This is a genomic window from Mesorhizobium sp. M0701 (assembly GCF_040320365.1).
Classification (GTDB): domain Bacteria; phylum Pseudomonadota; class Alphaproteobacteria; order Rhizobiales; family Rhizobiaceae; genus Mesorhizobium.
Map to the genome: position 1 here is coordinate 1 of NZ_JAMYPO010000024.1, position 55,137 is coordinate 55,137.

56 protein-coding genes and 3 tRNA genes are annotated in these 55,137 nt (G+C 62.1%); 33 read left to right on the top strand and 26 right to left on the bottom strand.

What is annotated here, in order from left to right; genetic code table 11:
- Positions 1–151, bottom strand: a 151-nt coding sequence (locus tag NKI24_RS21320; RefSeq protein WP_352643320.1) for a GTP-binding protein, incomplete at its 3' end; no start/stop codon positions are given.
- A 272-nt stretch (positions 152–423) separates the two neighbouring features.
- Here NKI24_RS21320 and NKI24_RS21325 point away from each other — a divergent pair.
- The 3 genes from NKI24_RS21325 (at position 424) to NKI24_RS21335 (ending at position 2,560) form a co-directional block, all read left to right on the top strand.
- Positions 424–1,311: a DMT family transporter gene (locus tag NKI24_RS21325; RefSeq protein ID WP_352748070.1), complete on the top strand. Its 888-nt coding sequence runs from the start codon at positions 424–426 to the stop codon at positions 1,309–1,311.
- Positions 1,312–1,344: 33 nt separating this feature from the next.
- Complete coding sequence (locus NKI24_RS21330) at positions 1,345–1,794, top strand: GFA family protein (protein ID WP_352451059.1); 450 nt, start codon at positions 1,345–1,347, stop codon at positions 1,792–1,794.
- A 106-nt stretch (positions 1,795–1,900) separates the two neighbouring features.
- Positions 1,901–2,560 carry a peptidoglycan recognition protein family protein gene (locus NKI24_RS21335; RefSeq protein WP_352451060.1) on the top strand — a complete coding sequence of 220 codons (660 nt, stop codon included), beginning with the start codon at positions 1,901–1,903 and terminating at the stop codon, positions 2,558–2,560.
- A gap of 45 nt (positions 2,561–2,605) precedes the next feature.
- On the opposite strand, the gene NKI24_RS21340 is transcribed toward NKI24_RS21335, so the two are convergent.
- A complete protein-coding gene (locus NKI24_RS21340; RefSeq protein ID WP_023717513.1) occupies positions 2,606–2,863 on the bottom strand; it encodes a GlsB/YeaQ/YmgE family stress response membrane protein in 258 nt (85 codons plus the stop codon).
- Between the two features lie 159 nt (positions 2,864–3,022).
- Between NKI24_RS21340 and NKI24_RS21345 the strand changes: the two genes are divergently transcribed.
- Positions 3,023–3,490 (top strand): YidB family protein, encoded by a 468-nt coding sequence (locus NKI24_RS21345; protein ID WP_352578225.1) that lies wholly within the window; start codon positions 3,023–3,025, stop codon positions 3,488–3,490.
- A gap of 164 nt (positions 3,491–3,654) precedes the next feature.
- Here NKI24_RS21345 and NKI24_RS21350 read toward each other — a convergent pair.
- A tRNA-Gly gene (locus NKI24_RS21350) sits at positions 3,655–3,728 on the bottom strand.
- Positions 3,729–3,795: 67 nt separating this feature from the next.
- Positions 3,796–3,880 (bottom strand) — tRNA-Tyr (locus NKI24_RS21355).
- Between the two features lie 202 nt (positions 3,881–4,082).
- On the opposite strand from NKI24_RS21355, the gene NKI24_RS21360 reads away from it, so the two are divergent.
- The gene (locus NKI24_RS21360; protein WP_352702323.1) at positions 4,083–4,934 is read left to right on the top strand and encodes a TrmH family RNA methyltransferase; all 852 of its coding nucleotides are present in this window, start codon (positions 4,083–4,085) and stop codon (positions 4,932–4,934) included.
- 144 nt (positions 4,935–5,078) lie between these two features.
- Here NKI24_RS21360 and NKI24_RS21365 read toward each other — a convergent pair whose 3' ends face one another.
- From NKI24_RS21365 to gcl, 3 genes are all read right to left on the bottom strand, one after another.
- A complete protein-coding gene (locus tag NKI24_RS21365; protein ID WP_352748075.1) occupies positions 5,079–5,966 on the bottom strand; it encodes a 2-hydroxy-3-oxopropionate reductase in 888 nt (295 codons plus the stop codon).
- A gap of 243 nt (positions 5,967–6,209) precedes the next feature.
- Positions 6,210–7,007: a hydroxypyruvate isomerase gene (hyi, locus tag NKI24_RS21370; protein ID WP_352748078.1), complete on the bottom strand. Its 798-nt coding sequence runs from the start codon at positions 7,005–7,007 to the stop codon at positions 6,210–6,212.
- A gap of 23 nt (positions 7,008–7,030) precedes the next feature.
- Positions 7,031–8,812: a glyoxylate carboligase gene (gene gcl, locus NKI24_RS21375; RefSeq protein WP_352748081.1), complete on the bottom strand. Its 1,782-nt coding sequence runs from the start codon at positions 8,810–8,812 to the stop codon at positions 7,031–7,033.
- A 202-nt stretch (positions 8,813–9,014) separates the two neighbouring features.
- Between gcl and bhcR the strand changes: the two genes are divergently transcribed.
- Positions 9,015–9,863 (top strand): HTH-type transcriptional regulator BhcR, encoded by an 849-nt coding sequence (gene bhcR / locus NKI24_RS21380; RefSeq protein ID WP_352746792.1) that lies wholly within the window; start codon positions 9,015–9,017, stop codon positions 9,861–9,863.
- A gap of 834 nt (positions 9,864–10,697) precedes the next feature.
- On the opposite strand, the gene NKI24_RS21390 is transcribed toward bhcR, so the two are convergent.
- Positions 10,698–10,997, bottom strand: coding sequence for a BA14K family protein (locus NKI24_RS21390; protein WP_352748085.1), 300 nt, complete (start codon positions 10,995–10,997; stop codon positions 10,698–10,700).
- A gap of 176 nt (positions 10,998–11,173) precedes the next feature.
- Positions 11,174–11,341 carry a hypothetical protein gene (locus NKI24_RS21395; protein ID WP_352492505.1) on the bottom strand — a complete coding sequence of 56 codons (168 nt, stop codon included), beginning with the start codon at positions 11,339–11,341 and terminating at the stop codon, positions 11,174–11,176.
- 156 nt (positions 11,342–11,497) lie between these two features.
- Between NKI24_RS21395 and NKI24_RS21400 the strand changes: the two genes are divergently transcribed.
- The 4 genes from NKI24_RS21400 (at position 11,498) to NKI24_RS21415 (ending at position 13,213) form a co-directional block, all read left to right on the top strand.
- Positions 11,498–11,573 (top strand) — tRNA-Thr (locus NKI24_RS21400).
- A 153-nt stretch (positions 11,574–11,726) separates the two neighbouring features.
- Complete coding sequence (locus tag NKI24_RS21405) at positions 11,727–11,966, top strand: hypothetical protein (RefSeq protein ID WP_156937488.1); 240 nt, start codon at positions 11,727–11,729, stop codon at positions 11,964–11,966.
- 275 nt (positions 11,967–12,241) lie between these two features.
- Positions 12,242–12,439 (top strand): hypothetical protein, encoded by a 198-nt coding sequence (locus NKI24_RS21410; RefSeq protein WP_084641813.1) that lies wholly within the window; start codon positions 12,242–12,244, stop codon positions 12,437–12,439.
- A gap of 135 nt (positions 12,440–12,574) precedes the next feature.
- Positions 12,575–13,213, top strand: coding sequence for a cupin domain-containing protein (locus NKI24_RS21415; RefSeq protein WP_352748088.1), 639 nt, complete (start codon positions 12,575–12,577; stop codon positions 13,211–13,213).
- 64 nt (positions 13,214–13,277) lie between these two features.
- Here NKI24_RS21415 and NKI24_RS21420 read toward each other — a convergent pair whose 3' ends face one another.
- On the bottom strand, positions 13,278–13,844 hold the full coding sequence (locus tag NKI24_RS21420; RefSeq protein WP_352748090.1) for a DUF2569 family protein: 567 nt from the start codon (positions 13,842–13,844) through the stop codon (positions 13,278–13,280).
- Between the two features lie 80 nt (positions 13,845–13,924).
- Between NKI24_RS21420 and NKI24_RS21425 the strand changes: the two genes are divergently transcribed.
- Positions 13,925–14,125, top strand: a complete 201-nt coding sequence (locus NKI24_RS21425; protein WP_352451072.1) for a DUF2905 domain-containing protein — start codon at positions 13,925–13,927, stop codon at positions 14,123–14,125.
- Positions 14,126–14,180: 55 nt separating this feature from the next.
- Here the strand turns inward: NKI24_RS21425 and NKI24_RS21430 are convergent, their stop codons facing one another.
- The gene (locus NKI24_RS21430) at positions 14,181–14,795 is read right to left on the bottom strand and encodes a TetR/AcrR family transcriptional regulator (RefSeq protein ID WP_352472778.1); all 615 of its coding nucleotides are present in this window, start codon (positions 14,793–14,795) and stop codon (positions 14,181–14,183) included.
- A gap of 90 nt (positions 14,796–14,885) precedes the next feature.
- Here NKI24_RS21430 and NKI24_RS21435 point away from each other — a divergent pair, with 90 nt between their 5' ends.
- The 7 genes from NKI24_RS21435 (at position 14,886) to NKI24_RS21465 (ending at position 22,479) form a co-directional block, all read left to right on the top strand.
- A complete protein-coding gene (locus tag NKI24_RS21435; protein ID WP_352746775.1) occupies positions 14,886–15,992 on the top strand; it encodes a polyamine ABC transporter substrate-binding protein in 1,107 nt (368 codons plus the stop codon).
- Between the two features lie 13 nt (positions 15,993–16,005).
- On the top strand, positions 16,006–16,848 hold the full coding sequence (locus NKI24_RS21440; protein ID WP_352451074.1) for an ABC transporter permease: 843 nt from the start codon (positions 16,006–16,008) through the stop codon (positions 16,846–16,848).
- A 2-nt stretch (positions 16,849–16,850) separates the two neighbouring features.
- Positions 16,851–17,633 (top strand): ABC transporter permease, encoded by a 783-nt coding sequence (locus NKI24_RS21445; protein WP_352451075.1) that lies wholly within the window; start codon positions 16,851–16,853, stop codon positions 17,631–17,633.
- Positions 17,630–18,700 (top strand): ABC transporter ATP-binding protein, encoded by a 1,071-nt coding sequence (locus NKI24_RS21450; RefSeq protein WP_352748096.1) that lies wholly within the window; start codon positions 17,630–17,632, stop codon positions 18,698–18,700. The genes NKI24_RS21445 and NKI24_RS21450 overlap by 4 nt, the downstream gene beginning before the upstream one ends.
- Complete coding sequence (locus tag NKI24_RS21455; protein ID WP_352451077.1) at positions 18,697–19,458, top strand: MBL fold metallo-hydrolase; 762 nt, start codon at positions 18,697–18,699, stop codon at positions 19,456–19,458. The genes NKI24_RS21450 and NKI24_RS21455 overlap by 4 nt, the downstream gene beginning before the upstream one ends.
- A gap of 461 nt (positions 19,459–19,919) precedes the next feature.
- Positions 19,920–20,693 (top strand): NAD kinase, encoded by a 774-nt coding sequence (locus tag NKI24_RS21460; RefSeq protein ID WP_023679915.1) that lies wholly within the window; start codon positions 19,920–19,922, stop codon positions 20,691–20,693.
- A gap of 190 nt (positions 20,694–20,883) precedes the next feature.
- A complete protein-coding gene (locus NKI24_RS21465) occupies positions 20,884–22,479 on the top strand; it encodes a DEAD/DEAH box helicase (protein ID WP_352451079.1) in 1,596 nt (531 codons plus the stop codon).
- Positions 22,480–22,560: 81 nt separating this feature from the next.
- Here the strand turns inward: NKI24_RS21465 and NKI24_RS21470 are convergent, their stop codons facing one another.
- The gene (locus NKI24_RS21470; RefSeq protein WP_352748100.1) at positions 22,561–24,573 is read right to left on the bottom strand and encodes a BTAD domain-containing putative transcriptional regulator; all 2,013 of its coding nucleotides are present in this window, start codon (positions 24,571–24,573) and stop codon (positions 22,561–22,563) included.
- 254 nt (positions 24,574–24,827) lie between these two features.
- On the opposite strand from NKI24_RS21470, the gene NKI24_RS21475 reads away from it, so the two are divergent.
- Positions 24,828–24,992: a YjiS-like domain-containing protein gene (locus tag NKI24_RS21475; protein WP_352748200.1), complete on the top strand. Its 165-nt coding sequence runs from the start codon at positions 24,828–24,830 to the stop codon at positions 24,990–24,992.
- Between the two features lie 26 nt (positions 24,993–25,018).
- Here the strand turns inward: NKI24_RS21475 and NKI24_RS21480 are convergent, their stop codons facing one another.
- The gene (locus NKI24_RS21480; RefSeq protein ID WP_352746764.1) at positions 25,019–25,912 is read right to left on the bottom strand and encodes a LysR family transcriptional regulator; all 894 of its coding nucleotides are present in this window, start codon (positions 25,910–25,912) and stop codon (positions 25,019–25,021) included.
- A gap of 127 nt (positions 25,913–26,039) precedes the next feature.
- Between NKI24_RS21480 and NKI24_RS21485 the strand changes: the two genes are divergently transcribed.
- Positions 26,040–26,924: an NmrA/HSCARG family protein gene (locus NKI24_RS21485; protein WP_352746762.1), complete on the top strand. Its 885-nt coding sequence runs from the start codon at positions 26,040–26,042 to the stop codon at positions 26,922–26,924.
- A gap of 48 nt (positions 26,925–26,972) precedes the next feature.
- On the top strand, positions 26,973–27,245 hold the full coding sequence (locus tag NKI24_RS21490; RefSeq protein WP_023679921.1) for a DUF2798 domain-containing protein: 273 nt from the start codon (positions 26,973–26,975) through the stop codon (positions 27,243–27,245).
- Positions 27,246–27,335: 90 nt separating this feature from the next.
- On the opposite strand, the gene NKI24_RS21495 is transcribed toward NKI24_RS21490, so the two are convergent.
- The 6 genes from NKI24_RS21495 to NKI24_RS21520 all read right to left on the bottom strand — a co-directional run bounded on the left by NKI24_RS21495 (position 27,336) and on the right by NKI24_RS21520 (position 34,794).
- Complete coding sequence (locus tag NKI24_RS21495) at positions 27,336–27,983, bottom strand: YiaD family glycine zipper/OmpA-like lipoprotein (RefSeq protein WP_023679922.1); 648 nt, start codon at positions 27,981–27,983, stop codon at positions 27,336–27,338.
- Positions 27,984–28,157: 174 nt separating this feature from the next.
- Positions 28,158–28,526 carry a GFA family protein gene (locus tag NKI24_RS21500; RefSeq protein WP_352451083.1) on the bottom strand — a complete coding sequence of 123 codons (369 nt, stop codon included), beginning with the start codon at positions 28,524–28,526 and terminating at the stop codon, positions 28,158–28,160.
- Positions 28,527–28,703: 177 nt separating this feature from the next.
- Complete coding sequence (locus tag NKI24_RS21505) at positions 28,704–29,090, bottom strand: hypothetical protein (protein ID WP_031212810.1); 387 nt, start codon at positions 29,088–29,090, stop codon at positions 28,704–28,706.
- Positions 29,091–29,561: 471 nt separating this feature from the next.
- A protein-coding gene (prfB, locus tag NKI24_RS21510) for a peptide chain release factor 2 (protein WP_352451084.1) occupies positions 29,562–30,693 on the bottom strand; the annotation gives its coding sequence in 2 pieces (ribosomal slippage) (positions 29,562–30,626 and positions 30,628–30,693; 1,131 coding nt in all).
- Between the two features lie 167 nt (positions 30,694–30,860).
- Positions 30,861–33,317, bottom strand: a complete 2,457-nt coding sequence (locus NKI24_RS21515) for a penicillin-binding protein 1A (protein ID WP_352748104.1) — start codon at positions 33,315–33,317, stop codon at positions 30,861–30,863.
- Between the two features lie 214 nt (positions 33,318–33,531).
- Positions 33,532–34,794: an N-acetylmuramoyl-L-alanine amidase gene (locus tag NKI24_RS21520; RefSeq protein ID WP_352746813.1), complete on the bottom strand. Its 1,263-nt coding sequence runs from the start codon at positions 34,792–34,794 to the stop codon at positions 33,532–33,534.
- A gap of 666 nt (positions 34,795–35,460) precedes the next feature.
- On the opposite strand from NKI24_RS21520, the gene NKI24_RS21525 reads away from it, so the two are divergent.
- On the top strand, positions 35,461–38,430 hold the full coding sequence (locus NKI24_RS21525) for an Rne/Rng family ribonuclease (protein WP_352748106.1): 2,970 nt from the start codon (positions 35,461–35,463) through the stop codon (positions 38,428–38,430).
- A gap of 199 nt (positions 38,431–38,629) precedes the next feature.
- On the opposite strand, the gene NKI24_RS21530 is transcribed toward NKI24_RS21525, so the two are convergent.
- A complete protein-coding gene (locus tag NKI24_RS21530) occupies positions 38,630–39,577 on the bottom strand; it encodes a glutaminase (protein ID WP_352748108.1) in 948 nt (315 codons plus the stop codon).
- Between the two features lie 11 nt (positions 39,578–39,588).
- Positions 39,589–40,737: a pyridoxal phosphate-dependent aminotransferase gene (locus tag NKI24_RS21535; RefSeq protein WP_023674827.1), complete on the bottom strand. Its 1,149-nt coding sequence runs from the start codon at positions 40,735–40,737 to the stop codon at positions 39,589–39,591.
- Positions 40,738–40,882: 145 nt separating this feature from the next.
- Here NKI24_RS21535 and NKI24_RS21540 point away from each other — a divergent pair, with 145 nt between their 5' ends.
- The 6 genes from NKI24_RS21540 to aat all read left to right on the top strand — a co-directional run bounded on the left by NKI24_RS21540 (position 40,883) and on the right by aat (position 46,230).
- Entirely contained in the window at positions 40,883–42,277 is a 1,395-nt protein-coding gene (locus tag NKI24_RS21540; protein ID WP_352748111.1) for a M48 family metalloprotease, read from the top strand.
- Positions 42,278–42,347: 70 nt separating this feature from the next.
- A complete protein-coding gene (locus NKI24_RS21545; protein ID WP_352451092.1) occupies positions 42,348–43,151 on the top strand; it encodes a DsbA family protein in 804 nt (267 codons plus the stop codon).
- 163 nt (positions 43,152–43,314) lie between these two features.
- The gene (gene aroQ, locus NKI24_RS21550) at positions 43,315–43,749 is read left to right on the top strand and encodes a type II 3-dehydroquinate dehydratase (protein ID WP_031211260.1); all 435 of its coding nucleotides are present in this window, start codon (positions 43,315–43,317) and stop codon (positions 43,747–43,749) included.
- A 26-nt stretch (positions 43,750–43,775) separates the two neighbouring features.
- Positions 43,776–44,234, top strand: coding sequence for an acetyl-CoA carboxylase biotin carboxyl carrier protein (accB, locus tag NKI24_RS21555; RefSeq protein WP_352451093.1), 459 nt, complete (start codon positions 43,776–43,778; stop codon positions 44,232–44,234).
- Positions 44,235–44,253: 19 nt separating this feature from the next.
- Positions 44,254–45,597, top strand: a complete 1,344-nt coding sequence (accC, locus tag NKI24_RS21560; protein ID WP_352748115.1) for an acetyl-CoA carboxylase biotin carboxylase subunit — start codon at positions 44,254–44,256, stop codon at positions 45,595–45,597.
- A 15-nt stretch (positions 45,598–45,612) separates the two neighbouring features.
- Positions 45,613–46,230: a leucyl/phenylalanyl-tRNA--protein transferase gene (gene aat / locus NKI24_RS21565; RefSeq protein WP_352570907.1), complete on the top strand. Its 618-nt coding sequence runs from the start codon at positions 45,613–45,615 to the stop codon at positions 46,228–46,230.
- 81 nt (positions 46,231–46,311) lie between these two features.
- Here the strand turns inward: aat and NKI24_RS21570 are convergent, their stop codons facing one another.
- From NKI24_RS21570 to NKI24_RS21580, 3 genes are all read right to left on the bottom strand, one after another.
- Positions 46,312–46,680 carry a hypothetical protein gene (locus NKI24_RS21570; RefSeq protein ID WP_352593854.1) on the bottom strand — a complete coding sequence of 123 codons (369 nt, stop codon included), beginning with the start codon at positions 46,678–46,680 and terminating at the stop codon, positions 46,312–46,314.
- Positions 46,681–46,768: 88 nt separating this feature from the next.
- Positions 46,769–47,251: a DUF2155 domain-containing protein gene (locus NKI24_RS21575; protein ID WP_352748119.1), complete on the bottom strand. Its 483-nt coding sequence runs from the start codon at positions 47,249–47,251 to the stop codon at positions 46,769–46,771.
- A 157-nt stretch (positions 47,252–47,408) separates the two neighbouring features.
- The gene (locus NKI24_RS21580) at positions 47,409–47,807 is read right to left on the bottom strand and encodes an NADH:ubiquinone oxidoreductase subunit NDUFA12 (RefSeq protein WP_023674818.1); all 399 of its coding nucleotides are present in this window, start codon (positions 47,805–47,807) and stop codon (positions 47,409–47,411) included.
- A 255-nt stretch (positions 47,808–48,062) separates the two neighbouring features.
- On the opposite strand from NKI24_RS21580, the gene NKI24_RS21585 reads away from it, so the two are divergent.
- The 5 genes from NKI24_RS21585 (at position 48,063) to NKI24_RS21605 (ending at position 53,079) form a co-directional block, all read left to right on the top strand.
- Complete coding sequence (locus NKI24_RS21585; RefSeq protein ID WP_352748122.1) at positions 48,063–49,223, top strand: helix-turn-helix transcriptional regulator; 1,161 nt, start codon at positions 48,063–48,065, stop codon at positions 49,221–49,223.
- A gap of 208 nt (positions 49,224–49,431) precedes the next feature.
- Entirely contained in the window at positions 49,432–50,832 is a 1,401-nt protein-coding gene (locus NKI24_RS21590) for an ArnT family glycosyltransferase (RefSeq protein ID WP_352748124.1), read from the top strand.
- A 94-nt stretch (positions 50,833–50,926) separates the two neighbouring features.
- Positions 50,927–51,226: a hypothetical protein gene (locus NKI24_RS21595; RefSeq protein WP_352746741.1), complete on the top strand. Its 300-nt coding sequence runs from the start codon at positions 50,927–50,929 to the stop codon at positions 51,224–51,226.
- A gap of 147 nt (positions 51,227–51,373) precedes the next feature.
- A complete protein-coding gene (locus NKI24_RS21600; protein ID WP_352748127.1) occupies positions 51,374–52,585 on the top strand; it encodes a hypothetical protein in 1,212 nt (403 codons plus the stop codon).
- Positions 52,586–52,737: 152 nt separating this feature from the next.
- The gene (locus NKI24_RS21605) at positions 52,738–53,079 is read left to right on the top strand and encodes a hypothetical protein (RefSeq protein WP_352451100.1); all 342 of its coding nucleotides are present in this window, start codon (positions 52,738–52,740) and stop codon (positions 53,077–53,079) included.
- 16 nt (positions 53,080–53,095) lie between these two features.
- Here the strand turns inward: NKI24_RS21605 and NKI24_RS21610 are convergent, their stop codons facing one another.
- Both NKI24_RS21610 and gatB read right to left on the bottom strand, forming a co-directional pair.
- A complete protein-coding gene (locus tag NKI24_RS21610) occupies positions 53,096–53,584 on the bottom strand; it encodes a GNAT family N-acetyltransferase (protein WP_352451123.1) in 489 nt (162 codons plus the stop codon).
- A gap of 1 nt (position 53,585) precedes the next feature.
- A complete protein-coding gene (gatB, locus tag NKI24_RS21615) occupies positions 53,586–55,085 on the bottom strand; it encodes an Asp-tRNA(Asn)/Glu-tRNA(Gln) amidotransferase subunit GatB (protein WP_352748131.1) in 1,500 nt (499 codons plus the stop codon).
- Positions 55,086–55,137: the final 52 nt, after the last annotated feature.

Here is a 55,137-nt window from a genome sequence, read left to right on the forward strand (position 1 = left end):
CTTCCGGCGCCGCATCGATCTGGTCGTAGCGCTTGTATTCGCCAAAATACTTGGTGATCGCCGCCGTCAGCGACGTCTTGCCATGGTCGACGTGACCGATCGTGCCAATGTTCACATGAGGCTTAGTGCGCTCGAATTTACCTTTTGCCATAGTCTCTTTCCTTGGACGGCCTGGGGACGGCCTGGACCTTCAGTTCAGTCGAATGCGGGGCGATTAGCGACTAAGGCCGAAAAACACAAGTGCCTTGTCGCCGAGCGCGCTCGCCCGGCCCGAACGCGTGATCCGGTTTCGGAGAATGTGGCGCGGATATAGGAACGAACAAGGGCAAATGGAATGATTGCGGCTGCGGCTGACGGCTTTGACGGATTTACAGCCGGATCTGGCCCATTGCCGCCCTGGCGCCGGTCTGATTTCGTGGGCCGATGCATTTCATCCCGACTGCCATACGAGGCCCGCTGTTCATGGTCGTTTCGACCGGGTCCTACATCGTCAACGACACGATGATGAAGCTAGCAACCGCGGGACTGCCGCCCTATGAGGTGCTGTTCCTGCGCGGCGCTGCGGCAACATTGTGGGGCATTCCGCTGCTGTTCATGCTGGGCTATGGCAAGCAGATCCCGCTGATCCTCGACGCCAAGGTTTTGCGCAGGAACATGCTCGAACTGGGTGCGATCCTTTGCTACGTGGTGGCGCTCGCCAACATGCAGATCGCCGATTCGACCGCGCTCGGACAGATCACGCCCTTGCTGATGCTGGTCGGCTCATCGATGCTGTTTGGCGAACGGATCGGCGGGGTACGCCTGGCGCTGATCGGGCTCGGCTTTGTCGGCGCGGTGATGGTGGCACAACCGACAATGCAGGGGATTTCGGTCTACGCCCTGCTGGCGCTAGGCAATGCCGCCCTGTCCGCGGCGCGCGATCTGGCCGGACGCAAGGTCGCCGCCGACGTGCCGGGAATGGTCGTAGCTATTTCCGCGGTGATTGTCGTGCTCGCGGGCGCCGGCGTTGCGCATCTGGTTTCCGAGCAGTGGGTGGTGCCTGAAATCCGTCACCTGCTGCTGATGGGCGGCGCCGGACTGTTCCTGATCTTCGGCCACTTCTTCATCTTCATGGCCTATCGCGTCGGGCCGACCAGCGTGGTAGCGCCGTTCTACTATTGCTTTACCGTCTGGGCGGTGATTTCAGGCCTGGTGGTATTCCGGCAGCTCCCGAATGCGCTGGCCGTCTGCGGCATCCTGCTGGTGGTGGCCAGCGGGTTGACCATCGTCTCGCTCGACGAGCGCAAGCGCCGGTTGACCGTCGTCGCTTGAAACTGAAATCGGCCTGCATAATGGGAGGAGCGCGTGGCAAGCCCGGATGACAACCAGAATTCACGCAACCGCAGGCTTATCGGAAAGTGCCTGTGCGGCGCCGTTCAGTACACGGTGGCGGACGCGTTCGTCTATGCCGCGAACTGCCACTGCTCGAACTGCCGGCGCACCACCGGCTCGGCCTTCAAGCCATTCGCCGGCATCGAGCGCGACAGGCTGAGCCTGACCGGGGGCGAGGACAATCTCATGATCTTCGGCGACGAAACCGGCCATGACGCGCACTGCAAGACTTGCGGCTCGTTGCTCTATTCGGTGGTCCGCGACGGTGCCTTCGTGCATGTCGCCATGGGAAGCCTCGTCGACGAGCCGACCATCCGCCCGACGCAGCACATCTTCGTCGGCTCCAAGGCGAAGTGGTTCACGATCACCGACGATCTGCCGCAATACAGAGAACACGCGGCCGCCGGAGATGCCGGCGAATAGCTGACCGTTAGAAAACGCTCAACCAAATTATCGTTTCGTTTTCGCGTCCGCCGCCAAGGAAACTATACTGTGCTCCGTCACTGAACCTATGTCGCGGGGGATTTCTGTGGCATTGCCGCCCGACTGGTTGCCCAATGTTGCGATGAAGCGCGTCATTTGCCACTGGACGGCCGGCTCGCATTCGGCCGGCGATACCGACAGGGATGCGTATCACATACTGGTCGAGGGGAATGGCCGCCTGGTCAGGGGCCGGCCTTCGATCGCGCTCAATTCAGGCCGGGTAAAACCGGGATATGCCGCGCACACGCTCAACTGCAACGGCGGCTCGATCGGGGTTTCGCTCTGCTGCATGGCCGGGGCGGAGCAAAGGCCGTTCGATGCCGGCCGCTATCCGATGACCAGGGCGCAGTGGGACGCGATGGCCGCCGTCGTCGCCGAACTCTGCAAATACTACCGCATCAAGGTCACGCCCAAAACGGTGCTGTCGCATGCCGAAGTCGAGAGTAATCTCGGCATCGAGCAGCGCGGAAAATGGGATTTCACCCGGCTGCCCTTCGATCCGACGATCAGCGGCGCAAGCGCCTGTGGCGAGCGGCTGCGCCGCGACGTGACGGTGGCAATGGGCGCGATGCCAAATCTACCGGTGAGGATTGGGCGCGATGCGGTATGGCAGCGATTGCTCGAGGAATTATGGCCGATCATGGTGAGAGGGCTGGAAGCCGGCCTCAACACGCTGATCCGCGAAATCCTCAAAAGGATCAGATAGGCGGTCGGCATTCGGGTGAATGCCGACGCAATTGCCGAGCGGCTTCTACAGAGCCCTCTTGCCGCTGAACTGGTGATAGGCCCACAGGACCACCACCGCACCGACCACGGCGACTATCAGGCTATAGATGTTGAGCCCGGTAACGCCCGACGCTCCAAAGGCGCTAAAGATGAGCCCGCCGACGATGGCGCCGACGATCCCAAGCACGATGTCGAGCACCAGGCCTTGCCCGCTTTTATTGACGATCTTGCTGCCTATGAAGCCGGCGATGACGCCCAGAATAATCCAGCTTAATATTGACATTTTTCCTCTCCGTTCCCCGCGCCCGATTACTTCCACATTATTAAGCAAAGCTCAAGCCAACTTGAAAATCATGATTACGGAAAGCTCAAACCGGCTTGAAATTCGCCATGGATGCGTCATTGTTGGAGACGGACGGGCAATTTGACATGGAGATCCACAATGGGACTGTTTGACAATGCCGTTCCCGGCGGCAACGTCGCCAAGCCGCTGATGATCGCGCTCGGCGCACTTTTGGTGGGAAAAATGCTGAGCGGTGGAAGTTCCGCCCAGACGGAGGCAGCGCAAAGCCCTGCCCCCGTCCCGCCTGATACAACCGCATCTGCCGACGGCGGCCTGCTCGGCGGTCTGGGCGGCCTGCTCGACAAACTGAAGGACGCCGGCCACGGCAACGTTGCCAATTCGTGGGTCGGTACCGGTCAGAACCAGCCGATCAACCCCAGCGATCTGGGCAGTGCTCTCGGGCCACAAATCATTCAGGAGATCGCGCAAAGGACGGGCCTGAACCAGCAGGATCTGCTCAAGCAATTGTCCGCGGCCTTGCCCGGGCTTGTCGACCAGCTGACGCCGAACGGGCAAGTGCCGCAGCAGAACCAGCTCGCGTCCATATTCAGCAAATTCGCGAGCTGACGCCTGTCCCAACGCCGCCTGCGGTTCGGGACAACGATAACACAGATTAAGATGCGCGTCCGTCTGGACGCGCAACGAATACTTTGAATTATCGGCAAAGCGCTTCGCTTGGCGGTGCCTGCTTCGGCATCGTGCGCGAGGTGCGCCGCGGCTTGGGGGAAATCTGGAGCGGGTAGCGGGAATCGAACCCGCATATTCAGCTTGGAAGGCTGCTGCTCTACCACTGAGCTATACCCGCGCCTTTCAGTCAAGCATCGGATCCGCTCCGACGCTCGCTCTGCGTTTCAGGGCTTCCGGGCCGGCAGTGGTGGAGAGGGTTGGATTTGAACCAACGTAGGCATAGCCAACGGATTTACAGTCCGTCCCCTTTAACCACTCGGGCACCTCTCCAGTCTGCCGCCGGAGCCATGCAACGAGGCATCGACGCGTCGCGGCCGCCAAAGCAGCCCTTCCGCGAAGCGCCTTATGGCGGCAGCGCCCAAAACTGTCAACCGCAACAGTCCGGCAAAAAGCGCTGAATCTCACGCCTCGCCCGACAAGCAGCTTATGCAGCTGTATCCATGGCCGGACGACACGGCTATAGAAGCCGGCCATGAGCAACGACAACAAATCGAAGACCCCTAAAGACACCCACTACGCGAAGCTGCGCCGCGCGCATCGCGACGAGAAGAGCGGTGGCGCGCCTGCATTCAGGCCACGCCAGCCGGTGCCGCCCGGCGAGAACCCGGCGGATGGGCTGGTGCGGCTCTACGGGCTGCACACGGTGCGGGCCGCACTCGACAATCCGCGCCGCAAAATCAAGAAGATGCTGGTGACGCGCAACGCTGCCGAGCGACTGGCAATCGCCGACCTTGGCGCTTTGCCCTTCAACGCGGAGTTGGTCGAACCCAGGGACATCGACAAGGTCACCGGCTCGGATGCCGTTCACCAGGGCGTGGTGATCGAGGCCGAGCCGCTGAAACCGAAGCGGCTCGATGCGCTCGGCGACACCAGGCTGGTGCTGGTGCTCGACCAGATCACCGATCCGCACAATGTCGGTGCGATCCTGCGCTCGGCGGTGGCTTTCGGCGCCGGTGCATTGATCACCACGGCGCGCCACAGCCCGCAGGAATCCGGCGTGCTGGCGAAATCGGCCTCCGGCGCGCTCGAGCATATCGATCAGATCGAGGTGAAGAACCTCGCCGATGCGCTGGGGCAGCTGCACGAGGCCGGATTCCAGACGATCGGCCTGGATTCGGACGGGCCGGCGGAGCTCGAAACGAGCTTTGCCGGAGAAAAGATCGCGTTGGTACTTGGCGCCGAGGGCAAAGGCCTGCGCCAGAAAACGCGCGAAACGGTGACGACGCTCGCCCGCCTCGACATGCCGGGCGCCATCCGCTCGCTCAACGTGTCGAATGCCGCGGCGGTGGCGCTTTATGCGGCGAGGAAATTTTTGAAAGAGTGAATGGTGAATGGTGAATGGTGAATGGTGAATGGTGAATGGTGAATGGTGAATGGTGAGACTGTCCGTAAGTCGTGACCAATTCACTACCAACTACTCACCTATCTGCAACTGACTACCTATTCACCATTCACCATTCACTATTCACTATTGACCCACTTCACATCCCGCCATCCGCTCCAGCGCCCGAACCAGCGCCGAATGATCCTCCTTTGACCCGCCATTCGCCGCGCACGAGTTGAACAATTGCTGCGTCGTTGAAGTGTTGGGTAGTGCTACCCCAAGCGCCTTCGCGCCTTCCAGCGCCAGATTGAGATCCTTCTGGTGGAGTTCGATGCGGAAGCCGGGCGCGAAAGTGCGCTTGATCATGCGCTCGCCATGCACTTCCAGGATGCGCGAGTTTGCGAGCCCGCCCATCAGCGCCTGCCGGACCTTGGCCGGGTCGGCGCCGGCTTTTGAAGCAAAGACAAGCGCTTCGGCGACGGCCTCGATAGTCAGCGCGACGACGATCTGATTGGCGACCTTGGTGGTCTGGCCGACACCGTTAGGCCCGACCAAAGTGATGTTCTTGCCCAACTTCTCGAAGATAGGCCTGACGCGTTCGTAGGCATTTTTTTCGCCGCCGACCATGATCGTCAGCGATGCCGCTTTGGCCCCGACCTCGCCGCCCGACACCGGCGCGTCGAGGTAGTCGCAGCCGAGATCGTTGATCTTTTTTGCAAAGGCCTTGGTCTCGATCGGCGAGATCGAGCTCATGTCGATGACCAGCTTGCCTTTAGTGAGGCCTGACGCGACGCCGTTCTCACCGAACAGCACGTCGGCGACCTGCGGCGTATCCGGAACCATGGTGATGACGATGTCGGCGGCACGCGCGACGGCATCATGGCCGGTGACGGCCTTCAGGCCCTTGGCGACGAGGTCGGCCGGCGGTTTCGAGCGGTGGTCGCTGGCGACGACCTGATAACCGGCGTCTAGCAAATGCCCCGCCATCGGCGCGCCCATGATGCCGAGACCGATGAAGCCGATTGTGTCCATGTTTTTCTCCGTTTCTTGTTAAGGGGGCTTTCCTGCGGGCCCCCCTCTGGCCTGCCGGCCATCTCCCCCACGAGTGGGGAGATCGGCAGTTGCCGCGCCGGCCCTTAAACTTTCCCGACCTCGAAAATTGGCGAAAGCGGCGGTGACATCCAATCTCCCTCCTTGTGGGGGAGATGCCAAGTTTTGGCAAAGAGGGCAGGCCAGAGGGGGGCGCGAAGGAACGTGACGTGCGACACGTAGCGTCTATGCCGCCGCACTCCCCTGCCCGGCCGCGTCCCGAAACCACCCGAGCCCGGTTTCCGTTCCGCCCTTGGGCTTGTACTCCGCACCGACCCAGCGGGAATAGCCGATGCGGTCGATGTGGTTGTACAGGAAGGGAAAATTGATCTCGCCCGTCCCCGGCTCATGACGGCCGGGATTATCCGCAAGCTGGATATGCGCGATGCGGTTGAGGTTTGCCTCGATGGTACGGGCGAGATCCCCCTCCATGATCTGCATGTGATAGATATCGTATTGCAGGAACAGGTTCTTCGAGCCGACGCGGTCGATCAGGGCCAGAGCCTGGTCCGAGTGATTCAGGAAAAAACCCGGAATGTCCCGGGTGTTGATCGGCTCGATCAGCAGCCTGATGCCGGCCTGCTCCAGCTTTTCGGCCGCGAAAGCCAGATTTTCGGCGAAGACGTCTTCCAGCACGGAGCGATCGACGCCTTGCGGCGCGATGCCGGCGAGGCAGTTGACCTGCTCGCAGCCGAGCGCATGGGCATAGGTGACGACCTTGGCAATGCCCTGCCGGAACTCCGGGATGCGGTCCGGCAGGACCGCGATTCCGCGCTCGCCCTTGGCCCAGTCGCCGGCAGGCAGGTTGAACAGGACCTGCGTCAGCCCGTTCTTCTTCAACCTAGTCGCGACGACATCCGGCGCATGGTCATAGGGGCCGATATACTCGACGCCCTTGAAGCCCGCGCGGGCGGCGGCATCGAAGCGGTCGAGGAAGTCATGCTCGCCAAAGAGCATCGAAAGATTGGCTGAGAACCGTGGCATGGCAGTAGTTCCTCATATGCGGCTTAATCGAGCATGACGATCGCCGTGGGGGCATCTTCATGGCGTTCGGCAAGCTCCTCGAATTCGGTGATCTTGTCGATTTCGGTACCCATCGAAACGTTGGTGACGCGCTCGAGGATGAATTCGAGCACCACCGGAACCTGATGCTCGTCCATCAGGCGCTTTGCCTCTTCGAAGGCACCGGCGAATTCCTCCGGCCGGCGCACCCTGACGGCCTTGCAGCCCATCGCCTCGGCAACGGCGACGTGGTCGACGCCGTAGCCCGCCTCTGGATCGCCCTGTCGATTGACGTTCTCGAAGGCCAGGCTGACTTCGAAATCCATCGAAAAGCCGCGCTGCGCCTGGCGAATCAGCCCGAGATAGGCGTTGTTCACGACGACATGGATGTAGGGCAATTTGTGCTGTGCGCCGGCCGCCAGTTCCTCGATCATGAACTGGAAATCATAGTCGCCGGACAATGCCACAATTGTGCGGTCCGGATCGGCGGCGCGAACACCGAGGGCTGCCGGCAATGTCCAGCCGAGCGGGCCGGCCTGGCCGCAATTGATCCAGTTGCGTGGCTTGTAGACGTGCAGGAATTGCGCCCCGGCGATCTGGGACAGGCCGATCGTGGTGACATAGGTGGTGTCGCGGCCGAACGCCTTGTTCATCTCCTCGTAGACGCGCTGCGGCTTCAGCGGCACCTGGTCGAAATGCGTCTTGCGTTTCATCGTCTTCTTGCGCTGCCGGCATTCGCCGGCCCAGCCCGACCAGTCGCGCAATTTCCCGGCCGTCCTCCATTCGGTGGCGACGTCGAGCAGCATTTTCAGCGCCGCACCGGCGTCCGAGACGACGCCGAGGTCCGGCGCGAAGACGCGGCCGATCTGCGTCGGCTCGATGTCAACGTGGATGAATTTCTTGCCCTTGGTATAGACGTCGACCGAACCGGTGTGGCGGTTGGCCCAGCGGTTGCCGATGCCGAAAACGAAGTCGGCTTCGAGCATCGTGGCATTGCCATAGCGGTGCGAGGTCTGCAGCCCGCACATGCCGGCCATCAGGCGGTGGTCGTCGGGGATCGCGCCCCAGCCCATCAGCGTCGGAATGACAGGCACGCCGGCGACCTCGGCGAACTCGATCAGCAGATCGGACGCATCGGCGTTGATGATGCCGCCGCCGGCGACGATGACAGGCTTTTCCGCCGCATTCAGCATCGTCAACGCCTTCTCGGCCTGGGCGCGCGACATTGCCGGCTTGAACGGCACCAGCGGCTCGTAGGCTTCGATGTCGAACTCGATCTCGGTCAGTTGCACATCGACAGGCAAATCGATCAGTACCGGCCCCGGCCGCGACGAGCGCATCAGATGGAACGCTTTCTGCAGCGCCATCGGCACCAGATAGGGTTCCATGACGGTGACCGCCCATTTGGCGACGGGTGCGGCGATCGCCGCAATGTCGACGGCCTGAAAATCCTCCTTGTTGAGACGCGCGCGCGGCGCCTGTCCGGTGATGCAGAGGATGGGAATTGAATCGGCAGCGGCCGAATAGAGGCCGGTGATCATGTCGGTGCCGGCGGGACCGGAGGTGCCGATGCACAGACCGATATTGCCCGATCTGGCGCGGGTAAACCCTTCGGCCATATGCGAAGCCGCCTCGACGTGCCGCGCAAGGATGTGGCGGATACTGCCCCTCGCCTTCAGCGCCGAATAGAGCGGGTTGATCGCAGCACCCGGCACGCCGAAGGCACAGGAGATGCCTTCCTTTTCGAGAACGAGAACCGCTGCGTCGACTGCGCGCATCCTGGCCATGTCAGCCTCCACCGAATTGTTGATAGCCGATGATGCCAGCGCACCAATGTTTTTTCAATTTTTTCAGAATATTTTTTCATTTCCAGAAAACGGCTCTTGTGAGTTGAATTTATTTGACTTTCTGTTTTCCACCAATTCGCTTCGCAAATCGGTGAAAAACTTTTTCATTGCTTATTGGGCGAACAGAGCGAAGAATGGATCCATGGAAACCACCGAAAAACGCCAGCGCGGCCGGCCGCGCGCCTTCAACGGACCGGCCGAGGCCGCCTCGGTCCAGTCGCTGGACCGGGCGCTGCGGATCCTGGCAATCGTCGCCGATGGCAGTGGCCTGTCGCTGAGCGAGATCGCCGCCAGTTCCGGTCTGCCGGCATCCACCGCCTACCGCATGCTGACGACGCTGGAAAACCACGGCATGGTCGAGTTCGACGGCCCTGACCAACTGTGGTCGATCGGCGTCGAGACCTATCGCATGGGGGCGGCGTTCCTGCGCCGCCGCAAGCTGGTCGACCGCGCCCGTATCGTCATGCAGGAATTGATGGAGAAGACCGGCGAGACCGCCAATCTCGGCGTCGCCGAGGACGATTGCGTCGTCTTCGTCAGTCAGGTCGAGACGCACCAGGCGATCCGCGCCTTTTTCCGGCCGGGCACGCGCAGCTCTTTCCATGCATCGGGCATCGGCAAGGCGGTGCTGGCGTATCTCGAGCCGGAGCGCGTCGCCACCATCCTGCGCCGGGCCGGGCTGGAGCGCTTCACCGAAAACACGCTGTCCGATATCTCGGCTCTCGCCCGCGACCTGGTGACGATCAAGCTGCGCGGCTGGTCGGTTGACGACGAGGAGCGGCATCCGGGCATGCGCTGCGTTGCCGCCGCCATCTTCAATGAATTCGGCGAGCCGATCGGCGGCGTTTCGGTCTCCGGGCCGACAGTACGGGTCACGCCGGAACGGCTGGCCGAGATCGGGCCGCTGGTGCACGATGCGGCGGCGGAGGTGACGAGGATGATCGGCGGACTGCCGACCCCTCCCGGCCTTGGCAGCGAGCCGAGCGCATAGCAGCGCTGACCAGCGCGGAATGGTGCGACATCTGCCAGGATGGCCAGAGCTAGGCCCGGGCACCGCGCTCTTGGTCGATAGGTCGTAGAAATCAAGCAGCATCGCCAGCCCAACTCCGCAGGCGGTGAAGATGAGGCCGGCAATGAAGATACGATTGGCGCGTTCATAAACGCGCCGTTGTAGAGACGTTATGTCGAGCAGCAACCGCAGCGCTCGTATCTGCAGGGCAATGCCGATCAAAATCGGCACGACGGCGGCCAGGTGATAGATTTCCCATGGTATCGGGTTGGCGGCCCAATGCGTGATGAAGCCCAGCGAGAACGCCAGCAGGATGCCGACTGTGGTGATTGTGCCGTTGCGGAAAACCGTCTCGATCGGCTCTTCGTTCGGATCGTGCTCGCCCAAGCGCCCTCTCCCTGTTTCGGTATCGGTGCAGATTAGGCTGTTGGGAAATCGCTGTATACTGCCGGGTTCCTGGTGAAATCAGAGACAAAATGATAGCTCAATTGCTTGGAGACTGAAGCTGGCGCTGCCCCTCATTGCCCTGCCGGGCATTTCTCCCCGTATAGTGACGGGGAGAAAGAAGCTGACCGCGACCTTGGCGCCCTCTTGCAGCGCTGGAGACTGGCGAAATCATCGCCGAGAGCGTCCCTTCTCCCCGTCACTATACGGGGAGAAGATGCTGGCAGGCAGATGAGGGGCAGCGCCGACACTGATAGTCAGTCGATTTCGACAAGAAGCCTATCGCCGAACAACAGAAAAAGGGCCAGTGGGGCGCCCTTCTTCCGGTTGCATGAAACGGTCACCTCCTCTCAAAATTGGCAGTAGTGGCTCTCAAAGCCGGCAGCGATGACGATAACCGTCGTAGCCGACATAGGTGTCCGAGTACGGGTCGTAGCTCTGGTAGCGATTGAGGCAGCGCCGGACGTGCCACGAGCCGCCGTCTTCCTCGATATAGACGGTGCGCGGCTGGGCCAGCGCGCTGCCGAGCAGGAAGCCGCCGACACCTGCGGCAATGCCGATGCCGAGGTGCTTGTGCTTGTGATGGGCGGCCGACGGCTGAACGGTGCCGACCAGCATGGCGGCGGCGACAGTGGTGGCGACGAGGCCGGCAACGATGGTGCGCTTGAACATGACGATCTCCTTGTTGTGGGAGGCGATCCAACCGCCTCTTGACCATCAGTCGTCGCAACAAGGAAAAAGGTTCGAAGGTCTTTTTGGATTTTTTCTCGGCGGGAGAAATCGCGCGGTCTGATGCGCGAACACGAACGGTCGCGCCGTCGACAGTTCACCGAAACAGTCGGCAGGCCTCATCCCATGCCGGTGATATGCCGCAGCCAGAAGGCGAGCGCGATGAAACCGATGATGGTGGTGACGCCGGTCCAGTCGATATTGGCGCGCTTCAGGTCCTTGATGAGCTTCACCAGGAGAACCCAGGCCACGACGACGAGCGGGAGAATGATGACAAACCTGATCATGCGACTGCCTCGCTGATGCGATTGCATCTTCGATCAATATAGGAAGCGAATTGGCCGTTTTCAGGACGCCCTGGCGGCAGAACCGGCGCGTTCGCGGCAGCCGAAAACGGAGTTTTGTCTTTACTGGCGCGGCAGATATGGTAACCGGAGCGCCGTGCCCTTGTAGCTCAGCTGGTAGAGCAGCGGTTTTGTAAACCGAAGGTCGGCGGTTCGATTCCGTCCGGGGGCACCAGTACGGGCTTCTTGAGACCTCCGGGGCGCTTGATATCTGCTCATCCCCGATATCCACAGGCCGGGGCCGTCAGGATCGGTAGCACATCAGCTTCAACGCATATATTCCCTAGCGGAAACCATAGTTCCCTAGCGGAAAACCTAGGAGTCTTCGTTGGAGCAGAAACGCACGACCGCCCCCTTCATCAACGGCATATTTGGCGGATTTATCGTCTTCGCCTTCGCGTTCGGTTTCCGTTTCCTGCTAAGTCCCGATCCCGATCCAACATCAAGAGCAACGACAAGCCTTTCAGTACTGGCCTTCGCCATTTGTTTCGGCGCAGCCTTCCTCCGCGAGCACCGGCGCCAGATTGCCGCCGCCAGAGAATATATAAGCCGCCCAAGATCGTATTAGGGGCGTACGTGTCGGGACCGTCCTCGTCGGGTCACCAGAAACTTCCGTGAAATTGCTGGCAAAATCTGTCGCCAGACAACGAGTTAGCATCTCATATCTAGAGACGCTGAGCCCGGGCGTGACTTCGCGGTTGCAGAGCCGTCATTTCGGCCCTCTCTCCCGGCCTCGGCCATCTCGTACCATTCGATTAAATTGCTCCTGTGTATATTAGCACTCGCTCAATTAAGCGCGCCGACAATGTCGGTGCGGCGGGCCAAAAACCAAAGGGTGTTGTCATGCGAAGTGATTTCGCCGCGGCGCGCGAGCTTTTGGAGTGCGCACAAAACCGCCTCTGCGGCGCGGATGAAACGAGCCGACGCGTCAACGAGGCCCTCGACGCGCTGATTGAAGAAATAGCCATCGCGGAATTCCGCAAGGCGCCACTGACGGTCGTGCCGTTTCCGCGTGCGCGGCCGCCTAAGCATGTTCGGTAGAGCGCTGATCGCCCGCGTTGACGAAGAGCCGGCAACTGGTGTTTCCGCAATCGCCCGTTGGAGCGTCGTTGAACGACCAAGCCTTTGACGATAGAGTTGCCGAGCAGTGGTGCTCTGAAACTCCGGAGCCGATCCATGTCACGCTGTGGAGATGTCTACGAGAACAAGGTGACCGGCGAATATGCGGTCATCCTGCGTGGCACCGAAGACCGCGGCCAGGGACCTGGCATCGCTCATCTGACCGCCCGGCCGGGAGCCGCAGTGGTGGGCGAGCACTTCCACCCGAACCTGACGGAACGGTTTACCATCCTCCGTGGCCGTCTCGACGCTTGCATCGCCGGGAAAAGTTTGTCCCTGGGGCCTGGCCAATCCGCCATGGTCGAAGCAGGCGTCGCACATGATTGGTGGAACAGCAGCAAAACCGAAGAAGCGCATGTCCTGGTCGAAGTCGACCGGGCGCCAGGTGCGGACAATGTCGACCCGAACCGTTTCGAGCTGCTGATCGGCATGCTCTTCGGCCTGGCCAATGCCGGCAAGGTGGACAGAAAAGGTAGACCTTCGCCGCTTCAGGCAGCAGTCATCGCCAGAGAATTTGCCGACGTGATCGTCTTCACGCACCCGCCACCTGCGATTCAGCGAGTGGCGCTGGGGATCCTGGCGCCACTCGGCCATCTGCTCGGCTATCGCGCGATCGACCCGGACTACTGCAAGCCGCACGGGCATGTCACGCCGGCTCCTGAAATCCTCGCTCGAGCAGGCCTAGTAGCCGGATGATCCGGGTCCATATTGGGCGCCCGGCATTTTTGTCGGCAGCCACACATAGGACTCGCGGCAAGCTCTATGAAGCATTCGCGACCTGACCGGATATGGCGACCCGGTCGAACGTGTTTCTCACCCTGACCGACTTGTAGACGTAGGCGACCCAGATGCCGGTCAGGACAAAAGAAACTGCGGGCATTACCAGCGCATCCCATTCAAGCACCAAGCTCACGGGAGCGCTCATAACCGCTGAGATCCATACCGCGTCCAGAATAAACACGATTGGTATTGCAAACCACTGATACAGGAATAGCTGCTTGAAGCGGTAACTCCGCAGCAGCATCGCAAAGAGCACAACCACCTGGAACACCACAAACGCCAGCAAGAGGGCAATCTCTCCGTAGACCGCCAAGGTGCCATTCGGGAGCGTCATGAGCTGTCGGTAGCCTTCACTCGATGAGCCCAATGAGACGAGCGTGCGTAGCGGGGAGAAAGCCTGAAGAATCGCCAGCAGCATAAGCCAGCCTCCGAAACCTACGAGAGCCGAAGTATCCTGTAATGGCTTTGCGGCTGACCGAACGGCAAAGAAAACAGGCACGCCGATCAGCAGCAGCACTATAGCCCAATGCCAGATGGAAATCTGCATCCAATCCCTCCCTTGATACCCTTTTAGGTTGTATCAGATTTCATCCTCCGGCATGATACTATTTCCGGCAGGATGCTGCCATGTCGCGAACTCTGATCGTCGTTGGTCTCAGCATAGTTGCCTTAGGCCTGCTGTGGCCTTGGTTGGCCCGGACCGGCCTTGGCAGGTTGCCCGGCGATATCGTGATCGATCGTGAGAACTTCAGGCTTTATGTCCCTATCACCACGGGAATACTGGTCAGCATCGTGCTCTCGGCCATTCTATGGCTGATCAACCGTTAGGCGATGCTCCGGCTGCGGCGATTTGTGTTGCAGGCCCTACTCGCCCTTGATCTTCTTACACTCCGATCGCCGCCACCAATATCCTGTTCTGCCTGCGTATCGCCGTGCGCAGTTCGGCAATCCTCGCCTCCTCGCGCTTCACGAATTCGATGAACATCATGTTCATGTTGTTGAAGATGAGTTCGCCGAGTGCCGGCCCGTCGATGTCGCGACGCACCAGGCCGAGCGCCTGCAGGCGGACGATCAGCGCGCGGATCTGCTCGGTCAGGGCGCGGTCCAGCCCCGTATAGGCCTGGCCGAACGGGCTGTCGGGCAGTTGCGTCGAGATCGCCATCGCCTGCCGCCACATCTCCTTGCTGAGATAATGCAGCGAGTGCTCGATATAGATGCCGAGCAGCGTATCGAGAGCGTCGCCGACATTGGCCGGTGGGTTGGCGACGACGCCGCGCCCGGCATTCAGCACCTCGTTGACCTCCATCGAGACGATGGCGCCGAGGATGTCGCCCTTGTTCTGGTAGTAATTGTAGATGGTACCGACCGAGACTTCGGCCTGCGCCGCGATGGTCTCGATCTTGGCGCCTTCATAACCGGCATCGCGGAAAAGCGCCGCCGCCGCCTCGATGATGCGGCGGTGCCGATCCGCCTTCTGCCTTGCCCGCAATCCGCTCATAACGGCTGTTTGCCACAAAAACAGAATTGACTCAATTTTAGAATTGGTTCAATTTTTCCTACAAGCCAAAAAGGCAAGGGAGAACACTCGATGTCCGTCAATCCAAAGACCCCCAATCCAACCGTCAGGAATCCGCTTTCCGTTCTGAAGAGCCATCTCCAAGGCGCGTGTGCCGCGGCAGCACTGCTGCTGGCGGCGGGCAGCCTCGCTCAGGCGCAGGATCTCAACGCGCTGATCTGGTGCGATCACGCCGATCCGGCGCTGCTGCAGCCGTTCGAGGAAGCGAACGGCGTCAAGGTCAATGTCAAGGAGTTCGAAGGCACCGGCGCCGGCCTGGCGATCGTCGATCAATCACAGCCCGGCGATTGGGACGTGATGGTGATCGACAGCATCGACGTGCCACGCGGCGTCGAAAAAGGCCTGTTCGAGCCACTGCCGGAAGACAAGCTGCCGCTGGCCGACCTGTTTCCGCAGGTGAAGATGGACAGTTCCACCGTCGTCGACGGCAAGCGCTACGGCATCACCGAAAAGTTCGGCTACAACACGATCGGCTACAACAAGACCAAGGTCGATCCGGCCGACATGCAGTCGCTTGCCGCGCTGACCGGCGATAAGTACAAGGGCAAGATCGCTATCTACGATTATTACCTGCCGGTCATCGGCATGGCCGCACTGGCGATCGGCAAAAAGACCGCCGACCTGACCGAAGCCGACCTTCCCGCCATCAAGGAAGAGCTGCTCAAAATGAAGGCCAACGCCAAGCTGGTCGGCGAAGTGACCGCCAGCCAGACGGCGCTGGCGACCGGCGAGGTCGACATTCTGGTCGGCGGAGGCGAATGGGTGACGGCGGGGCTGGCCAAGGAAAACCCTGCCCTCGACTTCTCTATCCCGAAAGAAGGAGCCGTGCTGTGGTCGCAGTCGCTGGCAATGTTCAAGGATTCCAAGAACAAGGAGCTTGCGCTTAAATTCATCCAGTACATTATGAGCCCCGAAGGCCAGGCGCGGCTCGCCACCTCGTCCTGCTATTGGGGCATGCCGGCCAACAGCAAGGCGGCGTTGAGCGACGAGCAGAAGAAGATCCTGCGCTTCGACGAGCAGCCGGAATTCCTCGCCCGCGCCCAGTCCTATCCTGCGCCGAATGCCGATCTCGACAAGAAGATGCAGGACGTCTGGACCGAAATGCTGCAGGCGCAATGACCGGCTGCCGGTCGTGAACGCCGTCAACAGTGGGCGTGCCCTGCCCTGGGCGCTGGTCACGCCGGCGCTCGGCTGGACGCTGCTGTTCTTCGTGCTGCCCTTCGTCGCCATGGCGGTATCCAGCCTGACGGCACATGAAGGCGGCGGCTTCACGCTGTCCAACTACAGCCAGTTCTTTGCCAATCCGTCCTACTGGCAGGCGATGGTGAACTCGCTGCAGGTCACAGCGATCGTCACCGTGATCTCGGTGCTGCTCGCCTATCCTTTTGCCTGGATCCTGGCCGAACAGGTGCCGGAGCGCTGGCAGCGGCTGGCGCTGATGCTGGCGGTGCTGCCGTTCTGGACCTCCTATGTCGTGCGCTCCTATTCGTGGCTGCTGGTGCTGGCGCAAAACGGCGTCGTCAACCGCGCACTGACAGGCTCTGGCCTGTCCAGCGAACCGCTGCAGCTCGCCAATACGCGGCTGGCCACCATCACCGGCTTCGTGCATTTCTTCGTCATGCTGTTGACGCTGACGATCTTCGCCAATCTGAAGCAGCTTAGCCCCAGTTATCGCAAGGCCGCCGCCGACCTCGGCGCCGGGCCGGTTCGGACTTTCCTGCATGTCGTTCTGCCGCTGACGCTCCCCGGTATCATGGTCGGCGCCTTCCTCACCTTCGTGCTGTGCATCGGCGACTACATCACGCCGCAGATCCTCGGCGGCAACAACGAGCTTTTGATGCCGCAACTCGTCATGATGCAGATCGGCCGGCGCGGCGACTTTCCGCTCGCTTCGGCGCTGTCGATCATCCTGATGGCGGTGGTCACCATTGCCTATCTCGCCTGCTCCCGCTGGCTGAAGATCGAGCGGGCCTGACCATGCGCGCGCTCATCCGCCTCGTCTCCGGCCTTTACGCCATCGCAATCTACGGCTTCATCTTTCTGCCGGTCATCGTTCTGGTGCTGTTTTCGCTGCAGGCAACGTCGTTTCCGATCCCGCCCTTCACCGGGCCGTCGCTGCGCTGGTACGAGGCCGTGCTCGCCGACACGCGGCTGACTTCGGCTCTGGTCAATTCGCTGCTGGTGGCGGTCGTCTCCTCGGCTGCCGCCGTCACGTTGGGCTTTCTCTCCGCCTGGGGTTTTGCGCGCTTCGCTTTGCCGGGCTCGGGCCTGATGCGCGGGCTGATCACCTTGCCCCTGACCGTCAGCTATCTCATCATCGGCATGGGGCTGCTGGTGCTGTTCAACTGGGCCGGCGTGCCGAAGTCGCTCATTGCCGCCGGCATCGGCCACGTCGTGATCAACCTGCCGCTCTGCTTTGCCATCGTCTACAGCCAGATGGGCGACCACCAGATCAACATCGAGCGCGCCGCGCGCGACCTCGGCGCGCCCGAATGGAAGGTGCTGCTGCTGATCACCGTGCCTGTCATGGCGCCGGCGATCTTCGCCGGTTTCTTCCTGTCGATGACCTTCTCCTGGGACGAATTCGTCATCTCGTTCCTGTTGACGCGCTTCGATACGACGCTGCCGGTCGAGATCTGGAACCTGCTGCGCTCCGGCCTCAATCCCAAGACCAACGCCGTCGGCTCGCTGGTCTTCGCCGTCTCCATCGTGCTGGTGGTATTGTTCGAGCTGATGCTGTTGCGGAGGAAGCCGGCATGACCGCGCCACTGGTCGATATAAGCTCTGTCTCGCATCGCTTCGGTCAGCACACCGTGCTGAAGAACGTCTCGCTGACGATCGAGCCTGGCAGCTACACGATCCTGCTCGGGCCGTCCGGCTCCGGCAAGACGACGCTTCTGTCCATCCTCGGCGGCTTCGTCACGCCGAGCGAGGGCAAGGTGCTGATCCGCGGCGAGGACTGCACCGCCGTGCCACCGGCGAAGCGGCCGACGACGACCGTGTTCCAGGATTATGCGCTGTTCCCGCATATGAGCGTCGGCAGCAATGTCGGCTTCGGGCTGCGCATGCGGGGTGTCGATGCCGCAACCCGGGCAGCAAGGGCGCGCGAGGCGCTGGCGCTGGTTGGGCTGGCCACTGCCTTCGACAAGAAGCCGCATCAGCTTTCGGGCGGTCAGCGGCAGCGCGTGGCGCTGGCGCGCGCCCTGGTGGTCGAGCCGGCGGTGCTGTTGCTCGACGAGCCCCTCGGCGCGCTCGACCTGAAATTGCGCCGGCAGATGCAGGACGAATTGAAGGCGATCCAGAAACGCGTCGGCACCGCCTTCATCCACGTCACTCACGATCAGGAAGAGGCGATGGCGCTGGCCGACCATTGCGTGGTGATGAATGACGGGCGCATCGAGGACGAGGGCCCGCCCGAGCGCGTCTATGCACGGCCGGCGACGCGCTTTTCCGCGACCTTCATGGGCGAAAGCACGCTAATATCGGGAACGGTGAGGGAGACGAAGAACGGTAGGAACACCGTCGCGACGAAGCTTGGACCACTATCGCTGCCTGGCACAATCCCGGCGGGCTCGAGGATTGCTTTGGCTGTCCGGCCTGAGCATCTCGTCCTCGGCGCTGCCGGCGGTGCTGTGGCGCTCGGTACGGCCAAGGTCAGCGACGTCGTCTTCCAGGGCAGCTTCAAGCGTGTGCTGGGGACCTCCACGACCGACCCGGCGCTGCACTTCATCGCCAAGGTCGCGGCAGCATCGGCCGTCCAGCCGGGCGACGTTGTCGCGGTATCGTGCGATGCTGGCGACATCATCCTGCTTGCGGACCAAACATGAGCACGCTTCCAATCATCGACGCTCCTGACTGGTACGAAACTATCCGCATGGGCGATGGCGTGACGCTGATCCACGAGCCGTGGATCAAGCCGTTCTTCCGCTGCAACATCTGGCATGTGCGCGGCCGCGACCGCGATCTTCTGTTCGACACCGGCCTCGGCCATTTCAGCCTGCGCCGCCATGTGCCGCTGGTCACGGAGCGCAAGCTCACCTGCGTGGCCAGCCACACGCATTTCGATCATATCGGCTGCCATCACGAATTTCCCGACCGCTGCGTGCACCCGGACGAGGCCGAAATCCTCGCCGACCCGCGCAACGAATGGACGGTTGCCGACCGCTATGCCACTGACGAGATGTTCGACGGCATGCCGCAAGGTTGGGACACCAAGCGCTACCGGATCCCGCCCGCACCAGCCGGCCGGTTGCTCGAGCAAGGCGACATCGTCGATCTCGGCGACCGTGCCTTCGAGGTCATCCACACGCCCGGCCATTCACCCGGCGGCATTGCGCTCTACGAAAACAGGACGGGCATCCTGTTTTCCGGCGACATCATCTATGACGGCCCGCTGATCGACGACGTCTATCACTCCGATATCGACGATTATGTCGAAACGCTGCTGCGCATGCGCGATCTCGATGTCTCGGTCGTGCACGGCGGCCATTTCCCGAGCTTCGGCAAAGTCCGCTATCGCCAGCTTGTCGACGAGTACCTCGCGCAAAAGCGCCGGGCCGGCTGCCATCTGTTGCAAGCCCGATAAGCACTGGCGCTGTGGCGTCAAAGCGCCCTTTGCGGACAGGGTGTCCCCGCCGCGTCGCCGCAGCGTGAGGCCGTGGGCTCGGGTCTAAAGCTCTTTTCCTCCGACTGGCGCACCAGTTCCGCGAAAGCCAGGGCAAAACTTGCCAGCATCAGGAAGACAATAATCAAGCGTGCCAGCGGCAATAGATCGGTCTCGACTGGTTAGCCCCCACGCCGCCCGTCCGCTGCCGGCTAACATGATCGATATGGCTTTACGAGAGTTTAAGGCGAGTCTTAACCATCACATCATTTTGTCCTCCGACATGATGCGCGAGTGCGGCTTGTTTGGTCGCCATCTCCAGGCACCTCCCTCCCTTTGCAGAAATGCCCACCCATGCTAACCCGGCGCTGGCGCGGCCCAGCAACCGGTCGCCGCCAATCGGTCGCCAGACGGTCGTCGCCAATCGGTTGTCGTTGAGAGCCATGAGCAAAACCGCCAGCCGTTTCGCCTTCGTCTCATCCGGTACAGCCGACGCCAATGCAGCGCTGGAAAGCCTCTCTGCACGTTACGGCCAGGCATCCGTCGAAGAAGCCGGGATAGTCGTGGCGCTCGGCGGCGACGGCTTTCTGCTGCAGACCCTGCGCGAGACGATGAGTACGGGAAAGAAGGTCTACGGCATGAACCGTGGCACCATCGGTTTCCTGATGAACGAATACCGCGCCAGCGGCTTGACCGGGCGCATCGCGGCGGCCGTCGCCGAAACGATCCGTCCGCTGGAGATGCAGGCGGTGACGGCCGAAGGCGAGACGATTTCGGCGCTCGCGATCAACGAGGTCGCGCTTTGGCGCCAGTCGTACCAGACGGCCAAGATCCGCATCACCGTGGATGGGCAAGAGCGGCTGGAGGAATTGCACTGCGACGGCGTGATGATTGCGACGCCGGCCGGCTCGACCGCGTATAATCTGTCGGCGCACGGGCCGATCCTGCCGCTCGACGCTCCGCTGCTGGCGCTGACTCCGGTCAGCCCGTTTCGTCCGCGCCGCTGGCGCGGCGCGCTGCTCTCCAACAAGGCGATCGTGCGTTTCGACATTCTGGAGCCGGAAAAGCGGCCGGTGAATGCCGCCGCCGACCACACCGAGGTCAAGGCGGTGACGACGGTCACGGTGAGGGAATCGCCGACGGCAACAGCGACGCTGCTGTTCGATCCCAACCATTCGTGGAATGAGCGCATTCTCGCCGAACAGTTCAGGTATTGAGCCGGCGTAGCGGCCACTGCGTAAATTAAGCATCGCGATTAAGGTTACGACTTCACAATCGCGCCAATGCCGCCCGTTTGTGTTGACAAATCGTGGGCTTGCGCCTACCTGCAATACCAATCTTGCAGGCGCGCGGCGCTTGCCGCGACTGCATATGTTGCGCCCCCGAACCAGCCAAAGACAGCCAAACTTGTCCTCAGACACCCAGATCGCTCAAGAAGCGTTGACCTTCGCAGACCTCGGCCTGTCGCCGAAGGTCCTTTCCGCAGTTACCGATGCCGGCTACACCGAGCCGACGCCGATCCAGGCTGGTGCTATCCCGCACGCCTTGCTCGGCAAGGACGTGCTGGGCATTGCCCAGACCGGCACCGGCAAGACGGCGTCCTTCGTCCTGCCGATGCTCACCCGGTTGGAAAAGGGCCGCGCCCGCGCGCGCATGCCGCGCACGCTGATCCTCGAGCCGACGCGCGAGCTCGCCGCGCAAGTCGAGGAAAACTTCGTCAAATACGGCAAGAACCACAAGCTCAACATCGCACTGCTGATCGGCGGCGTGTCCTTCGACGAGCAGGACAAGAAGCTCGAGCGCGGCGCCGACGTGCTGATCGCGACGCCGGGCCGCCTGCTCGACCATCGCGAGCGCGGCAAGCTCCTGCTCAACGGCGTCGAGATCCTCGTCATCGACGAGGCCGATCGCATGCTCGACATGGGCTTCATCCCCGACATCGAGCGTATCTGCGAGATGATTCCGTTCACGAGGCAGACGCTGTTCTTCTCGGCGACGATGCCGCCGGAAATCACCAAGCTCACCGAGAAATTCCTGCACGCACCGGTGCGCGTCGAAGTGTCGAAGGCAGCATCGGCCGCCACCAACATCATCCAGCGGCTGGTGAAATCCGGCCCGAAACCCTGGGACAAGCGCGAGACGCTGCGCAATCTGATGAAAGCCGAGGATGCCGAGCTGAAGAACGCCATCATCTTCTGCAACCGCAAGATCGAGGTATCGGAGCTGTTCCGCTCGCTGCTGAAATATGACTTCGACGCCGGCGCCCTGCACGGCGACATGGACCAGCGCGCGCGCATGCAGATGCTGGCCAATTTCCGTGACGGCAAGCTGCGCTACCTCGTTGCTTCGGATGTCGCGGCGCGTGGCCTCGACATTCCCGATGTCAGCCATGTCTTCAATTACGACGTGCCGATCCACGCGGAGGATTACGTCCACCGCATCGGCCGTACCGGCCGCGCCGGGCGCTCGGGCAAATCCTTCACCATCGCGACCAAGTCGGACACCAAATACATCGACGCCATCGAGCGGCTGATCGGCACGAAGATCGAGTGGCATGACGGCGATTTGTCGACGGTCGTTGCCAGCGAAGGCGGCGAGGATGAGGCCCCGCGCCGTGGCCGCGGTGCGCCACGCCGTGCCGGCCGCAAGGACGACGCCAAGGACAGGGGCGAGCGCAAACCGCGTGAACGCCACGCCAAGCGCAGCGAAGAAGCAGCGCCAGAAGCAGTTAGCGAGGAACAGCCGGTCGTGGCCGAAGCCACCGTCGCCGACATCGACGAGCGGCGTACCCGCAAAGAGGCGATCCGCTCGGAAAACAGCGAGCGCCAGGCTTCACCTGAACGCAAGGCTTCGCCCGATCGCAACGAACGGCGCGCGCCGGAACGGGGCGACACCAGGCCGCAGCGCGAGCGCCCTGCCCGCCAGCGCCAGGAAGACAATGACGCGACCGTCGGCTTCGGCGACGACATGCCGGCCTTCATGCGGATCGTCGCCAAGGTCTGATGCTGCAGGGCTTGCGCGTCGCGCCGACGCGCGAAGCACCGAAAGCTGCATAAGACGGCCTCGCTTCGCGCTGATACTGCGTTAGTCCGGCAGGCCCGCCTTGCGAAGGCCTTCGATATATCTGCTGCGATCGTCCGGTCGATAAAACGGCGGCAGCACCTCGGCGAGATTCGAAAGCCGCAGCGAGGGGTCGAACTCGCAAAGCCGGGCCATCATTTGCTGCGCTTCCGTTAGGCGCCCCGCAAGGGCATGACCCGCCGCCACTACACGCATCGCGCTCACGTAGTTCGGCTGGTGCCGCAGCGACTTTCCCGCCCAAGCGACGGCGTCATCGTAGTGGCCTGCACAAAAATGAGCGAGCCCGGTGTTGAACTGCCAAGCGAACAAGCGTGGATCCAATGGGCTTAGGCGCATGGCAAGCGCGGCGTGCTCGATGGCCTTGCCTGGCTCGCCCAAGCAAGCCCTCACCCAGCTGCTGACGCCCAAAGCAGCGGCCAAGTTCGGGTTGAGAGCGAGCGCGCGATCGATGCAAGCCGCACTATCATCAAGGTCGCCGCCTACGTAGCCGAGGACGTATCCACCGTAGGAAAGCGCAATTGCATCGTCCCTTCCGAGTTCGACCGCTCTCCTGGCCAGTCGAGTAGCTTCGGCAATCTCTTCTGCACGGTCGACCATCCAGCCGTTGCTTTTTCGGGTAGCGTAGCACCGCGCCGCCCGCGCATGGGCTATCGCGAACTCCGGGTCACGGTCGATCGCCTTCATGAAGAGGCGCAAGGCGTCGTCAATCGCCGATCTACTAGTGATCGTTCGGTCAAAGGCCGCCAGCCCGCGGAGATAGTAGTCATAAGCATCGAGGCTTTCTGTCGGTTTGCGTTTGGCACGCTCGATCTCAGCCTCCTCCATTTTCGGTGTGATTGCGCCGACAATGCTCGAGGCGACCTGGTCCTGCAGATCGAAGACTTCGGCGAGCGTTCCGTCAAAACGGTCGGCCCAGAGATAGGCCCCCGTCGAGGTGTCGATGAGCTGCCCGGCGATGCGCAGGCGGTCGCCCGCCCGGCGAACACTTCCCTCGACCACATAGCGCACGCCCAGCTCACGCCCGACCTGCTTTATGTCTACGGACCGTCCCCTGTAGGTGAAGCTCGAATTCCGTGCGACCACGAACAGGTGACGAAAGTGAGCCAAGGCGGTGACAATGTCTTCCACCATGCCGTCGGCGAAATATTCCTGCTCCACATCACCGCTTAGATTCTGAAACGGCAGCACCGCAATCGACGGCTGGTCGTCGCGCCTCGTCGGGGCCGCCAGAACCTGCGCCAGTGATGCGGCGCCAGAGCTTGGCTCCGGCCGCTGACGTTCAGTTCTTTCACGAGACTGCAGGGAAGCCGCAATTGAGCTTGTCTGCTCCTCTGGGTCCGCATTCAGATGTTTTTTTAATGCTGCCCGACACAGCTCGAACTGGCGCAAGGCCGCGTTTTCGTGACCTCGATGAGCGTGGATGCGGATCAGCGCCCGATGGGCTGCCTCCGCCGTCGGATCCGAGGCGAGCAATCTCTCCGCGAGCCCTTCGCAGGCCGTCTCTTCCGCTGAGCCGGGTGCGGGCAGCGCCAGGCTCAGCCGATCGACCAACTGCAGCGCCTTGCGCTGATACTTACTCAGAAAGGGTCCAAACCACTCGTCCAGTTCGTCAGGAATCGTTTGCCCGGCAAGCAGCTCACCGCGATAGAGATCCGCAGCGAAGGCGAGATCGGTGGTCCGGCCCTCCTCCAGCTTCCGGTCGAACACCGAGATGTCCGCCTCATCCGGACCGGCAATCAGCGCAACGGTTTCCTGATCCCCATCGATGTAGACGGTGGCATCCGAGCTGGCGGGGAACGTGCGCCTGATGTCGACCAGCGCTTGCCGCAGACTGTTGCGGGCTTGCCCATTGCTTCGCCCCGGCCAAAAGGCTTCGGAAAGCTGCTCGCGACGATGGCCGCGGCGGCCAGCGAGAACCAGAGCAGCAAAAAGAAGCGAAGTCTTGCGTGTGGCGAACTGGACGGGCCGGTGCTCCGGGGAAGTAACCTCCAGGCCACCAAGCAACCGGATGCGCACAAATCGTCTCCATACTTCGACCGCAGCGACAGAATAGCATCTCCGGTGGATCGATTTAACACCGATTTAACGGCGGATCGCCGGACTTCTTCCAGTTGTTCACGCACAGCCGAACAGCCCGAAAACGCCTGCGTGGCACGCTCCCATCCGCAAACTGGAAATGGGAGACCAAAACAATGGCTCACACGGAACCTCGCGCCGCCCGCAGCATGTCCAAACGCTTGCTTGCGTCTAGCCTGAAAGGAGCAGCAATGATGATCGCTGCCTTCACGGGATGGCGGCGGACCGTTGCAAGACGCAGAGCACTGGCAGATCTGACGACCGAACAGCTGAAGGACATCGGTCATTCGGAGGTCCATCAACCCGCACTCGATGCCGCCACGGCTGTTCTAATCACGAACTTAATTTCGATGAGGTAAGATCGGCGTTGAGTTTGGTCTAGGCCCTAAAGGTTCTTGAGCTCCAGGCGGGATGCCAGCAGGTCCAGAAAAGCGCGAACTTTGGCTGAGGACGACCTGCCTTCCGGCCACACGGCGTGTATCGGCACCGGCACCGGCTCGAATTCGGTTAGAACCAGTTCCAGGCGGCCATCGTCCACCAGGTGCTTTACCTGCCAAAGCGGCGAGTAGCCCAGACCCAATCCGTGAACCGCGGCCGCATAGATCGATATCATCAAATTCGACCGGAAGGTACCCGCGACCTTCACCGGCCGGGGCTTGCCTTCAATCTGAAACATCCATTCGCCTGGGCGGCCGTCGACGGTTCGTACGATGCATTGATGCTCACGCAATTCGAGCGGATGGGCCGGTCGGCCGTGTTGCTGGAAGTAGGCAGGTGCGCCGAACACCACGCGCCGCAGCGCGCCCAGGCGCTTCGCACGTAAATTGGAATCCGGCAAATTGCCGATTCGGACAGCCAAATCGAGGCGCTCGGCATCGAGATCGACAAATTCATCGGAAAGCTGGAGGTCAACCTCGACCCGGGGATATGTCCGCATATAATCGGCGATGACCGGCACGAGGAAGTCCGGGCCGAACAGAACCGGGGCACTGACACGCAGGATGCCCCATGGCTCCGACCGTCGATTGGCCGCCTGAAGCCTGGCTTCGTTAATTTCCTCGACGGCGGGTTTGATGCGCTGGAAAAAGGCCGCTCCGGCTTCGCTCGGCGTCGAGCGGCGTGTCGTCCTGTGCAGAAGCTCGACCCCGATTGATTCCTCCAATGTCGCCAGGGACCGGCTGACCGACTGCAGTGAGCGGTTCAGCCGGCGTGCGGCAGCCGTCAGACTGCCATGCTCGACAATGGCAATGAAGGCTTCGAAATCATCTATCCGGCTCATCGCTCATCGCTCCTTTCTACCGAAAATCGGGAGAACCTATCGCAAAATCGATCAATTGTAACGAAGTTCGCTAGATTTTATCTTCCCTGCACAGGCCGAAAGGCAGACTCGAAGGAAGGAGATCGTCATGCGAACACCCAGTCCAACGGTCCTGGTCGTAGGCGCCGCAGGCCGCGTTGCCGGTTTGGTGGTGCCTGAACTCGTCCGCCGCAATGCCAGGGTTCGAGCGCTTGTTCGTGACGCCGCGAGTGCCGAAAAAGCCCGGAAAGGCGGCGCATCCGAGATCGCGATCGGAGATCTGCGCAACCATCGGAGCCTTGAGCAGGCCGTGAAAGGTGTCGACGGTGTCTTTCACATCGGACCGGCCTTTGCTCCCGACGAAGCCGCCATGGGGGTTGCCATGGTTGAGGCGGCGGCCCGAGCAGGCGTTCGAAAGTTCGTCTTTTCGTCGGTGATCCAGCCGACCAATACGAGGCTGGAAAACCATGCAAGCAAGGTACCCGTTGAAGCTGCCCTCTATTCGACGAACATGGAGTACACCATTCTGCACCCGGCCAATTTCATGCAAAATATCGCGCCGGCCTGGCCGTCCGTCGTCGAGCACGGCGTTTTCGCCGAGCCGTTTCCAAGGACGGCGAAGCTCGCCCGCGTCGACTATCGCGATGTGGCTGAAGTGGCGGCAATCGCACTGACCGAAGCGCGTTTGTCCTATGCGACCCTCGAGCTGTGCGCCGACGGTATGCACAGCCGCGAAGAGGTCGTCGCCATGATGAGCGAAGCGCTTGGCCGGCCGGTGTCGGCGGGCGAGCCGACATTTCAGGACTGGGCGGCGAAGGCCCGCCTTCCCTATACCGACCGGCAGTTGCAGATGCTGGCCAAAGTACACAGCCACTACGCCAAATACGGCCTCGGCGGGAACATTCTGACGTTGCGTGCCGTGCTTGGCCGCGAGCCGCGTTCGCTGCGAAGCTTCATTCAGGAATTGGCGCTGCAGACGGCATATGCCGCCTGATCGTCCTCACAATAACGCCTACGCATATTTTTTTATTAGGAGATTTCGATGCAAGCATCACCGGACCGAGCCTTCAAGTTGAGAAAGCTGCCGCCCTCCTATGGCGCGGTGGTGATGCCATTGGTTCTTTCGATTCTGATGTCCTCGATTGTCTCGGCGGTTTCGACGGCAATCGGCGCAGGCTGGACGAACGGGTTTATAGCGGCCTGGAGCTATGCATGGGGCGCTTCATGGCTTGTCGCGTTTCCCAGTCTGCTGATTGTGCTTCCGATCGTGCGCCGGATCGTTGCCGCGATTGTCGATCAGCCGGCCCGGTCCTGACATCACGAACGAAGGGCGCCGACGGTCGGTGGCCCGGCATAACCATTGGAGCGGCCCCTTGCGGGGCCGCTCTCGGTTCATGTGCTTGCCTCAGGTGAGCGGCGACAGCTGGATCTCGACGCGGCGGTTCTGAGCCCGGCCGGCAGCCGTCGCATTGGAGGCGATCGGACGCGTCTTGCCGAAGCCGGTGACGGCGAAGCGGCGGGAATCGACGCCCTGCCCGGACAGATAGTTGGCGACCGCCAGGGCGCGGCGCTGCGACAGGTCGAAATTGTGCTCGTCGCCGCCGGTCGAGTCGGTGTGGCCGAACACGTCGACCGTGGTCTGGCGGAACTTTTTCAGCACAAGGGCCACTGAATTCAGCACCGGATAGAAACCGGCCTTCACCGCGTCCTGGTCGACGTTGAAGGTGATGTCGGACGGCATATTGAGGATAATCTGGTCGCCGGTGCGGGTGACGCTGACGCCGGTGCCCTGAAGCTGCCTGCGCAGTTCGGCCTCGTTCTGGTCCATGGTGGCACCGATGGCACCGCCGGCAAGCGCGCCGATGCCCGCGCCGATCAGCGCGTTGCGGCGGTCGTTACCGCCGGCAAGCATGCCGAGCCCGGCACCCGCCAAAGCACCGAGACCGGCGCCGGCAGCGGTATTGGAAACCTTCTGTTCCCCGGTGTAGGGATCGGTGGTGCATGCGCTCACGAGCACAGCCGTCGCCACGACGGCGAGCACAATCTTTTTCATATGGTGGTCCCTCTCCATTCCACGGCCGCACAACGGCGCACCGCATCAGCCCTTCCAGCGACTTGTACCATGAAATGCGGCGAAAAACGGACCAGCAAAAGCCGTTGCCGCGGCTTTCCCCGGCTCAATTCCACACGCCTGCAGCGGCTCGCGCGACCACCGCAATTCGACCGGCTACCAGAGATTCTTGCCGTCGATGATCACCACTTCGACCTTGTCGAGATCGAAATCGTCGAACAGCCGCGAGTTCACGCTGATCTTCGGATTGTCGAAATTCGGCTCGCCTGTCGACCAGTCCGGCGTCTCGGTGAAGGTGCCACAGCCGCAGGTGGCGCAAAAACCGTGTTTTATGGTTTTCGATCCCCACTGGTAGAACGAAACATTCTCCGGCGGGCTGGTGAGTCTGAATTGCGATGGGGTGTAATAGGCCCACAACGAACCGCGTTTCGAACAAAAGGAACAGGTGCATCGCGTCACTGTCTGCGGCGCTTGCGAAACCTCGAACGTCGTCGCCTTGCAGTGGCAGCTTGCCTTGATGGTCATGAATTGGTCCCTCACAATGCCGCCGCCCCGTACGGCAAAGGCAGCATAAAGAAACGCTCCTGACAACTGCCGGTCAGCAGGCTTGTGAGCCTGCGATGCACAGATCGAAGGCCCATTGATCCAAAACCGCTGCACACGCTCGGGTCAGCCCGTGGGCAAGCTTTTGGGCGTCATGCGCTAGTAGGACGATGGGGGCACGAACAGGCAGATGGTCTTTCCGTCATTGGCACCGGCAACGGAGCACCAATGATATTCGCCGTCGGGCGAATTCTTGATCCGCTTGTCGCTATAGGCCACGACTTCCCCGGTTCCTTTGATGACATAGCCCTCGGGACGTTCGCTGATCGATGTCTGAGAGACCTCGCGGCAATCATAGCCCGAGCAGCAGGAGAACGGATAGCTCCAGCCTTGCGGCATTGCCGCGGTCGGCTTGGCATCATGCGCCAGAGCAGGCGCCGCAAATGGAATGGCGGCAGCAATCAAAACCACTGCCGCGACAAGTGAATTCAGGAGTCGGCGCGCCGTGCGGGCGACTGGGGCCGGTCTGGTTGTGAGAGCAGGCATGAGCGCAGTTCCTATCAACGGTTGTCAAGCATTTCGCTTGCCCGTTCCCGGAACGTGTCTTCCCAGTGGCCGGATCGTCAGGTCGCAGATACGCCGCGTCCGGCCATAAATGCTTTTTTCCTCCCCAGCGCATGAATGCTGGGCTGATTCCTTGGTTGGCGCAAGGAATTGCTGTCGCAACCGAACGCCGACCTCTGCAGCCGGAACCAACCTGCCGTCCTGATTGACGAAACCTGGTCAACCCCGGCAGCGGGATCGCCAATAACGGGATTTGGCTCGCGCTGGTTCCAGGCTTGGCACCGGCAGGCCCGAGGCATCCGCGTCAAAAGCCGAAATCGATTTTGAAAAACTCTACGAAAAACAAAGTTGTAGAACGACAGGTAGGTGCAAATTGAGAGCTCGTCACTCTCGCACGATGGCCGTAACTCTCGCGTGATGAACCCACATACAGCCGGATTGGTGCCGGCGGCCTTAGTCGATATCGGCCACCGTTTCACCGGCGCCACCCTCGATCCGCTGCGAGAGCGAGGCCTCCATGAAATCATCGAGGTCGCCGTCGAGCACGCTCGACGGGCTGGTGCTCTCGACACCGGTGCGCAGATCTTTCACCAACTGATAGGGCTGCAGCACGTAGGACCGTATCTGGTGGCCCCAGCCGATATCGCTCTTCGACGCTTCCGTGGCGTTCGCCACCGCTTCGCGCTTCTTCAGCTCTTCCTCGTAAAGCCGCGAGCGCAGCATTTCCCAGGCCTTGGCCTTGTTCTTGTGCTGGGAGCGCTCGGCCTGGCAGGCGACCGCGATGCCGGTGGCGAGATGGGTGATGCGCACGGCCGAATCGGTGGTGTTGACGTGCTGGCCGCCCGATCCCGAGGAACGATACGTGTCGATACGGACGTCGGATTCGGAAACGTCGATGTCGATCGTATCGTCGATGACGGGATAGACCCAGACGCTGGCGAAGGAGGTGTGGCGGCGCGCATTGCTGTCATAGGGCGAAATCCGCACGAGACGATGCACGCCGGATTCCGTCTTCAGCCAGCCATAGGCGTTGTGGCCCTTGATCAGCAGCGTGGCGGATTTGATGCCGGCCTCTTCGCCGTCATGCACCTCCAGCACCTCGACCTTGAAGCGGCGACGCTCTGCCCAGCGCGTATACATGCGCAGAAGCATCGAGGCCCAGTCCTGGCTTTCGGTGCCGCCGGCGCCGGCATGAACTTCCAGATAGCTATCGTTGGCGTCCGCCTCGCCCGACAACAGCGTTTCGATCTGGCGCGCCTTGGCCTCGCCGCGCATCGAGCGGATCGCCGCTTCGGCCTCCGCGATGACGCCCTCGTCGCCCTCTTCCTCGCCAAGCTCGATCAGGCCGATATTGTCTTCCAGGGCCTGGGTGAGGCCTTTGACCGCGGCAATGCCTTCCTCGAGGCCCTGACGCTCGCGCATCAGCTTTTGCGCTTCCAGCGGCTCGTTCCAGAGGCTCGAATCCTCGGCACGGACGTTCAGGTACTCAAGCCGCTTTATGGCTTGGTCCCAGTCAAAGATGCCTCCTCAGCAGGGTGATTGCCTGCCTGATCTCGTCGACAATGTTTTGCGTTTCCGCGCGCATGGCTGGCTGTTCTGTCCTGTTGCTGGATGGCGGTTTGGTGGCGCGATACATAGGGACGGCACGGTCCCCTGTAAAGCGCCGGCCCCTGTAATGTACCGGCCCCTGTAAAGCGGAATGGACCGGCTCGACCATCATCGTCAAGCCGGCCCGACCCGATGTAGCGATTGTCAGTAGAGCCCGCCGCCGCCGGACTGGATGGCCTGGTTGGCCTGCGGCGACAGCGCCCCGCCGGTGGCGTTGGAGCCGTCCGCACCCATGCCGATCACCCAGTAGCTGTCGGCGGGACCGGTACCCGGTTTGAAGGCTTCGATGATGGTTCCGGCGTCGCCCGCATTGGCCCGCATGCCGGTCTTGCGATTGATCGCAATCAGCTTCATGCCTTCCGGAACCTTGAAGTCGACATTGGGCGTGCCATCCAGCGCCAGGCGCATGAAATCCTTGAAGATCGGCGCGGCAAGGCCGCCGCCGGTCGCGCCCTTGCCAAGACCTTTCGGCTGATCGTAGCCCATATAGAGGCCGACAACGAGGTTCGGCGTATAGCCGATGAACCAGGCATCCTTTTCATCGTTGGTCGTTCCGGTCTTGCCGGCGATGTGACGGCCAAGCTCGTTGATGGTGGCGCCGGTACCGCGTTGCACGACGCCCTCCATCATCGATGTGATCTGGTAGGCGGTCATCGGATCGAGCACCTGCTCGGAGTTGTCGACCAGCTCCGGCTCTGGCTGGTCCTGCCACTCGGCGGCATTGCAGTTCGAGCAGCCGCGTTCGTCCTGCCTAAAGACGGTCTTGCCGTAGCGGTCCTGGATGCGGTCGATCAGCGATGGCTTGATCGACTTGCCGCCATTGGCCATGATCGAATAGGCCGACACCATGCGCATCACCGTCGTCTCGCCGGATCCCAGCGCCATCGGCAGATACGGCGCCAGGTGGTCGTAGACGCCGAAACGCTCGGCATATTCCACGACCAGCTTCATGCCCATGTCGTTGGCAAGCCGCACCGTCATCAGGTTGCGTGATTTTTCGATGCCGGAACGCAAGGTCGCTGGGCCGGCCACCGTTCCGTCGTAGTTCTTGGGCGTCCAGGTCGTGTTGCCGCTCTGGATGGTGATCGGCCCGTCCATGATCACCGAGGCGGGCGTATAGCCATTGTCGAGGGCGGCGGAATAGACGATCGGCTTGAACGACGATCCCGGCTGGCGCATGGCCTGCGTCGCCCGGTTGAACTCCGACTGCGCGTAGGAGAAACCGCCGACCATGGCCAGGACGCGTCCGGTATGCGGGTCCATGGCGATCAGGCCGCCTTCCACCTCGGGAACCTGGCGCAAGCTGTAGCTGTTGTCCGAGCCGTCGTTCTTCTGCACGAAAATCACGTCGCCCGGCTTCAGCACGTCGGCGGGCGACTTCGCCTTGACGGTCCTGCCGTCGACCACGTGGCGCATGGCGAAGCTCATGTCTTCCTTGCTGACGGTGCCTTCGACGCGGTCCTTGACGATTTCGCCGGAGATCTGGCGCGTCGGCTGCAGGCCGATGGACAGGCCGGTGGCCGAGCTGTCGAGCACGACGGCGAGCAACCATTCCGGCACGTCCTCCAACCGCTTGACGTTGCCCAGCGGCACACCCCAGTCGCCGGAAACGTCGATGCTCGTGACCGGCCCGCGGTAGCCGCGCAGCGTGTCGAACTTCATAAGTCCGTTCTGCATGGCCTTGCGGGCAATCAGCTGCATCTTCGGATCGAGCGTCGTGCGGACGGAAAGCCCGCCCTCGTAGAGCGCATTCTCGCCATAGCGCGCGATGATCTGGCGACGCACTTCCTCGGTGAAATACTCCCCGGCGAAGAGATAGTTGCCGGTGCGGCGCGGCGTGACGCCGAGCGGCTCGGCCTTGGCCTTCTCGCCTTCCTCATGCGTGACGTAACCGTTCTCGACCATCTGGTCGATGACCCAGTTGCGGCGCTCCAAGGCGCGATCGGCATGCTTGAAGGGATGGTAGTTGTTCGGCCCCTTCGGCAGAGAGGCGAGATAGGCGGCTTCGGCCACGGTGAGCTCGTTCACCGATTTGTCGAAATAGGTTAGCGCAGCACCGGCGACGCCATAGGCGCCAAAGCCGAAGAAAATCTCGTTGAGATAGAGCTCGAGAATGCGATCCTTCGAGTAGGCCTGCTCGATGCGGAAGGCGAGGATCATCTCCTTGATCTTGCGCTCGTAGGTCTGGTCTGAAGACAACAGGAAGTTCTTCGCCACCTGCTGGGTAATCGTCGAGGCGCCGACCTGGCGCTTTCCCGAGCCAACATTCTGCAGGTTGACGACAATGGCCCGGCCAAGGCCGGTCACGTCGATGCCGGGGTGATTGTAAAAATTCTTGTCCTCGGCCGACAGGAAGGCCGCCTTGACACGGTCCGGGATCGCCTGAATCGGCAGATAAAGCCGCCGCTCACGCGCATATTCGGCCATCAGCGCGCCATCCGACGCGTGGATGCGGGTCGTCACCGGCGGCTCGTATTTGGCCAGCACCTCGTAATCGGGCAGGTCCTTCGACAAATGGCCGATATAGATCGCCATGCCCGCCGCGACCAAAAGGGCCAGCGTCGTGCCGATGCCGAAGAAATAGCCAATGAGACGAATCATACCCGCTCCAGTCCTTGGTTCGGGAATTTCCTAAACGAAGCCGCCCTTCACGCAAGCTTTCGGGACGATCCCAAACCGTAATCGCAAAATCCATGTCGCGACCATGTGGGCAAAATACGGCAGCGTGGAATTTCGGTTTCGAATGCCGGAAATAAAAGCACAGGGTGTTGTCGCCGTGCAACGCTGCTTCAGGTTGTGGGCGCCGGCGGACATTTCAGCCTCCGGCCCCCGTTCCGCTCTTGGCCGAAGCAAACAGGGCAACGGCGTTGGTTATGCTCTGGGTCGCCTTGTTGCGCCAATCGGCGCTGAGCAACTGCGCTTCGTCCTTGGCGTTCGACAGATAGCCGAGTTCGACCAGCACGGATGGAACGTCCGGCGCCTTCAGCACCTTGAAGCCGGCAGAACGCTGCGGGTTGTTGATCAGACCGACGCTGGTGGAAAGCTGGCCGACGAGAGTATGGGCGAAGCTCATCGAAAAATTATGCGTCTCGCGGCGGATCAGGTCGATCAGGATATCGGTCACTTCCTTGCTGTCGTCCTTGATCTCCATGCCGGCGAACTGGTCGGAAAGATTTTCACGGTCGGCAAGCGCCTGCGCCTGCGGGTCGGAAGCCTTGTCGGACACGGTGTAGACGGTTGCGCCGCGAATGCCCTTGAGGCTGATCGTGTCAGCATGGATCGAGATGAGCAGGTCGGCCTCATGCTGGCGGGCAATGCGCACGCGGTCGTCGAGCCGCAGGAACTCGTCCGTTTCGCGCGTCAGGAACACGTCGTATTTGCCGCTGGCGGCGAGCTTGTCGCGCAGTTCCACGGCAAAGGCGAGCGTCACGTTCTTCTCGACCGTACCGTTCAGGCCCTCGGCGCCGCCGTCGATGCCGCCATGGCCGGGATCGATGACGACGGTGAAACGATGGCCCGGATTGGAGACCGGGCCGGTACCGACCCTGCCGGCCTTGTCGGCGGAGACCGTCGAACCGGTGGTCAGCGCCTGATTGGCGAGCGCTGCGTCGAATTCCCGCTGCGATGCCGCCGACATGTCGATGGCGATGCGGTAGCCGTTGCCGTCATCGTTCTTGAGCACATCGAGATTGTCGACGGCGAACGGTCCCTTGCCGGTGAGAATCAGCCGCGATTTCCCCTCGCCGAGCTCGCCGTAACGCACCGTGCGGACAAGGCCGCGCGGCTTCACATCCTTGGCATTGAGGGCAAATCTGGTGGCCGGGAGATCGATGACCAGACGATTGGGGCCGCGCAGCAGGAACCATTTGATGTCGGGTTCGCGGTCGAAATTGATGACGATGCGCATCTTGGTGGCATCGCCGGCCATCTTGTAGCTTGTGGCGCCGAGCGGTACGTCGGCAGCACGCGAAAGCGGCGAAAAGACCAGGCAAGCCAGGATCAGCGGCAGCAGACAGGCGGTGCGGAACAACCAGCCTCCATGATGACGGCCCTTGTCTGCGAAGCCTGCCAGTCCCATCTTTCTACCAATCGCTCCCGTTGGCGTCATGCCCGATCGCTTGTCGAAGTGCCTTATTGCTTGTCAAAGTTCTGGCAGGCCGCGAACTCGATTAACGATTGGTATCCAGAGAAGGTTAACCAAGCCTTTTCATGGAAGGTTTGGGACCGGGGCTTCCGCTGCGGAACGGCTTTTTGCCGGCATCGGGAATCGGGGTTGCCTTCCAACCCGCCAAATCATAAAAGCGATGGTGGATCACTGCAATCCTGGAACCGTCCTCCTCCGCAGCTTCCTGCTACAGGTCAGACGCAAGACGGCTCCTTTCGCTTCAGGCGAAGAAGGCATCGGTGATCGCGACGATTTTCGCAGGCGTGCTCCCGTGGCGGGGGAATCGCCTGCGTGAGCAAAACGGCCGGGATTGTCCCGTGCCGGCTCTGTATGAGCAAACAAGCTGGTCCGGTTTTTTCCGGGCTTTGGTTCAAAAGGTTCTGCTGGTGACGATGGCTTCAAGCGCAATCATGGAAAGGTCCGCAACAAACCGCGCCACTACGGCTGCGGGCGGCACCGCCATGGCGCTCAGGCAGCGGCCGGCGGACGTTCAATTGTCCGGCACCCATGTTCCAGGTCCACGGCAGCGGGCAGTGTCCTGCAAGCTGCGGCCGACGGCTGCCGGGAGGAAACGAAATAATGCCAAACAAAATGCTGATAGACGCCTCCCACCCGGAGGAAACACGCGTTGTCGTCGTTCGCGGTAACCGTATTGAAGAATTCGACTTTGAATCCCAGGACAAGAAGCAGCTCAAAGGAAATATCTATCTCGCCCGCGTAACGCGCGTCGAACCTTCCCTCCAGGCAGCCTTTGTCGAATACGGCGGCAACCGTCACGGTTTCCTCGCCTTCAGTGAAATACACCCCGACTACTACCAGATTCCGGTCGCCGACCGTCAGGCGCTGCTGCGTGCGGAAGCACAGGAAGCCCAGGACGAAGAGGACGAGGAAGCCGCCGAAGGCGAGGACCGCCAGAGCCGCGACCGTGGCAAGCGCGGACGCCGGCGCGGCGGCAAGAGCCGCGACCGCGGCGAGCACAGGCGCGAGGCAGGCGCGGCCGACGGTGAGAATGGCGAGAACGGCGAAGGTGCCGTCGCAGAAAAGCTGGATGCCGTTGCCGACAACACCACGTCCGACACTGCCGGACAGAGCGAGGATGCCGCCGGGCAGAGTGAAGAAGTCGCCGATAGCGGCGAGACCGAGCCTTCCGAAGGCGGATCGAGTTCCATCGCTGCCAGCGTCGATGCCGACGTAATCTCCGAAGCCGTCCCACAAGTCGAGACAAGCGGGGCCGAGACAAGCGGCGAAGCGACGTCCGAAGACAATGATCGCGGCATGCTGGAGGAGGTGCAATCCTCGCATCCGGACGATCACGAGATCGAATCGGTCGGCGCTGAAGACGCGCTCGAAGAAGTACGCAACCGCCGCAAGCCGGTGCGCCGCCAGTACAAGATCCAGGAAGTGATCAAGCGCCGGCAGATCCTGCTGGTGCAGGTCGTCAAGGAAGAGCGCGGCAACAAGGGCGCGGCGCTGACCACCTACCTTTCACTGGCCGGCCGCTATTCGGTGCTGATGCCGAACACGGCACGCGGCGGCGGTATTTCGCGCAAGATCACCAATGCGCAGGACCGCAAGCGGCTGAAGGAAGTGGTCGCCGATCTCGAAGTGCCGCAAGGCATGGGTGTCATCCTGCGTACGGCAGGCGAAAGCCGCACCAAGGCAGAGATCAAGCGCGACTACGAATATTTGATGCGGCTTTGGGAAAACGTCCGCAATCTGACGCTGCAATCGACGGCCCCTGCCCTGGTTTACGAGGAAGGCAGCCTGATCAAGCGCTCGGTGCGCGACCTCTACAACAAGGATATCGACGAGATCCTGGTTTCCGGCGAAGAAGGCTACCGCGAGGCCAAGGACTTCATGCGCATGCTGATGCCGAGCCACGCCAAGGTGGTTCAGCCGTTCCGCGACACGACGCCGATCTTTGTGCGCAACGGCATCGAAGCGCAGCTCGACCGCATGCTGCAGCCGCAGGTGACGCTGAAGAGCGGCGGCTACATCATCATCAACCAGACGGAAGCGCTGGTCGCCATCGACGTCAATTCGGGCCGTTCCACCAAGGAGCACTCGATCGAGGACACCGCACTTCACACCAATCTGGAAGCCGCCGAGGAAGTCGCCCGGCAATTGAGGCTGCGCGATCTCGCCGGCCTCATCGTCATCGACTTCATCGATATGGAGGAGAACCGCAACAACCGCTCCGTCGAGAAGCGGCTGAAGGATCACCTCAAGAACGATCGTGCCCGCATCCAGGTCGGCCGCATCTCGCATTTCGGCCTGATGGAGATGTCGCGCCAGCGCATCCGTGCCAGCGTGCTGGAATCGACCATGAAGCCTTGCCCGCATTGCGGCGGCACAGGCCATGTGCGCTCCGATTCGTCGGTCGCGCTGATGGTGGTGCGGGCAATCGAGGAATTCCTGCTCAAGGATTCGCGCAGCCACATCACGGTGCGGACGCCGGCGGCGACCGCGCTCTATGTGCTCAATCACAAGCGCGGCACGCTGGTGGAATTCGAGCACCGCTTCGGCGTTACCATCACCATCGAAGCCGATGACGCGGTCGGTGCACAACACTATGCCATCTTCCGCGGCGCGCTGGCCGAAAAGCCGGAAGGCTTTGTCGAGGCGCGCACGTTCCCGGCCTATGTCGAGCCGGAAGAACCCGAGGACGAGATCGTCATCGAAGAGGAAGACGAGGCGCCGGTGCAGGCCGAGCAGCCACGCCCTGCCCAGCAGCCGCAGCAGCCAAGGTCCGGCGAGGACGGCGAAGGCCGCGATCGCAAGCGCCGCAAGCGCCGCAGACGGCGCGGCGGCAAGGATCGTGAACACGGGGATCGTGAACACGGGGAACGCGAACATGGCGATCGCGAGCATGGCGCTGCTGTGGAAGGTGCTTCCGTTTCGGCGCCGATAGACGATGCCTTCGTAGCCGCCGGCGATCAAGGCGCCGAAGCGGAACGTGAAACGCCGGCCGGTGTTGCCGAAACGGCGGAAGCGGCGGACGACGGTCACGGCAAGAAGCGCCGGCGCGGCAAGCGCGGCGGCAAGCGCAATCGCCGTGAGGACGGCGAGGACGGCTTGGAAGCTGCCCCCGGCGAGCCAGCCGCCATGACGGAAGGTGCCGTGTCGGAAGCAGAGCCCGTAACCGGCGAGCCGGAAGGTGCGCCGCCGGCCGAAGAGCTTGCGGTGCTCGCTCCGGCGAACGACGACATGCCGAGCGCCGAAAAGCCGAAGAAGCCGCGCCGTGCCGCCAAGCCGAAGAAGGTTGCGGCGGAAGCAGTTGCCGAGATTGCGGGCGCCGAGACATCGGCTGCCGAGGCCGCCTCCGTGGCTTCCGGCGAGACCGCTGCGCCGGCTTCGCAGGAGACTGAAGCGGCGGCTGCCAAGGAAACGCCGAAGGCCCGGCCATCGCGGCGCAAACCCGCACCGGTGGATGCTCCGGTCGTGCCGGTCGTCTCCTCGATCGTCCCCGACGAGGCAAAGACCGAGGAAGCAAAGGCCGAGGACAAGCCGAAGCGTGCCGGCTGGTGGCAACGGAAGGGCTTTTTCTAAGCTTTTCCGTGCATTAGCCAGATTTTCTGATTAAAAAAAATCCCGCGCTGCCGATCGGCTGCGCGGGATTTTTTGTCCCAATTCGAGGCGACAGGCACCAGAGCGGAATGCATTCAAATTGAATGGGGCATTCCGCTCTAACTGTTTGTTTTGCCGCATTTGTGCGGACGCCAAATGATTCCATTTGGCTGCAAAATGCTTATGGCGCGAAGATCGACCAGTTCATCGTCTTCGCCAGTTTTTCCAACGCGATCGAGCCCAGCCTGGAATTGCCGTTGGCATTAAGGCCAGGGGACCAGACGGCAAGCGAGGCGACGCCCGGCACGATCCCCAATATGCCGCCGCCAACGCCGCTCTTGCCGGGAATGCCGACGCGGAAAGCGAAGTCGCCGGAGCCGTCATAGTGGCCGCAGGTCAGCATCATCGCGCCGATGCGGCGGGCGCGCTCTGCCGAGACGACGGAATGCCCGGTCGCCGGGTTCTTGCCGCCATTGGCAAGGAAGCGGCCGGCCAGGGCCAGTTGCCGGCAACTCATGGCGATAGCGCAATGGTGGAAATAGACGCCCAGCGCCAGTTCCGGCGCGTGATTGAGATTACCGAACGATTTCATGTAATTGGCAAGCGCGAAATTGCGAAAGCCGGTGGCGCGTTCGGACGCCGCGACCTCGCGGTCGATGATGATGGTGTCGTCATCGGCCAGGAACTGGATGAAGCGCAGGATCTCGCCGATCGCCTCGCGCGGCTGATGACCGGCAAGCAGGATGTCCGAGACCACGATGGCGCCGGCATTGATGAATGGATTGCGCGGAATGCCGTTCTCGTGCTCGAGCTGGACGATCGAGTTGAATGGATTGCCCGAAGGTTCGCGCCCAACCCGCTGCCACAGCGCGTCGCCGACATTGCCGAGCGCCAGCGTCAGCGTGAACACCTTTGAGATGCTCTGGATCGAAAATACCTCGTCGGCATCGCCTGCGGTCAGCATGCGGCCGTCATTGGTCACCGCGGCAATGCCGAATTTTTTCGGATCGATCTTGCCGAGCTGGGGGATATAGCTGGCGACGTCGCCGCGATCGGTACGCTCCGCCATTTCGGCAGCGACCTCGCGCAACGCATGTTCGAGTTGGGGCGCCTGATCAAACTCCAGCATCGTCGCCCCCGCTACTTCAGCCAGCGTTCGATACGCGCCATCGCCTCGACCATGTCGTCGTGGCTGCCGGCGTAGGAAAAGCGCATCGTGCGATGGCCTTGCAGCGGGTCGAAATCGCGGCCCGGCGTCGCCGCCACATGCGCCTCGGCAAGCATCCGGCGTGCAAACGCCATGCTGTCATTGGTGTGCCTGGTGACGTCGCAGAAGGCGTAGAACGCGCCGTCCATGGGCGCGGCCAAAGCAAAGCCGAGCTCCGGCAGGCGTTGCATCAGGAGCTCGCGGTTCCAGGCATAGCGCGCCTTCACCGCTTCCAGCTCTGGCGTCGCCTTGAATGCCTCGATCGCGGCAATCTGGGACAGTTCGGGCGGCGAGATGTAGAGGCTCTGGGCGATGCGCTCGACTGGCCGCACCAGTTCCTGCGGCAGCACCATCCAGCCGATGCGCCAGCCGGTCATGCAATAATATTTCGAGAAGGAATTGATCACCGTCACATCCGCGCCGAAAGCAAGCGCCGTCGTGTCGGGCGCCGCATAGGCCAGCCGGTGATAGATTTCGTCCGAGATGACGGCGATCCCGAGCTCTTGCGCCGTTTTGACCAGCGCCTCGAGATCGCCGGCGGGAATGACCGCGCCGGTCGGGTTGGCCGGGCTGGCGAACAGCACGCCCTTCAGCGGTTTTTCGCGATGCGCGGCTTGCAGGTGCTCGGCATGCAGATAGGCGGCGCCGTCCAACTCGATCTCGGCGATGTCGATGCCGAGCGCGGCCATGATGTTGCGATAGGCAGGATAGCCGGGCGCAGCGATGGCGACGCGGTCGCCTGGATCGAACATTGCCAGGAAAGCAAGGTTGAAGGCAGCCGACGATCCGGTGGTGACGGCTATCCGCTCGGGCGAAACGTCAAGCCCGTAGTGCTCGCCATAATGCGCCGCGATCGCCTTGCGCAGACCGGCGAGGCCCAGCGCGTCGGTATAGCCGATGCGGCCTGCTTTCAAGGCATTGGCGGCCGCTTCGCGAACCCCGGCCGGCGCCGGATCGGAAGGCTGGCCGACGGCCATAGAAACGACCGGCAGGCCCTTGGCTTTCAGCCGATTCGCCTCGGCCAGGATGTCCATGGCATGGAACGGTTCGACCGCGCCGCGGCGCGAAAGCGAAACAACCATTTTTCAATCCACCACATTTGTCCGCACGTGCCGGCCATGCTGGCCGCGCCGCACAAATGCCCGATTGGTGTGGGGATCACAAGTTCGGTAAGTTTAGGCTGCCGACTTTTCATCCTTCGCCCACTCGTCTACCAGTGGACCTGCCATGTTGAGCCGACCCAAATCGACGATCGCCAGGACAGCGCGCGCCCTCGCGACGCTTTCGCTTGCCGCGGTGGTCGCCATGGCCGGCTCGGTCAATGCCTTTGCGCAGAATGTGCCGGTTGTGCGCGATGCCGAGATCGAGGCGCTGGTGCGCGATTACGCGCGGCCGATCTTCAAGGCGGCGGGCTTGTCGGGCGACGCCATCAACATCGTGCTGGTCAACGACCAGAGCTTCAACGCCTTTGTTGCCGGCCGCCGCCTGTTCATCAACACCGGCGCGCTGATGACGGCCGAAACGCCCAACGAGATCATTGGCGTCATTGCCCACGAGGCCGGCCATATCGCCGGCGGACACCAGCAGAAATTGCGAGAACAGCTCGAGCGCGCCAAGACGATGGCGATCCTGGCGACGCTGCTTGGCGCCGGCGCCATGGTGGCCGGCGCCACCAGCAACAGCCGCGGTCTCGCCGGCGCCGGCATGGGCGTGGTGGCCGGCGGCGGCGAGATGGCGCAACGCAGTATCCTTGCTTATCAGCGCACCGAAGAGATGACCGCCGACCGTTCGGCGATCACCTATCTCAATGCAACCGGCCAGTCCGGCATGGGCATGCTGAAGACGTTTGGCCGCTTCCAGAACGCATTGTCGCTCTCGGGCGCGCAAGTCGATCCCTACAGGATCAGCCATCCGATGCCGCAGGAGCGTATCGCCAATCTCGAAGTGCTGGTGAAGCAGAGCCCTTACGTCGACAAGGTGGACCCGCCGGCACTGCAGCAGCGCCACGACATGATGCGCATAAAGATCGCCGCCTACATGCAGGGCCAGGCGGCGGCGTCGCGATTGATGCGCAAGAACCCCGGCAGCGTCGCCTCACGCTATGGCGACGCGCAGATGACCTATCTGTTCGGCAATCTGGCGTCGGCGCTCACCAAGACCAACGCGTTGATCAAGGAACAGCCGAAAAATCCCTATTTCCAGGAATTACGCGGCGACATCCTGATGAAGGCGAACCGGCCGAAGGATGCGGCGGACGCCTATGCCAAGTCGGTCAGCCTCGATCCGGCGCGATCGGGGCTGCTGCCGGTCTCTTACGGCCAGGCGCTGATGGCGATCGGCACGCAGGATTCGCTGAAGAAGGCGGTGGCGCAGATCAACACCGGCCTCGGACGGGATCGCGAAAACGCCGCCGGATACCGCTATCTGGCACAGGCTTACGGGGAACTCGGCAACATCCCGGCCGCCGAGCTTGCAACCGCCGAAGGGCATTTCTATTCCGGCGACTACAAGAATGCGAAAATCTTCGCCATGCGGGCGCAGCAGAGCATGAAGCGGGGCGAGCCGGGCTGGCTTCGCGCGCAGGACATTATAAACTACGCACCATCAGGTAAGAAGAAGTGAACCTTTCGGACGCAGGCTGCGACACAGCCAAACCGGGCGGACCCGAACACAGGCAAGAGGATCGAGGATCATGACCAAGGCAATTCTGCTGGGCACTACCGGAGTGGCAGCGGCTCTCGCCATGCTGGCGTTCGGCTTCGTCGCCGGCAATCCGCAGACGGCGAAGGCCGGCACGGCACAGCTTGCCCAGACGACGTCCTCAGGTACCAAGCTCGACCGTGCCGAAGTCGAAGGCATCGTCCGCGACTATCTGCTGAAGAACCCGGAAGTGCTTCTGGAGGCCCAGCAGGCACTCGAGGCCAAGCAGAAGGAAGAACAGCGCGTCGCCAGTCTCGGCGTCATCAAAGACGCCAAGGACCAGATCTTCAATTCCTCATTCGACGGTGTTGTCGGCAATCCGAACGGCAAGGTCACCATCGTCGAATTCTATGATTATAATTGCGGCTACTGCAAACGCGCCATCGACGACATGCGCGCGCTGACCAAGGCCGATCCGGACCTGCGCTTCGTACTCAAGGAGTTCCCGATCCTCGGCCCGGATTCGCAGAAGGCGAGCGTCGTCTCGATGGCCTTCCATCTGATGAAGCCGGAGAAATACGGCGAATTCCACAATGCGCTGCTCGGCGGCCAGGGGCGCGCCACCGAGGCGGCGGCGATCAAGGTGGCGCTGTCGCTCGGCGCCGACGAGGCGGCGCTGCGCGAAAAGATGAAGGACCCGAGCATCACCGAGGCCTTCTCCAAGACCTATGACCTCGCCACCAAGCTCGCCATTACCGGAACGCCGTCCTATGTCGTCGGCAACGAGGTGGTGTTCGGCGCGCTTGGCCAGGAAGTGCTGGCCGAAAAGATCGAGGCGGCGAAGGCCGCGCTCTGATCGGCATTCGGGTTTCGATTAGGCTGCGGGTTTCCGGCACGGGCCGTTTTCCGGCTGTTGTGGACGGCGAAAGAACGCACTTGCGCTCTTTTCGCCAGCGTCTATGCCCATTATAGAGGGTCCGGCGCGCCGGCTTAGCCGCGCCGGGAAAGGTCGGCATTTTTTGAAAACGGTTTTCGTCCTGAACGGCCCCAATCTCAACGCGCTCGGCAAGCGCGAGCCGGGCATCTATGGCGGCAAGACGCTTGCCGCGATCGCCGACGACTGCAAGCAGGCAGGTGCCGCACTTGGGCTGGAGATCGATTTCCGCCAGTCGAACCATGAGGGCGACCTCGTCGACTGGATCCAGGAGGCCGCCGACAAGGCCGCCGCGATCGTCATCAATCCGGGCGCCTACGGCCATACCTCGATCGCCATTCACGATGCCATCCGCGCCGTCGCGCCGCTGCCGGTCGCTGAGGTGCATCTCTCCAACATCCACGCGCGGGAACCATTCCGCCACGTCTCCATGGTCGCGCCGGTCGCCGTCGGCATGATCTGCGGGTTCGGGCCGCTCGGCTACACGCTGGCGCTGCAGGCGCTGGCTGCACGCCTATGACCGGCCAACAAACAGAAGGCTCGAAAATGTCGATAAAGAAGAACGGTGTTGACCAGCAGCTGATCCGCGATCTGGCGGGCATACTGAACGACACCAACCTGACCGAGATCGAGGTCGAGCTGGGCGATCTGAAGGTGCGCGTCTCGCGGCAGGCGCCGGCCGTCCATGCCGTCGCCGCAGCTCAGCCGGCCTATGCCCCGGCAGCCGCGCAGCCCGCGGCAGCGGCCGCCCCGGCGACGCCCGACTTGTCAAAGAACGCCGTCGCCTCGCCAATGGTCGGCACCGCCTATCTGGCACCGTCGCCCGACGCCAGGCCGTTCATCGAAATCGGCCAGAAGGTCAAGGAAGGCCAGACGCTGCTGATCATCGAAGCAATGAAGACGATGAACCAGATCCCCTCGCCGCGCGCCGGCACGGTGACGGCGATCCTGTTTGAAGATGCGCAGCCGGTCGAATATGGCATGCCGCTCGTCGTGATCGAGTAGAGCCGGGAACAGGCGAAAGATGTTCCAGAAAATCCTCATCGCCAATCGCGGCGAAATCGCCCTCAGGGTGCTGCGCGCCTGCAAGGAGCTCGGCATCCAGACGGTGGTGGTGCATTCGACCGCCGACGCCGACGCCATGCACGTGCGTCTCGCCGACGAGAGCGTCTGCATCGGCCCGCCGCCGTCGCGCGACAGCTATCTCAACATCCACCAGATCGTCGCCGCCTGCGAGATCACCGGCGCCGACGCGGTGCATCCCGGCTACGGTTTCCTGTCGGAGAACGCCAAGTTCGCCGACATCCTCGCCGCGCACAACATCACCTTCATCGGCCCGACCGGCGACCATATCCGCATCATGGGTGACAAGATCGAGGCCAAGCGTACCGCAAAACGCCTCGGCATTCCCGTGGTGCCCGGCTCCGACGGCGCGGTCACCGAGGACAAGGAAGCCAAGCGCATTGCCGCCGTGATCGGCTACCCCGTAATCATCAAGGCGTCGGCCGGCGGCGGCGGGCGCGGCATGAAAGTGGCGAGTAGCGAGGCCGATCTCGAGGTGGCGCTGCAGACGGCACGCTCGGAGGCGGGTGCGGCCTTCGGCGACGACGCAGTCTATATCGAGAAATATCTGCAGAAGCCGCGCCATATCGAAGTGCAGGTGTTCGGCGACGGCGCCGGGCGCGGCGTGCATTTCGGCGAGCGCGACTGCTCGCTGCAGCGTCGCCACCAGAAGGTCTGGGAAGAAGCGCCCTCGCCGGCGCTCAATGCCGAGGAGCGCGCGCATATTGGCGGCGTCTGCGCCAGGGCGATCGCCGATCTCGGCTATTCCGGCGCCGGCACCATCGAATTCCTCTATGAGGACGGCGAGTTCTATTTCATCGAGATGAACACGCGCCTGCAGGTCGAACATCCGGTGACCGAGGCGATTACCGGCATCGACCTCGTGCACGAGCAGATCCGCGTCGCCTCGGGCGGCGGACTTTCGGTGCGCCAGGAGGACATCCGCTTCCACGGCCATGCCATCGAATGCCGCATCAATGCCGAGGATCCGCGCACCTTCACCCCCTCGCCGGGCACCATCACCCATTTCCACACGCCGGGCGGCCTCGGCATCCGTGTCGATTCCGGCGTCTATTCCGGCTATAAGATCCCGCCCTACTACGACAGCCTGATCGGCAAGCTGATCGTGCATGGCCGCAACCGCGTCGAATGCATGATGCGGCTGCGGCGCGCGCTCGACGAATTCGTCGTCGACGGCATCAAGACGACGCTGCCACTGTTTCGCGACCTCGTTGGCAACGCCGACATCGCTAATGGCGACTACGATATCCACTGGCTGGAAAAATACCTGGCCGAAGGCGAGTGACACAGGGGCGAAGCGATGACCCGTCCCTACGCACCCGGTTATCGCATCCCGACCGACCTTTTGCTCAAAGCCTATGCCTCCGGCGTCTTCCCGATGGCCGAAAATGCCAATGACCCCGAAGTGTTCTGGGTGCGGCCGGAGACGCGCGGCATCATTCCGCTCGACGGGTTCCACATACCGAAAAGCCTGAGAAAGACCATCCGCAAGGACCTGTTCGAGTTCCGCATCGATTTCGATTTCGAGGCGACGATCGATGCCTGCGCAGAAAGGCGCGAGGAACGGCGGTCGACCTGGATCAACGCACCGATCCGCGAAGCCTATATCGAGCTGCATCGGATGGGCCATTGCCATTCGGTCGAGGCCTGGCACAACGACCGATTGGTCGGGGGGCTCTACGGCGTATCGCTCGGCCGCGTGTTCTTCGGCGAGAGCATGTTCGCCAGGGAGACCGACGCGTCAAAGGCCTGCCTGGTTCACCTCGTCGAACGCCTGAAGGCGCGTGGCTTTGCACTGCTCGATACGCAGTTCACCACCGAGCATCTCAAACGCTTCGGTGCAATCGACGTGCCGCGCGGCAAGTACGAGAAGATGCTGGCCGAGGCGCTGAAGGGCGAGGCCGTGTTTTTTCCATAACCTGGAATGGTTCATCGTTTCACAGAAACGCAATTCCGGACGGAAAGCCGTTCACATTTCCTGGAATGCTCTTGCGGCCGGTCAGCCTTTTGCTGCCGTCACCAGCGGCGTCTGTGCGTGGAACATCATCTTCCAGCCATTGACGCGGTGGACATAGCCGGTGCTGACCAGCGCCGCATAGGCTTCGCCATCTTGCCGCGTCGCACGCGCCTCGTAGGTCAGCATGACGATGTCGCTGCCCGGCTCGATGATGCCCTTGAGGTCGATGTCGAGATCGCGCCAGCGGTTCGGGTCCGTGGCAGTTGCGGCCAGATCGGTATTGCTCATCACCCGCGCCATCTGCGGGAAGGCCACCAGGCAGTCGGTATCGGCATTGGCCTTGAAATAGTCGGCACCGCCGCTCCAGAATCCCCTTTCGATGTCGAGAAGTTCGTTCTTGTTGGCCATCATCATGGCAACCTCCTCCGTAGAGAGGCACCAACGCTCGGGCAACGCGGCGGTTCCGCAGGGCGCGGTATCCGCCGCGCACTGACAGATTCTAGTTGGTTTTGGGGGCGGCGGGTGCCGGCACGTCGGACTTCTGCTTGCAGCCCTTCAGCCAGATATCATAGACGGCATGCTCGACGGCGTTGATCCCGGGGCTTTCGGCAAACATCCAGCCGGTGAAGATACGGCGTATCTTCCGGTCGAGCGTAATCTCGTCGACCTCGACGAACGAATCCGTCTTCGGCTCTTCGTTTTCGGGCCGCGAATAGCAGATGCGCGGCGTCACCTGCAAAGCGCCGAACTGCACCGTCTCGTCGATATAAACATCGAAGGTGATGATACGGCCGGTGATCTTGTCGATGCCGGCGAATTCAGCGACGGGATTGGTGATGCGCTCGGACACTGCCGGTGCTGCAGGCGCCACCGGCGCGTCCGGCGCAGGCGGCGCCAATTCCTGCGCAGCAGCGAGCGCCACCATAGAAGCGAGAACGACCGCGGTTAATCCGCCCGTCAAAATTCGGCTGAACATGCTCATGCAAGGTCCGGTGGTTTGCGCCCGGGGTGATTCTCTTAACGCCAAGGCTAGTTGCTGCTGTCGGATCAGCAAACAGCTAAACAGCAATTGTGGCGACAAAGGACCGCCCTCGTGGGGACCGCCCCCGTGGGGACCGCGCGCGTGTCGCGGCGATCGATCACGAACCAGGCGTCCAGGCGTCGTAGTCGCCCGTCACCTGCGGACGATGCTGGTTGGTCAGCACCGAGCCTTTCGGGCGATAGGCCGCGGGGCTGCCGGTGAGGTTCGGCACATGCGGCTTTTGCCAGTCGCGTGGCTTGTAGTCTTCGCTTGGCGGCGCAACGTCGACACGATGATGGATCCAGCCATGCCAGCCGGGCGGAATCGCCGAGGCTTCCGAATAGTCGCGGTAGATGACCCAGCGACGGGTGCGGCCTTCCGAATCGACGCCGCCCTCATAATAGACGTTGCCGACCTCGTCCTGCCCGACCTTCTTGCCATGCCGCCAGGTGTGGAAGCGCGTTCCCAATGTCTGGCTGTTCCACCAGGTGAAAAACTGCAGAAGGAAAGTTTTCATGCAAATCCTCGTGGCAAGTCCTTGTGGCAAGTCCTCGCGGCGGCTGCGGCGCCTGTTCCTGCTTATGGCGTCACGGCATTGCGAAGGCAAGGGTCTTGCCGCAACCGGCGAGCAAATGGCTGACGGGAAAGCGAAACGATGATGTTATTTTCGCGGCCGTCCGAAGCAGATGAAATAGGTTGTTGGCAACCTTACGCAGCGTTATTCTAGCAGTTGATGCTTCGTTGCCTCAAGGACGGCAAATGAGAGGGGCTCATGTCATCGCTGGCGGGCACGGCCGGTCGCGCGTTGCCGCAGGTCGTTGAGGCGATCTACGATTCGATTGCCGACGTCGACCGCTGGCAGGCGACACTCGAGGCCATCTGCAATCTGGCGGAAGGCCAGCTTGCCATGCTCGCCGTCATCGACACGATCAGCAGCTCCGCGCGGTTTTCGGTGTCCTGCGGCGATCCCGCAGTTCTTGAGCCATTGAAGCATGACTACGGCTCGCAAGTGCCGTTCTATGCGGCGGTTCCCAAGATGGAGATCGACGTGCCGTTCACCGTCGATTCGATCTACGCCCTGCAAGGCCCGGATACCCGGCAGAGATGGCTCGAAAGCCGCATCGTGCGCGAATGGGTGCAACCCAACCGCCTGGACGATTTCTTCTGGGTGGCGTTGATGAGGCGGCCGACCCGGATCGGCACGTTGATGGTGGTGACCGACAAGGACAGGCGCCAGATTTCCCGCGAGGATATCGAGCTTGTCTGCCTGTTGGCACCGCATGTGCGGCGCGCGGTGACCATCGGGGACCTGTTCGAGGCCGAGCGGCGCAAGGCCGAAATCTTCCGCTCCATCATCGAAAGCCTCGACCATCCGGTGCTGATCGTCGCCGAAGACATGACCATCATCTTCGCCAACCCGTCAGCCGAAGCGCTGCTCGCCGAAAATATCTCGGTCGCTTGCGTGCGCGGACAGCTTTCCTTCACCTATGCCAAAGCCAACGCCGCGATCGGCCGTGCCGTCCAGCTCGGCACGCGCGACGAATTCGCGCTCGGACCTTGCGGCATCAACATTCCCCTGGCCAGGACGGTCGTTCCGGCGGTGGCCCATGTCATGCCGCTGGCGCGGCGTGAAATCTCGGCGCGCATCTCGCAGCGCGCCGCTGCAGCGATCTTCATCGCGGCGGCCGGTTCGGCACCAATCCCGGCGCTGGACGCCATTGCGGCCCTGTTCGGATTGACCGCGGCAGAAAGGCGCGTCGCCGGTCACGTTGCCGCCGGCCTGACGCGAAAGGAGATCGCCGCGGCCGGCGGCGTCTCGGACGGCACCGTCAAGTCGCAGCTGGCGACGATCTTCGACAAGACCGGTACAGGCGATCAGCGCGAGCTCGAACTGTTGATGCGCGAATTGTCACCACCCTTGCGCTCCAGTTGATTTTGCTCAGGTTCCCCGGACCGGCAGCGGTCCAAAAGACTCGGCCGGCAAGTTTTTCAAGCCCTTGAGACCATCGTCCGCAAAATCTGCGAAACGAAACCGGCATCGTTGCAATTCGGCCAAAATCATGGTGCGGTCGTTCGCGGTCCAGAAACGCGGCACTATGCTCGGCTGGAATGAAAATGGTTTCTGGCGCGGATCTCGATCTTTGACACCGACATCTACCGAGCGGCTGCTCCCCTACCTCTTTCTGCTTGGGCTGATCGTCATCGCGGTCGCTTTCCGGCCACTGCTGCCCGTCGACGAAACGCGATATCTCAGCGTCACCTGGGAAATGTATCTGAGCGGACAGATCTTCGTCCCGACGATGAATTTCGCGCCCTATCTGCAGAAGCCGCCACTGCTGTTTTGGCTTATCGACCTTGTCTGGAATATTTTCGGCGCCAGCCGGCCGGCGGCGATGCTGGTCATCTTCGCCGCCTCCTCGCTCGTCATCTGGCTGACGACGGCGTTGGCAAAGACCCTGTTTCCGGGCCGCGACGACATCGCGCGGCGCATCCCCTGGCTGGTTGCCGGAAGCAGCGTGTTCGTCATCTATTCGACGCTGATCCTGTTCGACCAGTTGCTGACGGTCTTTGTGCTCGCCGCGCTGTTGTCGTTGATTGCCTTTGCCCGCAGCGGCAACCGCTGGCAGGCCGTTCTGGCCGGGCTGTTCATCGGCATGGGCGTGCTGACGAAAGGCCCGGTGGTGCTGATCCATATCGGCGCGCCCATCCTGTTCTACCCGTTCTGGCGCGACCGGCGGGCGGGACTGACGACACCGAACTTCCTCGCTGGAGTGGGCCTGGCCCTGCTCGCCGCACTAATTCCGGTGGCGATCTGGTTGGTGCCGGCGACCATCCTGACAAAAGGCAATTTCGTTTATGATCTCGTCTGGAACCAGTCGGCGGGGCGCGTCACCGGCAATTTGCGCAATTCGCACGGCCGGCCGTTCTATTTCTATCTGCTGCTGCTGCCGGTCATGTTCATACCGTGGATCTTCATACCCGAGGTGTGGCGGTTGAAGCTGCGCACGCGGATACGCAACCTGATCGACGCGAAGTCGCCGGATCTGCGCGCCTTGCGCCTGCTGTCATTCTCGTTCGTTGCCGTGTTTCTGGTGTTCAGCGCGATATCCGGCAAGCAGCCTCATTATGTCGTGCCGATGTTGCCGTTCGTGGTCATCCTGTTCGGCTATTTCATGGCGGAGATCCCGCTCGCCAGGCTGAAGAGCTCGGCCATCGTCATGCTTGTCATTTTCGGCATCGGCCACGCGGTGGCATCGGCAACCGCGTTCAAACGCTATGATCTGACGCCGCTCGCCAACTTCATCGACGAGCGAAAGGATGCGGACTGGGCCGTGGCTTTCGACTATCAAGGCGAAGTCGGCTTCCTGGCCCGGTTGCAAAAGCCATTCGAAACCACCGACAAACCGGAAGAATGGCTTGGCTCGCATCCCAGCGGCTATGTCATCGACAAGGTTTCCAAGGATCCCGGCACTGCAGGGCAAATCGCGTTCCGGCTTCGCGTCGAACGCGGCTATCTCGTCGTGCTGAAGGGACAGCATTGACGATCGTCACCGGTATGCGAGTTCGTCCCCCGCGCGGGAGATGAAGGCGTTGCTGCTTCGTGGTTCCATCGCTCGATAGAACCGGGAGGTATTCATGCGCAAGCTCATCTCGACGACGCTTTTTGCCATATCGCTCGCTGTGGCCGGCCTTGCCGCCGATCCGGCATGGAGCTTCAAATGTCAGTCCGGAACGATTGGGCAAGGCAGTTGCTCCTGCTCCGGGACCGCCGACTGCACCGATATGCGGCATTCCAAAATGTGCAAGGGCGACCTGAACTGCGGTTCGGGCAAATGCTCCTGCACGGCCGCATTGGTAGTCGACCCCGGCCCGAAAACCCCCAAGCCCAAGGTCGTCGCGCCGATGGCGACAACCAAAGGCGTCGTGAAGCAGTAGATATCCAATCCGAAAGGACGGCGGCTCGACGTCGCTGGGCCGGCCCGATGTTTCGCGGTTCGTCCCCCATGCGGGCGATGAACCGCTGTCGAAGAAATGGTGTTGTCTAGCCGGAGGGTGGTTTCCAACCGAAAGAGCGAGGATACCATGTTGAAAACCTGCACGATGCTGTTCTTCTGCCTGATGGCGGCCGCCGCGGCCGCCCAGCCGCCGCCTTCGGGGCCGCCGGTTCCCAGTGCGGCACTTGCCCCATGCAACACCACACAAACGAACAGGCCCTGCAAAGCCGAACTCGGCGTGTTCCTGATCACCAACACCGTCCGCAACCTGGCGCAAGCCAAGGTCGACGCCACCAACGCACAGCTGGCCGCCCAGGGACGATCATCACGCGCATCGATCGAATCGCTGAAGCAATGGCGGCCGTCGCGCTTTGCGACGCAGATGCTGAACCAGCCGAACAGCTGGTTTGTCAAAGTTCCTTACATCCTGACCATCAAAGTCTCGATCCCGGTGACCTCCGACCGTCACATCGGCATTCCCATGGACGTCAACGTCTTCTGCAGCGGCTGGCAGACCGATTCCAGCCAGGTCATCATTCGCTCGCAACCCGGCCCGGCGAGCTTCGAGGGCGGCAACATCCTCGAAGACGTTTTCAACGTCGGCAACTACATCGACGCTCAGGTACGCAGCTCGTTTTCGGCACCCCTGCCGGTGACGACGCCGGTTCCAAATTCGAAATGCTCGGCAATAGACGGCTCCGATGCCGGCACGCAGGCCACCGGCGATGATCTCATCTTCTGGACGGTGCCGCGGCGCAACCTGGTGGTGACGGACGCCATAGCCAAGCCGACGGTTGAAGTGACCTTCGACAGCCTCACACGCCTGCCAGCCCGCGACTTCCACAACAATGTCGTCTATGCGGAATCCGAGGCCATAAACCTCAACGTCTATGCCAATGAGGACGGCGTTCAGAAAGCCCTGACGATGCGCGAAGGCGACGTGGCTGCGCTGAACCTTCCCGTACTCAGGCTCGACGCGCGAAAATACGATTCGCTGGTCGTCATCGGCAATGTCGACCAGCCGCCGAACGATCCCAGAGACAGCGCCTTCGCGGTAGCGGCCAAGACTGCGGGATTCGGTGCCGGTTCCAAGATCATGCAGATCCCGAAGTGGTATTCGAGGCCTCCGGACCAGTTCAATCACAAACCTACATGGGTCAGAGTTCCGGGCTATGAGCTGCACTATACGGTACGCTATCTCAACAGCGGCGGGCTGGCCGTCGACGGTGAAGCCAGTACGGTCCGGCCCCCAAAAGTCGCCGTTCCGATAAAGACGCCCATCAAGCCGAAAACGCCCTGACGCGGCCGCTCGCGGATGACGGCGGCGGTTCAGACCGCTGCCGCCATCCCCCGCGCGGCAGATGCGGCAGCCCCGGCTTCATGGCCTGATCTTGCGGGAACAAATTGCGCCGCTGCGCCACGAGCGAGCGGCGCCATCGATGGAGACAAACGATGCTGCACCTTCCCCTCACCATGCCCGCCGTCAGGATCATTGCGGCAATCTCGCTGCTTGCCTTCCCGAACTTCCTGCCGCCGGTCACGAGCCCGGCGAACGCGCTGCCGGTCAGCCAATCCTGCCGGATCACCACGTATTACAAGACTGCGGCAAAGGCGACGGAGGTTGGCGTGCGCTCGACGTGCCAGGGCGTCAAAAAATGGGGCGTCACCTCGAAATATTACGAGGTGGAAAAAATCGAAGCCGCCACGCCCCCGCACACGTCGGGTGGAGGCGGCAGCCTGCCGTGCGAGTTTCTCGCTGCCGGCTGCTCCAACCTGCCCGTGAAACGCAACTGAGCGCCAGGCGAACGAGCTAGCCGATCGCCTTCTCCAAAACCAGCGCCGGCAATCCCGAGGCGCCGCCGCAATCGGCCGTGTTGCCGGCGGGCAAGAACCCTCGCGAGCGGTAAAAGGCGACGGCCGGAGCATTTGCTTCCTCGACCTCGACGCGCAGCGTCCGGGCCTCCGGAAAGCTGGCCTCGATTTCGTCCAGCAGCGCCTGGCCGATGCCTTGCCTCTGCCAGGCCGGATGCACGTAAAGCTGGTTCAGCATGACGATCCTGGCATCCGTGGTGGCGGCCGCGAAAGCCATGCCGCCGATGGTTTTGCCGTCGTCGGCGACCAGGAACTCCGAGTTCGGCCGCGTCAGCCGTGCCTTGAGCGCGGCGATCGAATGCCATTCATCGGTGATTTCGGTAACCCGCGCCGCGCCGTAGATGGCGTCATAGGTGGCATGCCACGTCTCGACCAGCAATGCGCGCACCGCCGCCAGATCGCGCTCGCCGGCGGTGCGGACAAACATCCTACTCGATCCCGAGCTTGGCCTTGACCAGCTCATTGACCGCCTGCGGATTGGCCTTGCCGCCGGTCGCCTTCATCACCTGGCCGACGAACCAGCCGGACATGGTCGGCTTGGCGCGCGCCTGCTCGACCTTGTCCGGGTTGGCCGCGATCACCTCGTCGACCGCCTTTTCGATGGCGCCGGTATCGGTGACCTGCTTCATGCCGCGGCTTTCGACCAGCTGACGCGGATCGCCGCCCTCGTTCCAGACGATCTCGAATAGATCCTTGGCGATCTTGCCGGAGATGGTGCCTTCCTTGATCAGGTCGATGACCGCGCCAAGCTGGTCGGGTGAAACAGGAGCGTTTTCAATGTCCTTGCCGGCTCTGTTCAACGCACCCAGCAAATCGTTGATGACCCAGTTGGCGGCAAGCTTGCCATCGCGACCAGCGGCCACCTTCTCGAAATAGTCGGCGACCGCCTTTTCCGATACCAGGATCGAGGCGTCGTAGGTCGACAGGCCGAGCGAGGTGATCAGCCGCGCCTTTTTGGCGTCGGGAAGTTCCGGCAGGTCCTTTGCCAACTCGTCGACATAGGCCTGGTCGAATTCCAGCGGCAGAAGGTCGGGATCGGGGAAATAGCGGTAGTCGTGCGCTTCTTCCTTGGAACGCATCGAGCGCGTTTCGCCCTCGTTGGGGTCGAACAGCCGCGTTTCCTGGTCGATCTTGCCGCCGTCCTCGAGGATGGCGATCTGGCGGCGCGCCTCGTAGTCGATGGCCTGGCCGATGAAACGGATGGAGTTGACGTTCTTGATCTCGCAGCGCGTGCCGAATTCACCGCCGGGCCGGCGTACCGAGACGTTGACGTCGGCGCGCAGCGAGCCTTCGTCCATATTGCCGTCGCACGTGCCGAGGTAGCGCACGATGGTGCGCAGCTTGGTGACATAGGCCTTGGCTTCATCGGCGGAGCGCATATCCGGCTTCGAAACGATCTCCATCAGCGCCACACCGGAGCGGTTGAGATCGACATAGGACATCGTCGCATGCTGGTCGTGCATCGACTTGCCGGCGTCCTGCTCCAGGTGCAGGCGCTCGATGCCGACCTCGATGTCCTCGAATTCGCCCTGCCGGTCCGGGCCGACCGAGACGATCACCTTCCCCTCGCCGACGATCGGCTGCTTGAACTGCGAGATCTGGTAGCCCTGCGGCAGGTCGGGATAGAAATAGTTTTTCCTGTCGAAGACCGATTTGTGGTTGATCTCGGCCTTTAGGCCCAGCCCGGTGCGGATCGCCTGCTTGACGCATTCCTCGTTGATGACCGGCAGCATGCCGGGCATCGCCGCGTCGACCAGGCTGACATTGGCGTTGGGCGCGGCGCCGAAAATGGTCGAGGCGCCGGAAAACAGCTTTGCCTGAGAGGTCACCTGCGCGTGGACCTCGAGGCCGATGATGATCTCCCAGTCGCCGGTGGCGCCGGGAACCAGGCGCTTGGCGTCGGGCGTGCGGGTGTCGATAATGCTCATAAGGGCCTGCATATTGAAATTGCGGATATGCGAGAACGCATATTTTGATGTG

Excerpts from the sequence above, each read along its gene's own strand:
- NKI24_RS21460 (WP_023679915.1), top strand. The coding sequence starts at position 19,920 with ATGAGCAAAACCGCCAGCCGTTTCGCCTTCGTCTCATCCGGTACAGCC.
- NKI24_RS21575 (WP_352748119.1), bottom strand. The coding sequence starts at position 47,251 with ATGAGCATGTTCAGCCGAATTTTGACGGGCGGATTAACCGCGGTCGTT.
- NKI24_RS21520 (WP_352746813.1), bottom strand. The coding sequence starts at position 34,794 with ATGGGACTGGCAGGCTTCGCAGACAAGGGCCGTCATCATGGAGGCTGG.
- NKI24_RS21420 (WP_352748090.1), bottom strand. The coding sequence starts at position 13,844 with ATGCAGATTTCCATCTGGCATTGGGCTATAGTGCTGCTGCTGATCGGC.
- NKI24_RS21545 (WP_352451092.1), top strand. The coding sequence starts at position 42,348 with ATGACCAAGGCAATTCTGCTGGGCACTACCGGAGTGGCAGCGGCTCTC.
- aat (WP_352570907.1), top strand. The coding sequence starts at position 45,613 with ATGACCCGTCCCTACGCACCCGGTTATCGCATCCCGACCGACCTTTTG.
- NKI24_RS21535 (WP_023674827.1), bottom strand. The coding sequence starts at position 40,737 with ATGGTTGTTTCGCTTTCGCGCCGCGGCGCGGTCGAACCGTTCCATGCC.
- accB (WP_352451093.1), top strand. The coding sequence starts at position 43,776 with ATGTCGATAAAGAAGAACGGTGTTGACCAGCAGCTGATCCGCGATCTG.
- NKI24_RS21395 (WP_352492505.1), bottom strand. The coding sequence starts at position 11,341 with ATGATCAGGTTTGTCATCATTCTCCCGCTCGTCGTCGTGGCCTGGGTT.
- NKI24_RS21505 (WP_031212810.1), bottom strand. The coding sequence starts at position 29,090 with ATGCCTGCTCTCACAACCAGACCGGCCCCAGTCGCCCGCACGGCGCGC.
- NKI24_RS21325 (WP_352748070.1), top strand. The coding sequence starts at position 424 with ATGCATTTCATCCCGACTGCCATACGAGGCCCGCTGTTCATGGTCGTT.
- NKI24_RS21360 (WP_352702323.1), top strand. The coding sequence starts at position 4,083 with ATGAGCAACGACAACAAATCGAAGACCCCTAAAGACACCCACTACGCG.
- NKI24_RS21570 (WP_352593854.1), bottom strand. The coding sequence starts at position 46,680 with ATGATGGCCAACAAGAACGAACTTCTCGACATCGAAAGGGGATTCTGG.
- NKI24_RS21540 (WP_352748111.1), top strand. The coding sequence starts at position 40,883 with ATGTTGAGCCGACCCAAATCGACGATCGCCAGGACAGCGCGCGCCCTC.
- NKI24_RS21485 (WP_352746762.1), top strand. The coding sequence starts at position 26,040 with ATGCGAACACCCAGTCCAACGGTCCTGGTCGTAGGCGCCGCAGGCCGC.
- NKI24_RS21365 (WP_352748075.1), bottom strand. The coding sequence starts at position 5,966 with ATGGACACAATCGGCTTCATCGGTCTCGGCATCATGGGCGCGCCGATG.
- NKI24_RS21455 (WP_352451077.1), top strand. The coding sequence starts at position 18,697 with ATGAGCACGCTTCCAATCATCGACGCTCCTGACTGGTACGAAACTATC.
- gatB (WP_352748131.1), bottom strand. The coding sequence starts at position 55,085 with ATGAGCATTATCGACACCCGCACGCCCGACGCCAAGCGCCTGGTTCCC.
- NKI24_RS21490 (WP_023679921.1), top strand. The coding sequence starts at position 26,973 with ATGCAAGCATCACCGGACCGAGCCTTCAAGTTGAGAAAGCTGCCGCCC.
- NKI24_RS21530 (WP_352748108.1), bottom strand. The coding sequence starts at position 39,577 with ATGCTGGAGTTTGATCAGGCGCCCCAACTCGAACATGCGTTGCGCGAG.
- NKI24_RS21495 (WP_023679922.1), bottom strand. The coding sequence starts at position 27,983 with ATGAAAAAGATTGTGCTCGCCGTCGTGGCGACGGCTGTGCTCGTGAGC.
- NKI24_RS21430 (WP_352472778.1), bottom strand. The coding sequence starts at position 14,795 with ATGAGCGGATTGCGGGCAAGGCAGAAGGCGGATCGGCACCGCCGCATC.
- NKI24_RS21585 (WP_352748122.1), top strand. The coding sequence starts at position 48,063 with ATGTCATCGCTGGCGGGCACGGCCGGTCGCGCGTTGCCGCAGGTCGTT.
- NKI24_RS21475 (WP_352748200.1), top strand. The coding sequence starts at position 24,828 with ATGATCGCTGCCTTCACGGGATGGCGGCGGACCGTTGCAAGACGCAGA.
- NKI24_RS21600 (WP_352748127.1), top strand. The coding sequence starts at position 51,374 with ATGTTGAAAACCTGCACGATGCTGTTCTTCTGCCTGATGGCGGCCGCC.
- hyi (WP_352748078.1), bottom strand. The coding sequence starts at position 7,007 with ATGCCACGGTTCTCAGCCAATCTTTCGATGCTCTTTGGCGAGCATGAC.
- accC (WP_352748115.1), top strand. The coding sequence starts at position 44,254 with ATGTTCCAGAAAATCCTCATCGCCAATCGCGGCGAAATCGCCCTCAGG.
- NKI24_RS21345 (WP_352578225.1), top strand. The coding sequence starts at position 3,023 with ATGGGACTGTTTGACAATGCCGTTCCCGGCGGCAACGTCGCCAAGCCG.
- NKI24_RS21390 (WP_352748085.1), bottom strand. The coding sequence starts at position 10,997 with ATGTTCAAGCGCACCATCGTTGCCGGCCTCGTCGCCACCACTGTCGCC.
- gcl (WP_352748081.1), bottom strand. The coding sequence starts at position 8,812 with ATGGCCAGGATGCGCGCAGTCGACGCAGCGGTTCTCGTTCTCGAAAAG.
- NKI24_RS21425 (WP_352451072.1), top strand. The coding sequence starts at position 13,925 with ATGTCGCGAACTCTGATCGTCGTTGGTCTCAGCATAGTTGCCTTAGGC.
- NKI24_RS21610 (WP_352451123.1), bottom strand. The coding sequence starts at position 53,584 with ATGTTTGTCCGCACCGCCGGCGAGCGCGATCTGGCGGCGGTGCGCGCA.
- NKI24_RS21500 (WP_352451083.1), bottom strand. The coding sequence starts at position 28,526 with ATGACCATCAAGGCAAGCTGCCACTGCAAGGCGACGACGTTCGAGGTT.
- NKI24_RS21340 (WP_023717513.1), bottom strand. The coding sequence starts at position 2,863 with ATGTCAATATTAAGCTGGATTATTCTGGGCGTCATCGCCGGCTTCATA.
- bhcR (WP_352746792.1), top strand. The coding sequence starts at position 9,015 with ATGGAAACCACCGAAAAACGCCAGCGCGGCCGGCCGCGCGCCTTCAAC.
- NKI24_RS21515 (WP_352748104.1), bottom strand. The coding sequence starts at position 33,317 with ATGATTCGTCTCATTGGCTATTTCTTCGGCATCGGCACGACGCTGGCC.
- NKI24_RS21525 (WP_352748106.1), top strand. The coding sequence starts at position 35,461 with ATGCCAAACAAAATGCTGATAGACGCCTCCCACCCGGAGGAAACACGC.
- NKI24_RS21605 (WP_352451100.1), top strand. The coding sequence starts at position 52,738 with ATGCTGCACCTTCCCCTCACCATGCCCGCCGTCAGGATCATTGCGGCA.
- NKI24_RS21445 (WP_352451075.1), top strand. The coding sequence starts at position 16,851 with ATGCGCGCGCTCATCCGCCTCGTCTCCGGCCTTTACGCCATCGCAATC.
- NKI24_RS21415 (WP_352748088.1), top strand. The coding sequence starts at position 12,575 with ATGTCACGCTGTGGAGATGTCTACGAGAACAAGGTGACCGGCGAATAT.
- NKI24_RS21450 (WP_352748096.1), top strand. The coding sequence starts at position 17,630 with ATGACCGCGCCACTGGTCGATATAAGCTCTGTCTCGCATCGCTTCGGT.
- NKI24_RS21435 (WP_352746775.1), top strand. The coding sequence starts at position 14,886 with ATGTCCGTCAATCCAAAGACCCCCAATCCAACCGTCAGGAATCCGCTT.
- NKI24_RS21410 (WP_084641813.1), top strand. The coding sequence starts at position 12,242 with ATGCGAAGTGATTTCGCCGCGGCGCGCGAGCTTTTGGAGTGCGCACAA.
- NKI24_RS21580 (WP_023674818.1), bottom strand. The coding sequence starts at position 47,807 with ATGAAAACTTTCCTTCTGCAGTTTTTCACCTGGTGGAACAGCCAGACA.
- NKI24_RS21595 (WP_352746741.1), top strand. The coding sequence starts at position 50,927 with ATGCGCAAGCTCATCTCGACGACGCTTTTTGCCATATCGCTCGCTGTG.
- NKI24_RS21480 (WP_352746764.1), bottom strand. The coding sequence starts at position 25,912 with ATGAGCCGGATAGATGATTTCGAAGCCTTCATTGCCATTGTCGAGCAT.